Source organism: Aeromicrobium sp. EU05-FHT14F07, assembly GCF_058790455.1.
In genome coordinates this window covers 1-55,264 of record NZ_JBYTCR010000007.1, presented here as the reverse complement: position 1 = coordinate 55,264, position 55,264 = coordinate 1, and the positions used below count along the sequence as shown (strand labels likewise).

Genomic DNA, 55,264 nt, shown 5'->3' with positions numbered 1-55,264 from the left:
AGCGTCGGCTGCCCCAGAAGCTGTTCGTGCTCCACCAGTTCTCGACGTCGATGATCCGCGACCGCAGCACGCTCGACGTCGGCCACCCGGAGCTCTCGACAGTGGTCCACGTCGACGGCCAGGGCACGCCGGGGGCGAAGACCGGCACCTGGAACACGATCCGTCAGGGCTCCCCGCAGGGCGTCCACTGGGGCTGGAAGAACTTTCTCGACGAGGACGAGCCCATGCTCACCGTGCCGCAGACCTGGCGCGACGTGCATCCACGGCCGGACCTCGTGACGTACCAGTGACGGCGAGGCCGCCGTTCAGCACTCCGGGACGCCGCCCGAACAGATCGACGGGTCGGCACCGCCCCCGGCCACCCGGGTCAGCAGCGCCCTGAAGGTCTCGGCCTCGGCGTCGGACAGACCGCCCAGGACGGTCCGCTCGACCTCCTCGATCCGTCGGGAGGTCTCCCGCAGGACCTGCTCGCCCTCGGGCAGGAGCACCACGCGGCGCGCGCGCCGGTCAGCGGGATCGGGTCGGCGCTCCACGAGGGCAGCACGTTCGAGGTCGTCGACGAGGTAGGTCATGACCGTGCGGTCGATGCCGAGGTCGGAGGCGATCATCGCCTGGTTGCTGCACACCTCGGACCCCGCCACTGACAGCACCTGGAACCCGCGGGCGCCGCCCGGGAGGTCGGCGACCACGTCGTGCGCCGCCTCGAGGTAGCGCCGCAGGACCGCCGCGAGCGCCTGGCCGAGGTCGGCACGGCTCGGGGCGGGGCGGGTCGGGCTCACGAGGCCAGGGTACCGGGCGTCGGGTGGTCGTGACGACGATCACCCGTCACGATCATCTTTTATGTATATGATCTGTGTGGCAGACTATCACTTGACCCAGGAGTACCCATGAGCACGATCTTCCGGCTGGACTCCAGCATCCGCACCGACGGCTCGACCAGCCGCGCCGTGGCCGACACGCTCGAGAAGGCGATCGTCGAGTCCGAGGGCGACGACACGACGGTCGTGCGCCGCGACGTCGGCACCCGTCCCCTCCCCGGCGACGCATGGGCCGCGTCGGCCTTCGCCGGCTTCGTGCCCGAGGAGACGTGGACGGAGGAGCAGCGTGCCGCGCGCGCCCTGGCCGCGGAGCTCGCCGACGAGGTGGCCGCCGCCGACGCCCTGATCATCTCCGCGCCGCTGTACAACTTCGGCGTCGCCGCCCACCTCAAGCTGTGGATCGACACGGTCATCACGGACCCGCGCTTCGCGCCCGGCACGGAGACCGTGAAGGGACGTCCGGCCTTCCTGGTGGTGGCGAAGGGCGGCGGGTACGGCCCCGGCACGCCGCGCGAGGGCTGGGACCACGCGACCGCCTACCTGCGTCGCATCCTGGAGGACGTGTGGGGCTTGGACCTCGACGTGATCGAGACCGAGCTGACCCTGGCGGACGTCACGCCGCAGATGGCAGAGCTGCGCGACCTCGCCCGCGCGCAGCTGGCAGAGTCCCACGAGGCCGCGCGGTCGGCCGGGCGGTCGGTGACCCTCAAGCTGCGTCCCGTGGCCTGAGCTCGGAGGCGACGCGCGACCCTCCCGCCGTCCTACCCTGACGGCATGGACCGGACGCGCGTCGCCGTCAGCACCGGCTTCCTGCTCCAGGGCTTCACGTTCGCCGCGCTCGTCACCCAGACGCCGCGCCTGCAGGACCGGTTCGACCTCGGCGAGGGCGACGTGACCGCGCTGCTGGTGCTGGTCGCCGTCGTGGCGGGGTTCGGCAGCGTGCTCGCGGGCGTCCTGGCCACCCGCCGCTCGAGCGGGTCGGCCCTGACGACGTCGCTGGTGGGCATCGGCGCGGGGGCTGCCCTGGTCGGCTGGGCGCCCTCGTACCCGCTGCTCGTCGCCGCCTTCGCCGTCTACGGCGTCGCGCTCGGCGGGGTGGACGCGACGATGAACATGCAGGGCGTGCGGGTCGAGGCACTGCGGGGTCGCAGCGTGATGACCGGGTTCCACGCGTGCTGGAGCATCGGCGGCATCGTCGGCGCCGGGTACGCCGCCCTCGGGCTGCCCTTGGACGCTGGACTGTCGGTCGCCGCCGTCGTGGTCGTCGCGCTCGCCGTGGCATCGGCCCGGCACCTGGCTCCGGATGCGCCGGGGTCGCAGGTCGACGACCTCGCGGCAGCCGCGACGATCCCCGTCCCCTGGCGGCCGGTGCTGGTCTTCGGGCTGGTGATCTGCCTGTTCTACGCGGCCGACACCGGTACCGGCTCGTGGAGCGCGGTGTACCTCCGGCAGGCGCTCGGCGCGGCGAGCTGGCTGGTCCCGCTCGGGTACGCGGCGTACCAGGTCGGTGCCCTGGTCTCGCGACTCCTCGGCGACCAGCTCGTGCGCAGGGTGGGTGCATCCCGGGTGGTCGCGGGCGGTGCGTTCCTCGGTGTCGTCGGCTTCGCCGTCGTGCTGGCCGCGCCGGTCGCGGTGCTCGCCGTGCCCGGCTTCCTCGTCGCCGGCCTCGGGATCGCAGTCATCGCCCCGCTCGCGTTCGCTGCCGTCGGCGCCGCCGTCCCCCCGGAGGCCGCCGACGCGGCCATCGCCCGCATGAACATCGCCAACTACGTGGGCGCGATCCTCGGTGGAGCGGTGATCGGTGCCGTCGCACAGGGCGGCTGGCTGCGGGTGGCGTTCCTCGTGCCGCTCGTGCTGGTCGCGCCGATCCTGCTGCTGTCGCGCGCGTTCGACGGTCCGAGGGCGACCCGCGTCGGCTGACCGGACCGCGCACGGGCCGGCCGGGGGTCAGGGACCCGCCCGGCCGGCTCGGACTCGCCTCAGCTGCACATCGTCGTGCGGACGTACATCTGCTCGCCCCAGTACTTCGCCTTCGTGGTCTTGAAGTAGATCCCGGCGGCGGTGTCGTTGTAGCGCTGCTCGTAGTGCAGGTGAGCAGGGAAGCTGCCCCCGGTCTTGCCGACCCGGCCGATGCCATGGGTCGCCAGGATCTTCTGACCCTTCACGACGGAGATGACGCTGAGGTGCGCGTAGCGGGTGGACCACCCGTTCGCGTGATAGACGTCGACCATCTTGCCGTAGCCGCCGGGCCCCGTGCCCGCGAAGGTGACGACACCGCCGTTGCTGGCCTGGACCGGCTTGCCGAGGTCGCTGTCTCCACCGGACGGCAGGTTGAAGTCGATGGCGTTCAGCGGGTCGTGGTTCTTCCGGGTCTCGCCGCGCCACTCCTGACCGCAGGGGAACGGGACCTCGAGCGCGGGTCGTTCGGCGGCGGCGGTCGACGCTCCCGCCGCAGTCGCCGAGGACTCGGCTGCTCCCGCCGTTCCGGCCGTGCTGGACACGGCGGTGCCGGCACAGAGGGCGATCGCTGCCAGGGTCGAGGTGAGTGCTGATCGTCGGTTCATGAGGTGCTCCTGCCGTCCAGGGGCTCGCGGGTCGAGCCGTCGCTCCACGAGCCTGTTCCTCGGCACTGCGAACCTGCTGCGACGTCGGTGCGAACGTCTCGCAGCGGTGACGGCGGTGGGCCGCACCTGGCCCGTGCGACAGTGTCGGCGTGCAGCCCACCGTCGCGTCGCTCTGGCGCTACCCGGTCAAGTCCTGCCGCGGGGAGTCGCTCGAGCGGGTCGAGGTGGAGCCGTGGGGCGTCGCGCAGGATCGACGGTGGATGGTCGTCGACCCGGCCGGGACGATGGTCACCGCGCGGGAGCTGAACCGCCTGCTGGTGGTGCACCCGACGCTCACCGCGAGCGGGCTGCGGCTCACGGCCCCCGGTGCGCCGGGGGTCGACGTGCCGGTCCCGGACCCGGCGGGGCAGGTGCCGATCTCGATCTGGTCGTCCCGGCTCACGGCGGCTGACGCCGGCGACGACGCCGCGGCGTGGTTGAGCGAGGTGCTGGGCCGTGACGTGCGGCTGGTCCACCTGGACGACCCCCGACGCCGGCCGACGAGCCCGACGTACTCCGCGCCGGACGACCGCGTGAGCCTGGCCGACGGGTACCCGCTGCTCCTCACCACCGTGGCGTCGGCCGAGGCCGTCTCGGCGGAGGCCGAGTCGCCGGTGCCGATGCACCGCTACCGGCCGAACCTGGTCGTCGACGGGACGGAACCGTGGGCCGAGGACACGTGGCGGCGGTTCCGGGTCGGCGACGTCACGTTCCGCGTGGTCAAGGGCTGCGCCCGGTGCGTCATGACCACGATGGAGCCCGACCACGACGCCGGCAGCGTCGCGCGCGGTCCCGAACCGACCCGCACCCTCGCCCGCCTGCGTCGCTTCGGCAAGGGCGTCTGGTTCGGCGTCAACGTCATCCCCGACCACCCGCTCCCGACCGGCGCGACGATCGCCGTCGGCGAGCCGGTCGAGGTGCTCGAGGCCGCCGAGCCCGGCACTGCGCCGATCGGCTCGTAGCTCACGCCGGGACGAGCTGGTGCAGTGCGGCGCGGGTCGCGGCGACGTCGCCCAGCCGGTCAGGAGCGAGACCGTCAGCCAGGCGCTGCAGACGGACGAGGGACTCGACGGGGATGGGTGCTCGGTGACGGGACGCGGCGCGCGCGAGGATCGCGACGGCCTCGAGCTTCTCGCCGCCGATCACCAGGTCGTCGATCGTGAGTGAGTCGTCGCGGCCGAGGAAGGGCCGGACGACCGGTTCCAGGATCACGAGCAGCTCGTCGACGTCGGTCATCTGAACAGGCTAGCCATCGATGCGCCCGTCATCCAGGGGAAGATCCACACGCCCATGCGGCGTGTTCTTGACGACACCCCGGCCACCGACCGGATAGGCCGTGGAGAACCGCCACCGTCCGTCCACGTCGCGGCGCAGACGAACGACCACGCGCACGTCGTCGAGGTCGGCACTGAACCTCAGACGATCGCCCTCGTCCGACACCACGGCGCTCTCGGGTGCTCGCATGACCTGCTCTATTCGTGAGCGCAGGTCCGTCCCCCAGCGTTCCGGGAACTCGGTCTTGTCCCGCCGGCCGACGCCCCACGCGTGACCGCCTGCGTCCTCATTGTTCGGGTCACCCGAGATGACGTGAACCTCGTCCGAGGGAGTGAGGGCCGGTAGCTCCGACGGTCGCAGGGGCAAGGGGCTGCCGTCGGCCAGCCGGATCGCGAAGGTGTCGTCGTCCACCCGTGAACCGTACGAACAGACTCCGACACGCCGAAGCCCGTCGTGCACAGGCCGCGGACGCTCCGGGCGGGGTCAGCCGCCGTAGAACTCGCCGGCCGCCGCACCCGGGGGAGCCTCGGCCTCGCGGGCCATGGGGGTGAAGCGGGAGTAGTGGCCCTGGAAGCTGACGGCGACCTTGTTGACGGGACCCGAACGGTTCTTGGCGACGATGATGTCGGCCTCGCCGGGGCGCTCGGACTCGCCGCCGCCGGTCGCGTCGGGGCGGTTGATGAGGAAGACCATGTCGGCGTCCTGCTCGATCGAGCCCGACTCGCGCAGGTCCGACAGCTGCGGCGTCTTGTCGGTGCGCTGCTCCGAGCCTCGGTTCAGCTGGCTGATCGCCACCACCGGGACGTTGATCTCCTTGGCCAGCAGCTTGATCTGACGGCTGAACTCCGAGACCTCCACCTGGCGGTTCTCGACCTTCTTGCCCGACGTCATCAGCTGCAGGTAGTCGATGACGATGAGGCCCAGCTTGCCCTCGGCCGCCTTCTGGATGCGGCGGGCCTTCGAGCGGATCTCGGGCATGGTCATGTTCGGCGAGTCGTCGATCGTGATGGGCGCCGACTGCACGCGCGGCATGACCCGGCTGACCGAGTCCCAGTCGCGGTCGGTCATGCCGCCGCCGCGCATGTGGTGGATCGCGACCTTCGCCTCGGCCGACAGCAGACGCATGGCGATCTCCGCGCCCGACATCTCCAGGCTGAAGATGGCCGACGGGATGCCGTTCTTGATCGACGCCGCGCGGCAGAAGTCGAGACCGAGGGTGCTCTTGCCGACGCCCGGCCGGGCCGCGACGACGATCATCTGGCCGCCGCGGAAGCCGGTGGTGAGCTTGTCGAGGTCGGGGAAGCCGGACTCCAGACCGGCCATGTCGCCGTCGCGGGACTGGATGTCGTCGATCTCCTGGATGGTCTGCGCCATCAGCTCGGAGATGACCTTGTAGTCGTCGGTGCCGCTGCTGCCGTCGACGTCGAGCACCTCGGCCTGGGCGCGGTCGACGACCTCGCTGATCTCGCCGGTCTCGGCCCAGCCGTAGCCGGCGATCTTCTGACCCACCTCGATGAGCCGGCGCAGGATGGCCTTCTCGCGCACGATCTCGGCGTAGTAGTCGACGTTCGACGCGATCGGGACGCCCGCCACGAGGGTGTGCAGGTAGGGGGCGCCGCCCACCTTCGCGAGCTCGCCGCGCCGCTGCAGCTCGGCGGCGACCGTGATCGCGTCAGCCGGCTCGCCGCGCTGTGCGAGGTCGACGATGGTCTCGAAGATGGCCTCGTGCGCAGGTCGGTAGAAGTCGCGCCCCTCCAGGAGGTCGTTCGCCGGGTCGATCGCCTGCTTGCTGAGGAGCATGGCCCCCAGCACGCTCTGCTCGGCCGGGAGGTCCTGCGGCGGGACGCGTCCGGCGGGGACGTCGTCCTCGGGCTCGGGCCCTCTGGCGTGCAGATCTGCGACAGTCACGCAGCAGCCTTCCTCTCTCGACCCACCCCACGGTAGGTCGACCTTCCGACACGATCGCGCAGCCTCCCCGGTGGGGAGGTCCCTCGTCCTGCGCGACAGCCGACGCGTCACACTAGGGGGCCGGTGGGGGCTGACGAAAGCCCGCCACGCACAGCCCGTGTGGACAAGGCTGGGGAGAATGTGGAAATCGCCGGAAAGCCTGTGCACAGTCCGTGGACGGCCTTGTGGAGAACCGGGGGATCTGGACGTGAAAACCGCCTCTGACCTGCGGCGATGCCGTACACACAGTGTGGACCCACATTACGTGGACGTCATCCTCCGGCCATCTGCTGGTCGCATCGACATGTCGACAGCGGCGGTGAATTTCCGGTGAAATCCACAGCCAGACGCAGAAACCTGTTCACCTGGGGCGCCGCCGACCGCCAGATCGTCGCCGTCGCGGTGCCGGCCTTCTTCGCCCTCGTCAGCGAGCCCCTGATGCTGCTCGCCGACACCGCGATCGTCGGGCGCCTCGGGGTGGCCGAGCTGGGCGGTCTGGCCGTCGCGTCGAGCGTGCTCCTCACCGTCGTCGGCCTCTGCGTGTTCCTCGCCTACGGCAGCACCGCGACGGTCGCTCGGCTGCACGGGGCCGGTCGCGAACGCGCGGCGTTCGACGGTGCGACCGGCGGGCTGTGGCTCGCGGCCGGGCTGGGCGCGGTGCTCGGAGGGCTGCTCGCCGCCGCGAGCGGACCCCTGGCCGGTGTGCTGGGCAGCTCGCCGGAGGTCGAGGGGCACGCGACGACCTACCTCCTCGTCTCGGCACCGGCGGTGCCCGCCATGCTGCTCGTGCTCGCGGCCACCGGCGCGCTGCGCGGCGTGCTGGACCTGCGCACCCCGCTCGTCGTCACCGTCGTCGCGAACGTGCTCAACGTGGTGCTCAACCTGCTGCTCGTGCACGGCGCGGGGCTGGGCGTGGCCGGGTCCGCCGCCGGCACGGCGATCGCCCAGTGGGTCGCGGCGCTCTGGCTCGTCACCGTGGTGCTCCGGCGGGCCCGCGCGGCCGGGTCGTCCGGACGTCCCGACGTGGCGGGGGTCGTGAGCGCTGCGCGTGACGGCGTCCCGCTCCTCGCCCGGACCGCGACCCTGCGCGCCGCGCTGCTCCTCGGCACGGCGGTGGCCGCCACCTTCGGCGACGCACCGCTCGCGGCGCACCAGATCGCGACGTCGCTCGTGACCTTCCTGGCCTTCGCGATGGACGCGATCGCCATCGCGGGGCAGACCCTCACCGGACGCACGCTGGGGTCGGGCGACGCCGAGGGCACACGGGTGCTCACCCGCCGGATGATCACGTGGGGCGTCGGCACGGGTCTGGTCGCGGGACTGCTGCTCGTCGCCGTGACGCCGATCGCCGGATCGTGGTTCACCTCCGACGAGCAGGTCCACGCCGCACTCGTCCCGGCGCTCCTGGTGGTGGCCGCCATCCAGCCCGTCTCCGGTGTCGTGTTCGTGCTCGACGGCGTCCTGATCGGGGCGGGCGACGGCGTCTACCTCGCGTGGGCCGGCCTCGTCGTGCTGGCCGCCTACGCCCCGCTGGCCCTCCTGGCCGGCTCGCTCGGCGCCGGACTCGCCTGGCTCTGGCTCGCCTACGGCGGGTTCCAGCTCGCCCGCCTGGTCACGCTCTGGCTGCGGCAGCGCGGCACCCGGTGGATGGTGCTCGGCGCCTGACCGTCAGCGCCGCCAGTACCCGGACACGTCGAGGCAGTCGCGCGGGACGGCCCGGTCGGCACGCCAGTGCGTCCGGACGTCACGGGCCGCGGTCGACTCCCCGGCCATCCACGCGTAGACCTCCCCGGACGGCCAGGTGAGGTCACGGACCGCGTCGAGCAGGAGCGTCGTCGTCCCGGGCTCCGCACCGGCGGGGCGGTGCAGCCAGGTCACCTCGACGCCGTCGCGCACCGCGAGGTCCTGCTCGTCCTGCGGTCCGGAGACCTCGACGACGACCTGCGCGGGCACGCCCGCCGGCAGCTCCTCGAGGAAGCGACCGATCGCCGGCAGTGCCGTCTCGTCGCCGGCCAGCACGAACGCGTCGACGTCGTGCGGGAACGCCTGGCCGACGGTCGGTCCGGCGATCCACGCGAGGTCGCCCGGCCGGACCCGCTCCGCCCAGCCCGCCGCCTGCCCGTGGCCGTGCCGCACGAAGTCGAGGGCGACCTCGTCGGGGGTCGCCCGACGTGGCGTGTAGTCCTTGCCGAGCGGGCGCACACCCTCCGTCGTGTAGTCGAGACCGTCGGGACGCTGCCGCGGCAGCACCGGACGGTCGACGTCGGGAGCGGGCACGAAGACCTTGACGTGGTCGTCGAAGCCCGGCGAGGCGAAGGCGGGCAGCGTCGCCCCGTCGAGGCTGCGCTCGCCGAGGGCCGGCCCCGCGAGCGTCAGCCGACGCATGCCCGGCGTCACGTCCTCGACGCGCACGACCTCCAGCTCGCGCAGCACCGCCACGTGGGTCGTCGTCGTTCGTCGCAGCTTCGGCACGCGGACACCCTAGACCGGCTCAGTCGCCGGTCCGGAAGCCGACTGTCGCCCACCGCGGCTGCTCGAACGACGCGGCTCCGACGTTGACCACCCCCGGCCGGACGGCCAGGACCGTGGGCGTGACGGCGAGCGGGACGACGACGGCCTCGCGGCGCAACGCCGTCTCGAGCCGGACCGTGGCCGCCGTCCGGGCCCGGGCGCTGCGAGCGTCGCGCACGGCGTCCCAGGGCGCGGCGGGTGAGGCGACTCCCGTCACGTTCGCCGGTGACGTGACGGGGAGGAACCGGTCGCGTGCACCGTCCGGAGCGAGGAGCGACGGACCCCAGCTGAAGGTCAGGAGGTCGAAGTCGAGCGGCACCAGCACCTGGGCGGCGAAGTCGTCGGGCGGGACGGTGCGCAGCCGCACCTCCACCCCGGCCTCGGCCAGCTGCGACCGGATCGCGCGGGCGCGGGTCGCCAGCGCCTCGCTGCCACCGGCCACCGGCAGGGACAGACGGAGCGGACGTGCCTCGGTGTAGCCGGCCTGGGCGAGCAGCCGTCGAGCGCGGTCGACGTCGCGCCTCGTGGGACGGGCCACGGCGTCGTAGCCGCGCTGCCCGGGCAGCAGGAGGAGGCTGTCGGCCGTGCGCGGCTCGGCACCCAGCGGTTCGGCCACGGCGCGCGCGAGGGCGTCGCGGTCGAGGGCCAGGGCGACGGCCCGGCGCACCGCGACGTCGCGCAGCGGTCCACGGCCCGCGTTCATCGACAGGTGCGACCACTGCGAGCCCGACGTCCGCTGCAGCTGGGACGCGGCGACGTCACGGTCGGTGTCGAGGGTCGCGACGTCGAGCTCGCCGGCGGCGTAGGCGTCGGCCTGCACCGACGGCTCCGCCACGCGCCACACGATGCGCCGCAGCCGCGGCGGGTCGCCCCACCAGCGGGGGTTGGGCTCCTGGGTGATGGTGCCGGTGTCCTCGTCGAGCTCGCGGGTCACGAAGGGGCCGTTCGACGGCAACGGCCGCTCGCGGAAGCCGCGGTCGAAGGCGCGGGGGCTCGACGCGATCCGCGCGGGCAGCCGTGGCGAGACGAACAGGGGCCAGTCGCCCCGCCGTTCGGCGAAGCGCACCGTGTACCCGAACCGGTCGCGACCGGGGCGGACGTCGGCGATCGCGTCCCACCCGTCGCTGCTGGCGACGGCGTACCGCTCGTCGGTGCCGCGCAGGGCCCGCCAGGTGGCGACCATGTCGGCGGCCGTGACCGGGGTGCCGTCGTCCCACACGGCCTCGGGGTTCAGCCGGACGGCGACGGTGAGCGGGTCGTCGCCGACGACCTCCACGCTGCGGGCGTGGTCAGGGTCGACCTCCCAGCCGCCGTCCTCGGTGATCCGCACGACCTGCCCGATCGTCGGGCCCACGAGCCGCTCGACGTCGGTGCCGACGGCGTCGGCGTGCAGCGGGTTGAAGGTGACGGGCAGCGACCCGAGACCGATCCGCAGCGTGCCGCCGCGCCGGACGTCGGACGTGTCGGCGCGCACCCAGGCGGTGGTCCCGTCGCGCGCCTCGGCCGACGCGGACGGCCGGGGTCGGGCGTCGCGGTCGGACCCGCCGGTGCACCCGGCCAGCACGAGGGCGAGCAGGAGCGGCAGGAGCAGGGCGGTGCGCGGGGGACGGGGCACGGGAACCTCGGGGGAACGGGGTCTCGGGACGGGTGAACGACGACGGGGCCCGGCCCGGCAGTGCCGGACCGAGCCCCGTCGCAGGACCTACTTGGAGGCGACCACGTTGAGGCGGACCTGGGCGGTCACCTCGGGGTGGACGCGGACGGTGACCGTGTGGGCACCGAGCGCCTTGATCGGGTTGCCGACCTCGATGCGACGCTTGTCGACCGAGCCGCCGGCCGCCTCGAGGGCGGTGGCGATGTCGGAGACGGTGACGGCGCCGAACAGGCGGCCGCCCTCGCCGGCGCGGACCGCGACGTTGACCGGCTCGGCCTCGAGACGACCCTTGATCTGACGGGCCTCCTCGAGGTCGTGCACGGCGCGCGCGTCGCGGGCGGCCTTGATGGACTCGACCTGCTTGGCCGCACCCTTGCTCCAGCGGATCGCGTAGTTGCGCGGGAGCAGGAAGTTGCGTCCGTAGCCGTCCTTGACCTCGACGATGTCGCCGGGCTCTCCGAGGTTGCTGACCTCGTGCGTCAGGATGAGCTTCATCGGTGGATCAGTCCCTCTCTCAGCGTCCGCTGGACGTGTAGGGCAGGAGCGCCATCTCGCGGGCGTTCTTGATCGCCTTGGCGATCTGACGCTGCTCCTGGACGGAGACACCCGTCACCCGACGCGCGCGGATCTTGCCGCGGTCGGAGATGAACTTGCGCAGGAGCGCGGTGTCCTTGTAGTCGATGGTGGTGACGCCGGCGGCCGCGAGCGGGTTGCTCTTCTTCTTCGGCTTCCGGACAACTGGCTTGGCCATGGTTCTCCTTGAACGGTGTATCTAAAGAACGGGGTGCGCTGGATCAGAAGGGGGGCTCGTCGGCGGCCGCGCCGCCGCCCCAGGCGTCGTTCCCACCCTGCGGTGCGGACTGCGGCTGCGACCAGGGGTTGGCGTTCCCGCCACCGGCGTTGCCGCCGCCCTGTCCTGCGCCGTAGCTGCCGCCACCGCCGCCGAAACCACCGCCGCCGCCACCGAAGTCGCCGCCACCGCCACCGCCGCCACCGCGCGAGGCCTTGGTGACCTTCGCGGTGGCGAAGCGCAGCGACGCTCCGACCTCGTAGACGTTCATCTCCACGCTGGTGCCGCGTCCGCCGTCCTGGCGCTCGTACTGCCGGACGTTGAGGGCGCCGTGCACGATGACGTGCTGGCCCTTCTGGAGCGACTCGGCGACGTTCTCGGCCATCTGGCGCCACACGGAGCAGCGGATGAACAGCGGGTTGCCGTCCTTCCACTCGTTCGACTGACGGTCGAAGGACCGCGGCGTCGAGGCGACGGTGAAGTTCGCGACCGCCGCGCCGGACGGGGTGAACTTCAGCTCGGGGTCGTCGGTGATGTTGCCGACGACGGTGATGACGGTCTCGCCTGCCATGGGACCAGCCTTTCGATGGTGGCTGTGGTTGCCGTGGGTGGGATTCGATCCAGTGGATGCTGTACCAGTGAACCCCGGGGTGCGGACAGTGACCGGGTCACCGTCCACAGGGAGCTCGGGTGAGCCCTTACTTCGCGTCGGGTCGGGTGACCTTCGTGCGGACGACGGACTCGTTGAGCCCGAGCTGACGGTCGAGCTCCTTGACCGTGTCCGGCGTGGCGGTCAGGTCGATGACGGCGTAGATGCCCTCGTTCTTCTTGTTGATCTCGTATGCGAGGCGGCGCTTGCCCCACACGTCGACGTTCTCGACGCTGCCTCCGTCGTTCTTCACGACGTTGAGGTAGGTGTCGAGGCTCGGGGCGACGGTGCGCTCGTCGAGCTCGGGGTCGAGGATGACCATGACTTCGTAGTGACGCAACGACAAGGTGCGTCCTCCTTCGGTCTGAACGGCTACGGACGGTCCGCAGCAGGAGGTGTGCCCGGATCGGGCAACCACGGAAGTCTAGCGGTGCCCACGATGCCGGGCCAAATCGCGGGGGCGCGACCGCGCGGGGGCTAGCGTGTCAGGGTGCAGGACGCCCTCCCCGTCGACGTCGAGCCGGTCGACCTCGAGATCGTCGGCCTGGTCGTGTCGCCGCGGCACCGCTACGACGGTCGGCCCTCCGACGGTCCGCGTCCGGCGATGGGCTCCGACCGGCAGACGTCGGTGGACGTGCGGGCGCACAAGGGGCTGGTCGGCGACCGCTACTTCGGCACCCGGCACCGGTTCGCGGCAGTGACGTTCCTGGCGGTCGAGGAGATCGCGGGGGTCGGCGCGACCCTCGAGGCACCGGGGCTCGACCCGTTCCTGGCGCGCCGCAACGTGCTGACGCGCGGGCTCGACGTCGAGTCGCTCGTGCACAGCGAGTTCACGGTCGAGCAAGGGGGCCGCAGCCTCACGTTCCGTTCGCTCACCCGGGCGAACCCGTGCGCGTGGATGGACGTGGTGCTCGCTCCCGGGGCCCACCAGGCGATGCGAGGCCACGCCGGCATCCGCAGCGAGCCGCTCGACGACGGGGTGCTGTCGGTGGGTCCTGCCCGGCTGGTGGCGGTGCGTCACCTGAGCCCGGGCGACGCCGCGCAGATGCGGCGCGAGGCGCTCGCGGCGGCGCGTCGTCAGGCCTGAGGGGAGCCCGACCGGACGCGTCCCTCGTCGTCCACGACGTGCCCCTCGGCCTGCAGGAGCGGGGTGGCCGCCTCACGGTGCTGGCGGTAGAGCCGGCCGTTCGTGGGCAGGACGCGCCACCACGGCAGTCCCGGGACGCGACGCAGCACGTTCGCGACCGCCTGGCCCGCGCCCGGGTGCCCCGCCTCGAGCGCCACCTCGCCGTAGGTCATCAGGTCGCCCGGTCGCAGGGCGGCCACCACGTCGGCGACCCGCTGCTGGAACGGCGTGAGCCGGTCCGGGGGGTCGGCGTGCCCGCCACCGGGCAGCGGCATCGTGGAGGTGTCGGCACCCATGTCACCAGTGAACCCCACGCGTGTCGTGGGCGCAGCGTCGTGCGTGCCGCCGCGTCAGCGTGACCGGCGGCGGTCCGGTCGGTCCTCGAGGCCCCGTGCCAGAGCCGCCAGCGCGGTGTCGAGCTCGACGTCGCTCACGCCGCCGAAGCCGACGACGAGTCCGGTGAGGGTGGAGCCGCGTGTGTAGTCGGCGAGCAGGGGCACGTCGAAGCCCGCTGCTCGGGCCGCGTCGTGCGCCGCGAGCGCGCGGGCGGCCGGGAGGAGCCAGGTGGAGTACATGCCCGCGCTCGGACCGGCGGGCGCCGCGTGCGGGGCGAGCACGTCGGCGACGCGAGGTGCGCGTTCGGCGTACACCCGGCGGGCGGAGCGGACGACGCGGTCGACGTACCCGTCGCGCAGCATCGACAGGAAGGCCCGTTGGACCGGCCACGAGACGCCCTCGTGCCGGACCGCGCGAGCCGCACGGACGGCGTCGAGCAGGTGCGGTGGCGGCACGAGCCAGCCGAGGCGCAGGCTGGGCGACACCGACTTCGAGGCGGTGCCGAGGTACGCGACGCGGGTGCGGTCGAGCGACGCGAGCGCGGGGACGGGCGCGACGTCGTAGCGGAACTCGGAGTCGTAGTCGTCCTCGACGACCACGACGCCTCGGCCGGTCGCCTCCGCGAGCAGCGCCACCCGGTCGGCCGCGGGCAGCACGTGCCCGAGCGGGTGCTGGTGGGCGGGGGTCACGTAGGTCGCGACGACGTCCGGCGGCACGACCGGGGTCCCGCGGGCGGGCACGTCGACCACGGCTCGCCCCGAGGCCCGCACGGTGGCGACCGCCGCCCGGTAGCCGGGGTCCTCGACCGCGACGGGACCACCGGGCAGCACCTCCAGCAGGGCGCGCAGGCCGTCGGTGGTGCCCTGCGTGACGACCACCTCGTCGGGGTCGCAGTCCACACCGCGCAGCCGGCCGAGACGTTCGGCGAGCGCGGCGCGCAGCGCGGGGCTCCCGCAGGGGTCGTCGTAGCCGGCGGGCGGGACGGCGGCGGCCACGTCGCGCCAGGCCCGCCGCCACCCCGCACGGTGGCGCGGGTCGATCCAGGGCGTGCCGGTGTCGAGGCGCACCAGGGGAGGCGCCGGGTCGGGAGTCGCGACGGGCCGCGGCGGAGCCGCAGGCGCCGGGACCGTGGCGGAGCCCGACACGAAGGTGCCCGACCCGTGGCGCGCCTCGAGCCAGCCCTCGGCGACGAGCTGGTCGTACGCCTGCGTGACCACCGCGCGGGAGACCTGGAGCTCCAGAGCCAGCGCCCGGCTCGCGGGCAGCCGCGTGCCCCGGCGGAGCGCGCCGGTGCCGACGAGGCGTCGGACGCCGGCGGCGAGCTGCGTCGCCAGCGGGACGTCGCTCGTCCGGTCGAGGCGGAGCGGCAGGGTCGGCGACGAAGTGGTCTGCACGTCTTGCACGATAGTGGACCTGGACGACAGTCCACTCGCCCTCACAGGCTGGGACCATGACCAGCACCGACGTCTCGCCGCTCTCACCCACCGCCCGCACGACCCTCGGGCGCTCGCGCGAGCGGGGAATCACCGACCGGGCCGCGCTGCACGCGATCCTGCGCGAGGCCCTCGTCGCGCACCTGGGCGTCGACGTCGGCGACCACCCCGTCGTGCTGCCGGTCGCGATCGCCGTCGACCTCGACGGCCCCGACGCGGACGGCACGCTCTACGTGCACGGCTCGGTGGCCGCGCGGTGGCTGACCCGGTCGGACCGGCGGACGGTGTGCGTCACGGCGACGCTGCTCGACGGGCTGGTCGTGGCGCGCTCCGGCTTCCACCACTCGATGAACTACCGCTCCGCCGTGGTCGTCGGGGAGGCCCGGATCGTCGACGACCCACGGGAGAAGGCGCACGCCCTCGACCTGACCGTCGACCACGTCGTGCCCGGCCGCTCGGCGACCCTGCGGCCGCCCACCCGCAAGGAGGTCGCCGCGACCGCCGTGCTGGCCGTCCCGCTGCGCGAGGCGTCGGTGAAGGTGCGCGCCGGCGACCCGGTGGACGACGACGTCGACGTCGAGGCCGGCACGTGGGCGGGCGTCGTGCCTCTGTCGATGGTCGCGGGGAGCCCGGTGTCGGCGGCGGGCTCGCACGAGGTCGTGCCGGCCGACGTCGTGAGCCGGGCCGCGCACCTGGGGGCCTGAGCGCGCCGACGGCGCGCGAAGCACGGTTTTCTCAGGCCAGCACGGCTTGCTCTCCGTGCTTACCTGAGGAAACCGTGCCCGGCGGAGATTCCCAGGTCGACCTGGGAATCTCCGCTGCGGGTCAGAGGTCGCTGGAGACGTCCCAGATGTTGACGCCCTCGACCGTGCCGGCGAGCTCGTCGATGCGGGCGAGCTCCTCGTCGGTGAAGTCGGTCTTCGCGGCGGCGGCGAGGTTCTCGTCGAGCTGCTCGGTCGAGGAGGCGCCGATGAGCGCCGACGTGACGCCGCCCGGCCGCAGCACCCACGAGATGGCCAGCTGGGCGAGGGACTGGCCCCGCTCCTCGGCGACCTCGTTCAGACCGCGCAGCCGCTCGACGAGGTCGGGGGTGACGACGTCGTCGGTGAACGACCCGCGCTCGCCGGAACGCTCCGCCGGCTCGTCGCCGAGGTACTTCGACGTCAGCAGACCCTGGGCGAGCGGTGTGAACCCGATGGATCCCAGACCGTGCTCGTCAAGCACCGAGAGCAGGCTGGTGCCTCCACCCGAGCCGGTGGTCCCGCCGAAGCCGGCCGGACGGGCGTTGGCGCCCTCCTCGATCCAGCGGTTCACGATCGAGTACGACGGCTGGTGGATGACCAACGGCGTGCCGAGCTCCTTCGCCACCGCCACCGCCTCGGCCGTCCGCTCCGGCGAGTACGACGAGATGCCGACGTACAGCGCCTTGCCCTGGCGCACCGCGGTGTCGAGCGCGCCGATCGTCTCCGCCACCGGCGTGCCGGGGTCGGTGCGGTGGGAGTAGAAGATGTCGACGTAGTCGACGCTCATCCGCTCCAGCGACGCCTCGAGGCTGCTCAGCAGGTACTTGCGCGAGCCGAGCTTCCCGTACGGGCCCGGCCACATGTCCCAGCCGGCCTTGCTCGAGAGCACCAGCTCGTCGCGGTAGGGCTTGAAGTCGGTGCGCATCATCCGCCCGAAGTTCTCCTCCGCGGAGCCGTACGGCGGGCCGTAGTTGTTCGCGAGGTCGAAGTGCGTGACACCGCGGTCGAACGCGTGCCGCAGGATCTCGCGCTGCGTCGCGAAAGGCCGGTCGTCGCCGAAGTTCCACCACAGGCCCAGCGAGATCGGCGGCAGCAGCAGCCCGCTGTCGCCCACCCGCCGGTACTCCAGGTGCTGGTAGCGGTCCTCGGCCGCGACGTACGGACGGTGGGTCTCGGGCACGGCGTCGGCCCAGTAGCGCTCCTCGGTCATGGTCCCGACGCTAGCGACCACCCGTGGACCTCGCCCCTCGACGCTCCCCACTGGACCGCCGGGACCGCGCTGCGCGGGGCCCGTGGTGGAACACGCTCCATCCCGACGTGACGAAACGCCCGCGACCCGTCACCCTAGGGGCATGCGAACGGTCGTCGGCGTGGTGCTCGGGGCGTGTGCCCTCGGCATCGTCACGGCTGCGGCGCTCGGCACGGCGCCGTTCCTCGTCACGCCGACGCCCTGGGTCGTCGGGCTGATCGGCGTGGCGATGCTGGCCGTCGTCGCCCAGCCGAGCGCGGCACCGTCGGCGCGCCGGATGGCGAAGGTGCTGACCGTGGTCGGCTCCGTCGGAGCCGTCGTCGCGTGGGCCGCCTACCTGCGCGGGTTCAGCGACGAGAACGGTCTGCGGGGGTGGCCCGACGCGCTCGACTCGATGATCGACCTCGGCTCGTCCACCGCCGCCCTGGCCCTCGCCGCGCTGCTCGTCGTCGCCGGCTCGGCCAGCGCACGACGTCAGCCGCCCGAGCTCGACGAGGCACCCGTCAGCGCAGACGCGTGACCTCGACGCTCACGAACAGCTCCGACGCACCCGGCGTCGAGTAGATGCCGCGCAGCGGCGGACAGTCCGCGTAGCCGCGACCTCGGGCGACGAGCACGTGCCGCTCGCCGGGCACGACCGCGTTCGTCGGGTCGAACCCGCGCCAGTCGCCGTCCCAGTACTCCACCCAGGCGTGCGACTCGCCCTCGACCGTCTCGCCGACGACCGGCTCGGCCGACGGGTGCAGGTAGCCCGACACGTACCGGGCGGGGATCCCCACCCGGCGCAACGCGCCGAGCGTCGCGTGCGCGACGTCCTGGCACACCCCCGCGCCGGCCTCCCACGCCTCCGCCGCCGTCGTCGACACCTGCGTGACGCCCGGCAGGTAGCGCAGGTGGTCGTGGACCAGGCCGAACACGCCCACGGCGTACTCGCCCGGCGTCTCGGAGGAGGCCTGCAGCCCGTCGAGCCGCGACGCCAGGTCGTCGTGGGGACGCACCCACGAGTCCAGCACCAGGAACTCGCACCACTCGTCGGCCACCGCCGCGAGGTCGGCCCAGCCCACCGGGGCGACGTCGACCGGGTGCGGCGTGCTCTCCACCGTCGACGTGGCGACCACCGTCAGCGCGTCGTGCGGCTCGTGCACCTCGAACGCCGTGACGACCGTGCCCCAGTAGTCGCGGTACTCCTGCGACCACGCCGTCGGCGACACCTCCACCCGCGACCGCAGGACCACCTGGTCCGACGTCGTCAGCGGGGTCATCCGCGCCTCGTTGTACGACGCCACCGCGCCCTCGGCGTACGTGAAGCCGGTCGTGTGCCGCACGCGCAGCTGCATGGGTCGCGCCGACCCGCTCTGCCACTGCGACGCCGACCCCTGGCCCTGCACCTGTCCCTGCATGCTCACAGCGAGACCCCTCCCGTCCACGCGTGCGTGTCCGAGTGCGAGAAGTACCGCGCGCCGACCGCCTCGCTCGCTGCCGCGCACGTGCGCTGCAGCCGCTCCATCTCGATCGGCATCGCCTCGACGATCTCCGCGAGCGGCCGATACTCCAGCTCCGTGCGCGCCCGACCCAGCAGCCGCTGCGCCTCGTCACCGAATCCCGAGCGCTGACCGCGCGCCTCCAGACGGCTCAGCGCCCGCTCGGCCTCCATCAACGCCGAGACCACCGACCGCGGGAACCACCGGTCCAGCAGCAGGAACTCCGCCGCCTGACGGTCGCCCTCCAGACCCCGGTACGCGCGGATGAACGCCTCGTACGCCCCGCACGCCCGCAGCGTCGTCGGCCAGGCCACCTGGGTGTCCGAGGCCAACGCGGCCGTCGACAGCAGCCGCGCCGTCATGTCGACCCGCTCGATGCTGCGGCCCAGCACGAAGAAGTTCCAGCCCTCGTCGCGCGGCATCGTCCCGTCGGCGATGCCGTTGACCATCGCCGTCCGGTTCCGCACCCACGCGAACATGTCCGGCGGACGCTTCGTCCGCGCCGACGGCAGGCCCCGCCACATCGTGTTGATCGACGCCCAGATGTCCGTCGACAACGTCTCCCGCGCGCCGCGCGCACCCTCGCGCGCCGCGGTGATCGCCGACGCGATCGACCCCGGCGAGTCGACGTTGTGCGCCAGCAGGTCGAGGATGGTCCACCGGTTGACCGCACCCGCGTGGTCCTCCACGCCCATCACCGACAGGAGCTGCTGGCACGACGCCGCCTCGTCGATCGCCGGGTCCTCCACCAGCACCTGCAGCTGGACGTCGAGGATCCGCGCGGTGTCATCGGCGCGCTCGAGGTAGCGGCCGATCCAGAACAACGACTCCGCGATCCGGCTCAGCATCCGGCCGCCACCTCTCGCTGGGGGTCATCGGCGCGCTCGAGGTAGCGGCCGATCCAGAACAACGACTCCGCGATCCGGCTCAGCATCAGAGGTCGCCCCCGTCCTCGGTCAGCACCGACGGCGCGGCCGTCCGCAGGGTCTTGGCCTTCTCCGGGCCGTCGGCGTCCTCGTCGACCGCGTCCTTCGGGTCGGCCGGGGTGGACGGGTCGGCCAGCACCCACGTGTCCTTCGACCCGCCGCCCCGGGAGGAGTTCACGATCAGCTCGCCCTCGGGCAGCGCCACCCGGGTCAGGCCACCCGGCAGCACGTACACGTCGTCGCCGTCGTTCACCGCGAACGGCCGCAAGTCGACGTGCCGGGGCCGGATGCCCTGCTCCACGAGGGTCGGCACGGTGGAGAGGGAGACGACCGGCTGCGCGATCCAGGCCCGCGGGTCGGCGTCGATCTTCACCCGCAGCTCGTCGAGCTCCTCGCGCGACGCCGCCGGCCCGATGACGATGCCCTTGCCGCCTGAGCCGTCCACGGGTTTGAGGACGAGCTCGTCCAGGCGGTCGAGCACCTCCTCGCGCTGGTCGGCGTCGCCCAGGCGCCACGTGTCGACGTTGCGCAGCACCGGCTCCTCGCCGAGGTAGTAGCGGATCAGGTCCGGCACGTAGGTGTAGATGAGCTTGTCGTCGGCCACGCCGTTGCCGACGGCGTTCGCGATGGTCACGTTGCCGGCCCGCGCCGCGTTGACCAGGCCCGGCACGCCCAGCACCGACTCCGGGAAGAACTGCATCGGGTCGAGGAACTCGTCGTCGATACGCCGGTAGATCACGTGCACCGGCTCCAGCCCACGCGTCGTGCGCATCGAGACCCGACCCTGCTGGCACACCAGATCCCGACCCTCGACCAGCTCGACGCCCATCGTCCGGGCCAGCAGCGTGTGCTCGAAGTAGGCGGAGTTGTAGACGCCCGGCGTCAGCACGACGACGTTCGGGTCGCTCACGCCCGACGGCGCCGCGGCCCGCAGCGCCGCGAGGAGGTTGCGCGAGTACTGCTGCACCGGACGGATGCGGTGGTCGGCGAACACCTCCGGCAGCGCCGCGGACATCGCCGGCCGGTTCGTCATGACGTAGGAGACGCCGGACGGCACGCGGCAGTTGTCCTCCAGCACCCGGAAGTCGCCCTGCCCGTCACGGATCAGGTCGATGCCGGAGATGTGCACGCGCACCCCGTTCGGCGGCTCGATGCCGGCGACGACGCGGTGGTAGTGCGGCGACGTCAGCACCGTCTCGCGCGGCACGACCCCGTCGGTGAACACCTCGCCCGGTCCGTACACGTCGGCCAGGAACGCCTCGAGGGCCTTGACACGCTGGCGCACCCCGGTGTCGACGTCGGTCCAGTCCCGCGCCTCGATGATGCGGGGCACGATGTCGAGCGGGAAGGGGCGCTCCTCGCCCCCGACGCCGAACGTGACGCCCTGGTCGAGATAGGCCGACGCGAGCGACTCGGCCCGAGCCCGGATCTCGTCGTTGCCCATCCGGGTGAACGCCGCGTGCACCTGCGCGTACTCGGTCCTCAGGGTGGAGCCGTCGAACATCTCGTCGAACCCGGCCACAGGTCCGTAGCCGTCGAAGAGGTGCGCGTCGCTCACGGGGGCCACCCTAGGGAGGAGAGGTGTCGATCATGTTTCGTCACCTGTCTAGCGGAGACCCGCTCGGCCTGCACCCCAGAGCCACCCCGCCGGTTGGCCACGGCGCGCGCTTCCTCCTAGGGTCGAGCCATGAGCGACGACGGGGAGCGGGCCGACCAGGACGAGGCGTCCAAGCCCGGGATCAAGGACCGGATCGCGGGCTGGCACCCCGTGCTCGCCCACGTCATCCGCACCCTCGACCACTACGGCGCGCACCGGGGCAACCTCGCCGCCGGCGGCGCCACCTACTTCGGCTTCCTCAGCTTCTTCCCGCTGCTCGCCGTCTCGTTCGCGGTCGTGAGCCAGCTGTCCGAGATCTACCCCGACGCCCAGCAGGACTTCGTGAAAGCGCTCAGCGGGGTGCTTCCGGGCATCGTGTCCGTCGACCCGCAGCCGGGTCGCATCGCGCTGACGGAGATCGCCTCCAACGCTCCGGCGATCTACACCGTCGGCCTGCTCACTGCGCTCTACTCGGGCCTCAACTGGGTCAGCGGGCTGCGCGACGGGCTCAACCAGATGCTCGACCTGCCCACCTCCGAGACCGGCAACCTCGTGAAGGCCAAGGGCACCGACCTGGTCACGCTCGTGGTGCTGGGCTTCATCCTGCTCCTCTCGGTGTCCGTCGGCGGACTGCCCGTCGCCCTGGGCTCCTTCCTGCTCGACCTCGTCGGCCTGTCGGGACCGGTCGGCACCGTCCTGCTCACGCTGCTCTCGGTGGTCGTCGGCGTGGCCGTCAGCACCGTGCTGTTCTGGGCGATCTTCCGTCTGCTGCCGAAGCCCGACCTGCCCGAGAACGCGTTGTGGCGAGGCGCCCTCTTCGCAGCGATCGGGTTCGAGCTCATCAAGCAGTTCGCGAGCCTCGTGCTGCGCGGCGCCAGCTCCGTGCCGGTCGCGTCGCTCGCGATCGCGCTGACCCTGGTGGTCTGGATCTACTTCTTCTCCCGGCTCGTGATGTACGGCATCTCCTGGGCGTGCACCGACGAGTCCACGTTGGCCGAGCTCGCCGCGCTGGAGGACGCCGAGGAGGACGCGCAGGACGCGCGCGGTGACGACGACCTCGAGGAGGAGCCGGTCGACGTCGGGTACGTACGCCCGCTCGTCGTGGGTCTCGGACTCGGGACGCTGCTCGGTGCGGTGCTGGGCCGCTCCACCCGCGACGACTGAGGGCTCCTAGGCTGCCCCCATGAGCAGCCACGGGTCGCACCCCCGCCCCACGGCCCGCACCCTGTCGGCCGAGGAGACCCGCGCGCTCCAGGTGGTGCGGCGGCGCACCACCGCCATCTGCTTCTTCGTCGTCGCCATCCACGGTGTCGTCGGACTCGTCGTGGTGGCCGACGTCATCGCCCGCCAGGGTCGGCAGAGCGGGGCCGTCGTCCTCGTCGTCATGTCGACGTTCCTGGCCATCGGCATCAGCGTCGCCGTGCGGGCGATCCTGGCGGCCCAGCCGGTGTTCTCGTGGCCGTGGGTCCTGCTCTCGCTCGTGCCGTCCGCGGCCGGTCTCGTCTGGGTGCTCTGACCTTCACCGACGCGACACACGCGCTTCACCCCCCGATGTCGGGCGTGGCGGATACTCTGGCCGTGGAAAGGGTCCGCCCATGGCCGAGCACGTCCTGGTCCTGAACGCCAGCTACGAGCCGCTGCAACGCGTGTCCCTGCGGCACGCCATCAAGATGCTGGTGCGCGAGGTGGCGGTCATCGAGGAGGAGGCCGAGGGCACCTTCGGTCCGTTCCCCAAGCCCAAGGTCCTGCGGCTCGTGCGCTACGTGGTCACCCGGTGGCGGCACCGCCGCGGCCACCTGTGCACCAAGTCGGCCGTCAAGGCCCGCGACCAGATGTGCGCCTACTGCGGCGGCCGCGCCGAGACCGTCGACCACGTGCTGCCCCGCAGCCGCGGCGGCGCGCTCACCTGGGAGAACGCCGTCGCGGCGTGTCTGCGGTGCAACCACCGCAAGGCCGACCGCACGCCCGCCGAGGCCGGCATGACGCTGCTCATCACCCCGGCCGCTCCGCCGCCGGGGTTCCTCGTCGGCTGACCCGCTCGCGGTGCGGGCGCCGTGGGGTCCGTCGGCCTACGATGGACCGCACACGGAAGAGGTGACGATGACCGAGCGGCGGGCCCTGGGCGCCGGTGACGTGCTCGACGGCCGGTACGTGCTGCAGGACCTCGTCACGGAGAAGCTCGGGTCGTCCACGTGGCGCGCGCACGACCGCGTGCTCGCGCGCAACGTCGGCATCGAGATGGTCCCGAGCGACGACCCGCGCGCCGACAACTTCCTCGAGGCGGCACGGCAGTCCACGTCGGTCACCGACCCGCGGTTCCTGCGCGTGCTCGACCTCGTCGAGTCCGACCACGACCACCACGTCATCGTCCGCGAGTGGGCGCGGGCGTTCCCGCTCGACCAGCTGCTGCGCCAGTCGCCGCTGCCCAACCGGCGGGCCGCGACCGTCGTCGCCGAGGTCGCCGAGGCGCTCGCGCACGCCCACGAGAAGAACCTGTTCCACCGCCGCCTGACCCCGCACCACGTGCTCCTCAAGCAGACCGGCGCGGTGCGCATCGTCGGCCTCGGCGTCGCGACGGCCCTGGCGCCGGCCGGCCACCAGGACACCTTCGAGGACCTGCGCGCGTACGAGCAGATGGACGTCGAGGCGCTCGGCAAGCTGCTCTACGCCTGCCTCGTGGCCCGGTGGCCCGGCGTCGGCGTCGACGGGCTGCGCGCCGCACCGGCCGAGGGCGGCAAGCTGCTGCGACCCCGCCAGGTGCGCGCCGGCGTCTCGCGCGACGTCGACGCCGTGGTCGACCGGATCCTGGGCCGGCCGCCGCTGAACCACCGCACGCCGCTGCGCACGGCCGCCGACATCGGTCGTGCCCTGCGGCTCACCGGCGAGGACGAGGCCGACGTCGACGACCCGAGCCCGCTGCACATCTCCTCGCCCGACCTGCTGCGCCTCGACCCCGTGATCGTGCCCGAGGGGCCGCCGCCGGGCCTCGAGCCGCCTCGACGTCGTCCCAAGGCGTTCGAGCCCGCCCCGCCCACCACCTTCGAGCGGAGCGTGCACCGCGCGAGGCGCGCCACGGCCGGCGGCGACCGCAAGCTCGTCCTGGCCGGTGTCGCGCTCACGCTCGCCGTCGTCGGGCTCCTGGCGTTCGCGGTCGGTCGGTTCACCGGCGAGGACCGCCGACCGCCGACCGCGACGGCCGTCAGCGAGGAGGCACCGGCACGCACGCTGCGGATCGCGTCCGTGCGCGACCTCGACCCGCAGGGCCAGGACGGACAGGAGAACCCCGAGGACGTGGGGCTCGCCGTCGACGGCGACCCCGAGACGGGCTGGCGCACCAGCACCTACTACCGACGTCCCGACCTCGGCGGCCTGAAGGACGGGGTGGGTCTCGTGGTCGACCTCGGTGGGCCGCGCGAGGTCGACTCGATGCGGATCCTCCTCGGCGGCTCCGGCACCGCGCTCACGGTGTACGCGACCAGCCCCGGCGGCGAGGTCCCGGGCAGCCTGCGCGACCTGCGGCGCATCGCGACGCTCGACGACGCGGGCACCGACGTCACCGTCACCTTCCCCGCGAACACCATCACCCGGCGCGTCGTGGTGTGGCTGACGGCGCTGCCCCAGGTGGGCGCCGGCGAGTACCAGGGCGAGATCCGGGAGATCGGCCTCAAGGGCCGGCGCTGAGTCCTCGGGCCGGTCGCCCGGGGCGGCCGACGCTCTGGTCGGGCGGCGGAATGATCCCCACCTAGACTGCGTTGAGCAGAGCAAGACCGTCTACGAGAAGGCACCCATGAGCACTGAGTCGTCCGCCAATGACGTCCGCAACCTGATCATCATCGGCTCCGGTCCGTCGGGCTACACCGCAGCCGTCTACGCGGCCCGCGCGAACCTCGCCCCGCTCGTCTTCGAGGGCTCGGTCACCGCCGGCGGTGCACTGATGACCACGACCGAGGTCGAGAACTTCCCCGGGTTCCCCGAGGGCATCATGGGCCCGGCGCTGATGGACAACTTCCGCGCGCAGGCCGAGCGCTTCGGCGCCGAGCTGGTCGCCGACGACGTCACGTCCGTCGACCTCACCGGCGAGATCAAGTCGGTCTCGCTCGCCGACGGCAGCACCTACCGCGCCCACGCGGTCGTGCTGGCCATGGGCTCGGGCTACCGCAAGCTCGGCGTCGCCCGCGAGGACGAGCTGTCGGGCCACGGCGTGAGCTGGTGCGCCACGTGCGACGGCTTCTTCTTCCGTGAGCAGAACATCGTCGTCGTCGGCGGTGGCGACTCGGCCGTCGAGGAGGCCACGTTCCTCACCCGCTTCGCCTCGAAGGTGACGCTCGTGCACCGCCGCGACGAGCTGCGCGCCTCCAAGATCATGCAGGACCGCGCGATCGCCAACGAGAAGATCGAGTTCGCCTGGAACTCGGAGGTGGCGGAGCTGCACGGCGACGGTCGTCTGGAGAAGGTGACGCTGCGCGACACCGTCACGGGCGAGACCCGCGACCTCGACGCGACCGGCCTGTTCATCGCGATCGGTCACGACCCGCGCTCGGAGCTGCTCACCGGCCAGGTCGACCTCGACGACGAGGGCTACGTGCTCGTCCAGCAGGGCAGCACGGCCACCAACCTGTCCGGCGTCTTCGCCGCCGGCGACCTCGTCGATCACACCTACCGCCAGGCGATCACCGCGGCCGGCACCGGCTGTGCCGCCGCGCTCGACGCGGAGCGCTTCCTCGCCGACCGCGAGCAGGCCGGTCAGCCCGCACCCGACGTCGCCATGGCCCAGTGGGCCGAGTGACCCGCACCCCTACGACCCCCATCCGCTGAAGGAGAACCCCATGCCCGAGATCACCGCCGTCACCGACGCCGACTTCGCCGAGAAGGTCCTGCAGGCCGACGGCCCCGTGCTCGTCGACTTCTGGGCCAGCTGGTGCGGCCCGTGCCGTCAGCTCGCCCCGATCCTCGAGGAGATCGCGTCGGAGAAGGGTGAGGCGCTCACCATCGTCAAGATGGACGCGGACGCCAACCCGAAGACGCCCAGCGACTACCGCGTCACCGGTCTGCCCACCATGAACCTCTACTACAAGGGCGAGGTCGTGAAGTCGATCGTCGGCGTCCGCCCGAAGTCGGCCATCCTCAACGAGTTGTCTGAATATGCGTGAACCCGAAGGCGCCTAGCGTCTGAGCGGTTCAGGCAGGTCGAGTGGTCTCACCGGCGAAGCCGTCCCCGCATGGAGCCGCCGCACTGAGGGCGTAGCCGCGGGGGAGATCGAAACCTGGCAAGCGTCGAAGCCCCGGTGCGGTGCACCGGGGCTTCGTCGTACCCCCCGGCCGCGGGCGGCGGAGGTTAGCTGACAAAACGATCTAACGCTTTATCGACATATCGATTACTGACTCCGCGGCGGGTCCATCAGTCGCACGATCCGCTCCAGGTCGTCGATCGTCGCGAACTCCACGGTGATCTTGCCCTTGGCCTTGCCGAGGTCGACCTTGACCCGGGTGTCGTACCGCTCGGAGAGCCGCGCGGCGAGGTCGGCGAGCCGGGGGGCGGAGACCGTGCGCCCGGGCGTGCGCGAGCGTGACGTGGCCGGCTCGCCGGTGTCGCCGAACTTCACGATCTCCTCGAGCGCTCGCACGGAGATGCCCTCGGCGACCACCCGCGCGGCCAGCCTGTCCTGCACCTCGGGGTGCGACACGGAGAGCAGGGCCCGCGCGTGCCCTGCGGACAGCACGCCGGCCGCGACCCTGCGCTGGACCGCCGGCGGCAGCTTCATGAGGCGCAGCGTGTTGGTGACCTGGGGCCGCGAGCGACCGATGCGGTCCGCGAGCTCCTCCTGCGTGCAGCCGAAGTCGTCGAGCAGCTGCTGGTAGGCCGCTGCCTCCTCGAGCGGGTTGAGCTGGGAGCGGTGCAGGTTCTCCAGCAGCGCGTCGCGCAGGAGGTCCTCGTCGGTCGTGTCACGGACGATCGCGCCGATCGTCTCGAGCCCGGCCGACCGCGAGGCGCGCCACCGGCGCTCCCCCATGATGAGCTCGTAGGCACCCGGTGACGTCTCACGGACGACGACGGGCTGCAGCAGCCCGACCTCGCGGATCGAGTGCACGAGCTCGGCCATGTCCTGCTCGTCGAAGACCTGCCGCGGCTGGCGGGGGTTGGGGACGACCGCGTCGAGCGGCAGCTCGGCGAACCGAGCACCCTGGACCTCCTTCAGCCCGGACTCCTGCGCCTCGGCGGGCGTCGACGGGATGAGTGACTCGAGCCCTCGGCCGAGTCCACGACGTGGTGCCATCAGGCGCCCCTCTCGCTGGTGGTCGGGTCGGACGTCCCCGCCTGGGCGATCTCCCGGGCGGCCTCGAGGTAGGAGAGCGCACCCGACGAACCGGGGTCGTAGGTGAGGACGGACTGCTGGTAGCTCGGTGCCTCGGAGATCCGCACGGACCGCGGGATCGCGGTGGCCAGGACCTTTGGACCGAAGTGGCTGCGCACCTGCTCGGCCACGCCGGCCGAGAGGCGGGTCCGTGCGTCGAACATGGTCAGCAGGATCGTGGTGATCTCGAGGTCCTGGTTGAGGTGCGCGCGGACCAGCTCGATGTTGCGCACGAGCTGGCCCAGACCCTCGAGGGCGTAGTACTCGCACTGGATCGGGATGAGGACCTCGCGCGCGGCGACCAGGGCGTTCACGGTGAGCAGCCCGAGGGAGGGCGGGCAGTCGATGACCACGTAGTCGATCCGGTCGCCCGCACGCTCACGCTCCTCCAGGTGGGCTGCGAGCGCCTTCTTCAGACGCGTCTCGCGTGCCACCAGCGAGACGAGCTCGATCTCCGCGCCGGCCAGGTCGATGGTCGCGGGCAGGACGGTGATACCCGGCAGCTGCGGAGCGGAGCGCACCAGCTGGGAGACGGGCACGTCCTCCACCAGCGCCTCGTAGACACCGGGCGTCCCCTCGGTGTGCGCGATGTCGAGCGCCGTGGACGCGTTGCCTTGGGGGTCGAGGTCCACCACCAGGATCCGCAGGCCCTTCTGGGCCAGGGCAGCGGCGACGTTCACGGCCGTGGTCGTCTTGCCGACCCCGCCCTTCTGGTTCGCCACGACGAAGATCCGGGTCTGGTCGGGCCGCGGCAGCTGGGTCGTGCTGCGGGCACGTCGGGCGAGGTCCACGTGGTCGCGTGCCTCACGGGCGAGGGGGGTGTCGAAGGGCTGGTCCGGCTCGGTCGACGTGAAGCTCGATGCCGGAGCCGCGCCCGACGCCACCGAGCTCAGCGACGTCGACTGGTTGGCGGTCGGCTTCTCGTCAGCGCTCACAGGACCTCGTTTCACGTGAAACATGCCCCGCCGTGGTCCGGGCGAGGGTCGTCACTTCGACACTTCCACCACGGTGGTCGGGATCTCGACATCACCGTACGTCCGGATCAGCGTAGCGGTCGCACCGAGCCGACCGAGGGTGCGCTTGGCGTCCCTCACCTCGTCCGCCGCCGACTGACCCTTGAGTGCCAGCAGCACACCTCCGGGCGCGACCAACGGCATGCACCACTTCGCCAGCTTCTCCAGTGCGGCGACGGCACGCGCGGTGACGACGTCGAACTGCCGATCGACGTCCTCGGCGCGGGCCCGGAGCACCTCCACGTTCGCGAGCTCGAGCTCGTCCACGACCTCCTGCAGGAACGTCGTGCGACGCAGCAACGGCTCGATGAGCGTCACCTGCGCATCAGGTCTGGCGATGGCCCACACCAGTCCGGGCAACCCAGCACCGGAGCCGACGTCCGCGACGGTCGCGCCGGCGGGGAGACGGGGCACGACCACCCCGCTGTTCAGGAGGTGCCGGTCCCACAGCCGCGGGACCTCGCGGGGACCGATCATGCCGCGCTCGACGCCGTCGTTCGCGAGGATGCTCGCGTAGCGCGAGACCAGAGGCAGCCGATCATGGAACACCCCCGCGGCCGAGGAGGGCGGCGGGGGTGTTTCACGTGAAACACTCATCGGGACCTCAGGCGTCCGCCGCCGGCAGGACGACCACGTGCCGGCTGCGATCCGCACCCTCGGACTCGCTCACGAGTCCCGCTGCGGCCACGGCGTCGTGCACCACCTTGCGCTCGAACGGGCTCATGGGATCGAGCTCCACGCGGGGCTCACCGGCACGCACGCGCTCGATCGCGCCGGCCGCCACCGACTCCAGCGCGACGCGGCGCTGCACGCGGAAGCCCCCGACGTCGAGCATGAGGCGGCTGCGCTCACCGGTCTCGCGGTACACCGCGAGCCTGGTCAGCTCCTGGAGCGCCTCGAGGACCTCCCCACCGCGACCGACCAGGTGGTCCAGGCCGCCGCCCACGATCGAGACCGACGCGCGGTCGTTCTCCACGTCCATGTCGATGTCGCCGTCGAGGTCGGCGATGTCCAGCAGCTCCTCGAGGAAGTCCGCGGCGATGTCGCCCTCGGCCTCCAGCTTCGCAGCGTCGGTCATGACCGGATCACTTCCTCTTCTTCTTGTTCGGGCTCGGCTTGGACCCGGCGGTCCGCTGGTTGCGCGTCTGCTTCTTCGGCTGGTTCCGCTGCAGACCCGGGTGCGGCTTCTCGATCTCCTTGAGCGGATCCTCCGGGACGTTCTTGCCGTGCTTGGCGTCGCGCTCCTGCTTCGCCTTGAACGCCGGCGTACCCGGCGCGGGGTTGTTGCGGATCACGTAGAACTGCTGGCCCATGGTCCAGAAGTTCGACGTGGTCCAGTAGATGAGCACACCCACCGGGAACGCGATGCCGCCGACCGCGAACACCACCGGCAGCACGTAGAGGAGGAGCTTCTGCTGCTGGGCGTACGGGCCCGACAGCGCGTCCGGCGGCATGTTCTTGCTCATCAGCTGACGCTGCGTGAAGAACTGCGTGGCGCACATCGTCAGCACCATGATCACGGCGATGATGCGCGTCTCGACGTGCGTCGCGCTGACGAGGGTGTCGGCGATCCGACCACCGAGGAAGACCGCGTCCTGCAGCTCCTCGGCCAGCTTCGCGGTCATGAAGCCGCGAGCACCGTCGGCACCGTTCTTGGCCGCCTGGTCGATCACCCGGAACAGCGCGAAGAAGACCGGCATCTGCAGCAGCAGGGGCAGGCACGACGCGAACGGGTTGGTGTTGTGCTCCTTCCAGAGCTTCATCTGCTCCTGGGCCAGCCGCTCCCGGTCGTGGCCGTACTTCTTCTGCAGCTCCTTGATGTGCGGCTGCAGGAGCTGCATGTTGCGGCTGCTCTTGATCTGCTTCACGAACAGCGGGATGAGCAGCGCACGGATCGTCACCGTCAGGCCGACGATGGCCAGGGCCCACGACCATCCTCCCGACGGGTCGAGGCCGAGCCGCGTGAAGATCTCGTGCCAGACGAGCAGCACGCCGGACACCGCGTAGTACAGCGGCGTCATGATGGCCGAGCCGATCGAACCTAGGAAGTCGAACATGGTTCTCCAGGGGTGGGGGTGACCGTCGCCGGGGCGACGGGAGGTTCAGAGGGGTGCTGCTCGTCCTCGGGCGCGGACCGCGTGCCCCGTCGTGGCGGCACGGGATCGACGCCACCGGCAGCCCAAGGATGACACCGGCACACACGTCGTGCGGCGAGCCACGACCCGCGGGCGGCACCGTGGGTCTCGACGGCCTCGAGCGCGTACGCGGAGCAGGTCGGGTAGTAGCGGCAGACCTGGCCGTACAGCGGGCTGATGGCGAACCGGTAGGCCCGGAGCAGCCACACGAGCACCGTCCTCACGGACGCACCCCGGCTCGACGCTCCGCCTTCTCGACCGCGGTGCCCAGCACGGCGGCGAGGTCGGCCGACAACGTCGCGCCGTCGACGGACGCCGCACGGGGCAGCGCACGGACGACGAGGCGTGACCCCGGCGGCACCGAGGCGAGCGCCCCGTGCTCGAGGTGGTCGCGCACGCGGTGCCGCAGCCGACGCTTCACGCGGTTGCGCACGACGGCCGACCCCACCGCCTTGGACACGACGAAACCGACGGAGGTGTCTCCGTCGGTTCCGATCGAGAGATGCGCGACGAGGGTCGGCGACGACGCCTTCACCCCGCGGCGGACGGCGACCTTGAAGTCGCCGGCCTCACGCATCCGGTGGGGCCGCCCGAGCACGGCTCAGGCGGAGAGGTTCGCGCGGCCCTTGCGGCGACGGTTGGCCAGGATGGCGCGGCCCGCACGCGTGCGCATGCGCAGGCGGAAGCCGTGCTTCTTGGCGCGACGGCGGTTGTTCGGCTGGTACGTACGCTTGCTCACGAGTTTGGTCCTTCGACGATTCGGGCCGGGATCGACGGCCACCGCTCGCCCACGGCGAAGATCTCGGTCGTGGGCATGCGGCAACGGTCGTGTTGCACGACTGCTCCACGGTACGGGGCGGCTGGAGCGTGGTCAAACCCGCCCCATAGGCTACCTGCGACCGACCGGTCCACGCGACACGCCGAGCGCACCGCGGCAATCTTGCCAACCCGCTTGAAACCACCTCGCGACCGCTGCTAGCGTCGCCGCTCTGCGCCTTTTTCCACAGCGCAGGACCAGCGGGTAGCTGGATGCACACCGTGTGGACAACTCTGTGGACCACGCGACCCCTCGGGAGACCTGCATGACCGACGCCTCAGGGCAGACCTCGGACGACCTCGAGCTCTCCACAGCGTGGGACCACGCCGTCTCGACGTTGTCGAACGGCGCCCGCGTCTGGGTCTACAGCGCCGAGCCGATCAGCCGGCACCCGGGGATCTTCATCGTCGGCGTGCCCGACGACCTGAGTCGTGCGCAGCTGGAGTCGCGGGTCCGCCCCGCCCTCGAGCACGCCCTGTCGTCGCACCTCGGCGAGCAGGTCCGCCTCGTCGTCACCATCGAGCCCTCGCTCACCGACCGCGCCCGCGACCGTCCTGCCTCCGCCGCACCGCAGGTCGAGGACCGCCCGCACCCGACCGGTCCCCAGCACACCGCACCGCAGTCCTCAGCACCTCAAAAAGACGACAAGTCGACACATCCACTTTCCGTGGTGCCGCCCGCACCCGAGGAGGAGGGCGAGGAGATCGACGTCGACGAGTTCGTGCCGAGTTGGGCCCAGGAGCCCGACCCGGTGCAACGTCGGACCAGCGCGCACGAGGCCCGGCTCAACGCCCGGTACCTGTTCGAGAACTTCGTCATCGGCTCGTCCAACCGCTTCGCCCACGCGGCCGCCGTCGCGGCGGCCGAGGCTCCCGGAAAGGCGTACAACCCGCTCGTCATCCACGGCGACTCGGGTCTGGGCAAGACCCACCTGCTGCACGCCATCGGCCACTACGTGCTCAACCTCTACCCGTCCTCGCGCGTGCGCTACGTCAACAGCGAGGAGTTCACGAACGACGTCATCAACGCCATCCGTGAGAACCGCACCGCCGCGCTGCGCCAGAAGTACCGCGAGATCGACGTGCTCCTCGTCGACGACATCCAGTTCCTGGAGAACAAGGAGTCGACGCAGACGGAGTTCTTCCACACCTTCAACGCGCTGCACAACGCCAACAAGCAGATCGTCATGACGTCGGACCGGCCGCCGAAGAACCTGCGCACGCTCGAGGAGCGGCTGCGCAACCGGTTCGAGTGGGGCCTGCAGACCGAGATGCTGCCGCCCGACCTCGAGACCCGCATCGCCATCCTGCGCAAGAAGGCGGCCATCGAGAAGCTCACGGCGCCGGCGGACGTCCTGGAGTTCATCGCCAGCAAGGTGCAGACCAACATCCGCGAGCTGGAGGGCGCGCTCATCCGCGCCACCGCCTTCGCGAACCTGCAGGGCACGACCGTCGACCTGCAGCTCGCGCAGATCGTCCTGAAGGACCTCGTCGCCGAGGGCGAGGAGCCCGAGATCACGTCGGGCGTGATCCTCGCGCAGACCGCGGCCTACTCCGAGTTCAGCATCGAGGAGCTGTGCGGCACGAACCGCAGCCGCGACCTCGTCCTCGCCCGGCAGATCGCGATGTACCTGTGCCGTGAGCTGACCGACATGTCGCTGCCCAAGATCGGCGCCGACTTCGGAGGACGCGACCACACGACGGTCATGCACGCCGACCGCAAGATCCGCAAGCTCATGGCCGAGAAGCACGCGGTCTACAACCAGGTCACGGAGCTGACGAACCGCATCAAGCAGCAGGCGCGCCAGAACTGATCCGCGCGGCACCCGCTGCCGCCACGAGGCCGACGTCCGGGCGACGTCGGCCTCGTCGCGTCGTGCCCGCGGGCTTCATGCACACCTGGGGACGACTCTGTGGGAAAGTCTCGACCTCAGGTGGACAGACGCGACCGACGTGTGAACGAGGTGTGAACGACGCACGGACGTGCACAGCCCTCTGGGGTGTGTCCACGGCACGCCCACACCGCCGTCCACGCCCCGACACGCCACCTGACCTGCGCCGACGTCGGTTGTCCACCGAATCCACACCGCCTACGACGACGACGAGGGAGTTACATGTCCGGATCCCCCGCAAGAGTGACGGGACGGCCTGGGTGTGGACGAGCGGGACGACGTCCTCAGGACGCCTCTCCCGACCTACGCTTCGCACCGTGTCCGTGGCAGGATGCAGTCCTAGTCTTCTCATGCCCGAAAGGCCTCGATTCGTGAGATTCCGCATCGATCGCGACACGTTCGCCGACGCCGTGGCGTGGACCGCACGCAGCCTGCCCACCCGGCCGAGCGTGCCCGTCCTCGCCGGGCTCCTCATCCAGACCGCTGGCGACGGGCTCACGCTGTCGGGGTTCGACTACGAGACCTCCACCCGCGCCACGCTTCCGGCGGAGGTCGCCGACGACGGACGCGCCCTGGTCTCGGGCAGGCTGCTGTCGGAGATCGTCAAGTCGCTGCCGTCGAAGCCGATCGACGTCAGCCTCGACGGCACCAAGGTCCAGGTCTCCTGCGGCAGCGCTCGGTTCAGCCTCTCCACGATGCCGGTCGAGGAGTACCCGCAGCTGCCGCAGATGCCGACCGCGTCGGGCACCATCAAGGCGGACGAGTTCGCCACGGCGGTCGCGCAGGCCAGTGCCGCCGCCGGCCGCGACGAGATGCTGCCGCTGCTCACCGGCGTGCGGCTGGAGATCGACGGCTCGACGATCTCCCTCATGGCCACCGACCGCTTCCGTGCCAGCCTGCGCGAGCTGCAGTGGTCGCCCGAGGCGAGCGACGCCTCCGGCCACGCGCTCGTGCCCGCGCGGGTGCTCGGCGAGACGGCGCGCTCCCTGGTCTCCGGGTCCGACATCACCATCGCCATTTCCTCCGGCGAGGCCGGCGACGGACTCATCGGCTTCGAGGGCACGGTCGGCAACGGCACACGCCGCACGACGACCCGGCTGCTCGAGGGTGACTTCCCGCGGGTGCGCCAGCTCTTCCAGGCGCAGTCCGAGACGGTCGCCCACGTCCGTACGTCCGAGCTGGTCGACGCGGTCAAGCGCGTCTCGCTCGTCGCGGAGCGCAACACCCCCGTCCGGCTGACCTTCTCGGACGGCCAGGTGCTGCTCGAGGCCGGCAGCGGCGACGACGCCCAGGCGTCGGAGTCCATCGAGGCGACCATCGACGGCGCCGACATCTCGATCGGCTTCAACCCCGGATACCTGCTCGAGGGACTCGGCGTCATGTCCGACCCGGTCGTGCACCTCGCCTTCACCCAGCACACCAAGCCGGCCGCCATCTCCGGCGTCCGCGAGATCGGTGACGCGCCCGACGGCGCGTTCCGCTACCTGATCATGCCGGTGCGGCTCCAGGGCTGACCCGCCCACCGCACCGCACCAACGTCGTCACCTGAAGGGACCTCCATGCACCTCGGACTCGTCGGACTCGGCAAGATGGGCGGCAACATGCGCACCCGTCTGCGCAACGGCGGCATCACCGTCACCGGCTACGACCGCAACCCTGACGTCACCGACGTCGACTCGCTGCAGGCCCTGGTCGAGGAGCTGCCCTCGCCCAAGGTCGTGTGGGTCATGGTGCCGGCGGGCGAGATCACCCGCTCCACGGTCGAGGACCTCGTCGAGCTGCTCGACGAGGGCGACGTCATCGTCGACGGCGGCAACTCCCGCTGGACCGACGACGAGAAGCACGCGGCGCTGGCTGCGGAGAAGGGCATCGGCTACGTCGACTGCGGCGTGAGCGGCGGGGTCTGGGGCCTGGAGAACGGCTACGCGCTGATGGCCGGCGGCGACCCGCACGACATCGCCAAGGTCCAGCCGGTCTTCGACGTCCTCAAGCCCGAGGGCGAGTCGGGGTTCGTGCACGCCGGTCGGGTCGGCGCGGGCCACTTCTCGAAGATGGTCCACAACGGCATCGAGTACGCGATGATGCAGGCCTACGCCGAGGGCTTCGAGCTGCTCGAGAAGGCCGAGCTCGTCGAGAACGTCACCGACGTCTTCGACTCGTGGCGGGTCGGCACCGTCGTCCGGTCGTGGCTGCTCGACCTGCTCGTCAAGGCGCTGCAGGACGATCCGGGCCTGTCGAAGATCCGCGGCTACGCCGAGGACTCCGGCGAGGGTCGCTGGACCGTCGAGGCCGCGATCGACCACGCCGTCCCGGCCCCGACGATCGCCGCGTCGCTGTTCGCGCGCTTCGTCTCGCGCCAGGACGAGTCTCCGGCCATGCAGGCGGTGGCGGCGATGCGTCAGCAGTTCGGCGGTCACGCCGTGCAGGCGGCCGAGGAGAGCGGGCACGCGCCGGCCGACCTCGACGCCGACCCCTCCTGACGCATGCGCGTCGCCCGCCTCTCGCTGCACGACTTCCGGTCCTACCCCGAGGTCGAGATCACGCTGGAGCCCGGGCCCTCCGCGTTCGTCGGGGCGAACGGCCAGGGCAAGACGAACCTGGTCGAGGCCATCGACTACTTGTCCCGGCTCGACTCGCACCGCGTCTCCTCCGACACCCCGCTCGTACGGGCGGGTGCGGAGCGTGCGGTGGTGCGGGCCGAGGTCGTGCGCGGTGACCGCACGGCCCTGCTCGAGCTCGAGATCACCCCGGGCCGCGCCAACCGCGCACGGGTGAACCGGGCCGCCCTCCCGCGCACGCGGGACCTGGTGGGCGTGCTGCGCACCGTCACCTTCTCGCCCGAGGACCTCGCCCTCGTGAAGGGCGACCCCTCCGACCGTCGGCGCTTCCTCGACGGTCTGCTCGTGCTGCGCACGCCGCGGCTGGCGGGCGTCAAGGCCGACTACGAGCGCGTGCTCCGCCAACGCAACACCCTGCTGAAGTCGGCTCGCTCGGGAAGGTACACAAACCGACAAGTCGACTTGTCTACTCTCGACATCTGGGACGACAAGCTCGCCACGCTCGGCGGCGAGATCGTCGCCGCCCGCATCGCCCTGCTCCACGACCTCGCGCCGTTCCTCGTCGAGTCCTACCGCACGGTCGCCACCCGTGCCGCTCCCGAGCGCCGCGACGTCACGGCCACCTACCGGGGCTCCGTGGTCGGCGACGACGAGAGTCCCGCCGGCGTGCGCGAGGCCCTGCTCGCCGGGATCGAGGAGCGGCGGCGTGACGAGCTGGACCGGGCCGTCACTCTCGTCGGACCGCACCGCGACGAGGTGGAGCTGGTCATCGGCGAGCTCCCCGCGAAGGGGTACGCGAGCCACGGGGAGTCGTGGTCGCTGGCCCTGGCGCTGCGCCTGGCGTCGTTCACGCTGCTGCGCGACGACGACGGCGACGACCCGGTGCTGATCCTCGACGACGTGTTCGCCGAGCTCGACGAGGGGCGTCGCGAGCAGCTCGCCGAGCTCGTCGGCGACGCCGAGCAGGTGCTCGTGACGGCGGCCGTCGCCGACGACGTCCCTGCCGTGCTCGCCGGGCACCGCTTCGACGTGCACGCCGGCAAGGTCACGGAGGCCTGACGTGTCCGGCACCCCTCCCGCCGACGACGGCACGGAGCCGCCCGACTCCGACGACCCGCTCGGCCTGGCCCGCGAGATCGCCGACAGCTACCGCGGGACGGGCGCGCCGCTGCGCCCCCGCCGTCGCCGCACCGACGGCTCCACCCCACGCCGGCGCAAGAGTCGGGAGGACCCGACCACCGTGGCCGACGCGCTCGGCGCGCTGGTCCGGCAGCAGGGCTGGGACGACCGCCTGTCGGCGCAGCGCGTGTTCACCGACTGGGCCTCCATCGTCGGCTCGGAGGTGGCGCGGCACTCGACCGTCGACGGCTACGAGGACGCGGTGCTGCACGTGACCACCGACTCCACCGCCTGGGCCACCCAGCTCCGGCTACTCGCCCCCCGCCTCGTCGCCCGCCTCAACGAGGAGCTCGGCGACGGCGCCGTCGTCCGCATCGAGGTCCGCGGCCCTCAAGCCCCCTCCTGGAAGCGCGGCCCCCGCTCGGTCAAGGGTCGCGGTCCGCGGGACACGTACGGCTGAGTCTTTGCCTGCTGCTGCGCTGCCGCGGGGGGTCTTGTCTTGCTGGTGCGCTGCTTCGGCTCACGCTGGGTGTGGTCTCCGAAAGGGCCTCGACCGGGCGGTTGGCGACCGCGCTGGTCTGGGGTCTCGGGCTGTGGCTCGCGCTGTGGGTGGACGCAAGATGCTGCGTTCGTGTGCGGAATGGCCAAGGATGCTGCGTTTGCTACGGGATCCCGTCGTGAACGCAGAAGCGTTCGACCTATCTCGCGCGAATGCAGAATCTTGTGTGCCCTTTGCGTTGGGGAGACGAAGGATTCTTCTTTCTCGTGGAACGGTCCACGAGAAAGAAGAATCCTTCACACCCCTCGCCCCCTCAGCGGTGGATCTGCCACCTGAACAGCGCTCAGAAGGTGGCAGATCCACCGCCGGCACGCGCAAACGCAGAATCTCGCGTCCAACGCGGGCCGCAGCCCGAGAACCCCGACCAGCTCGCGCCCAGCCGCCCGGTCGAGGCCCTTTCGGAGACCACACCCAGCGTGGGCCGAGGCGGCGCACCAGCAAGGACAGGCCCCCTGCGGCAGCGCACCAGCAAGGTGATGACCCCCCGCGGCAGCGCACCAGCGACCACAGAATCCCTGAGGCAGCGCACCCGCAGGACGAGAGAAGACAACCCCTACGACGTCGGCGTCGCCCGGTTCCCGGCGGCGACGGCGAGGCCGAGGGTGATGCCGAGGGCGCCGAGGACGAGGGCGGCGTCGGTGAAGCCGTCCCATCCGTAGGAGGGGCGCACGCCGATGGCGACGAGGGTGCCGATGGCGACGACGGCGCCGAGGAGGGCGAGCAGCCAGGTGCCGCGGACGGCGACGTGCTCGCGACCGAGCACCCACGACACGACGGCGGTCCAGGCGGTCGTCACGAGCACGGCGCCGACGACGTCGGACGGACGGTGCCATCCGGCGACGACGGTGGACGCGCCGGTGAGGGTCACGGCGAACGCACCGACGGGGACGACGAGGGGGCGCATCCACCGTGGCGACACGAGGCACAGTGCCCCCACGCCGGCGGCGACGACGGTCGTGTGCCCGCTCGGGAAGCTGTTGACCGGCGCCACGACCCCGTCGACGACGTCCACCCGCGTCAGCAGGACGTGCTTCAGCACCTGGGTCGTGACGTTGGCCCCGGCGATCACCGTCAGGGCACCGAGCGCGAGGGCGGCGCGGCCGCGGACCAGGGCGACGACGACACAGGCGAGCGCCACCACGACGATCGCGCCGATGGAGATGTAGCCGAGCACGCTGAGGACCTGCAGCTGCGTGTCCCGGCCGGCGACGACCGCGTTCATGGCCCGGTGGTCGAGGCGCTGCCCGAGGGGCGTGCGCAGCACGAACCACGCCAGCACGGTGCACGCGAGCGTGGCGCCGAGGCCCACGAGGGCAGCCGTGCCGCGCACGCTCGAGCCCGTGCGCCGCGTCGGCGGGGCCGGCAAGGGAGCGACGTCGGGGTCCAGGAGGGTCATGCCTCCTACGATGACGGACGCGGTCAACCGGGTCGAGGCGCCCGAACGGGTCTCAGACGCCCGAACGCCCCCAGGGACGATCGGGGCATGGGGCCCCACCCCGCGCGGCCCTCCTGGAGCCGCTCCCAGGCCGCTCAGCACCATCCTGGACGTGGCGGAGCCGTGGTGACACGAGGCCTCGTGCGCTGGGAGCCACACAATCGCCCGTATACTGGAACAGTGACCACCTCTCCTGACGACGAGACCACGCCCGAGCCCATCGCGGAGGAGCAGGTCTCCCGCTCCCAGGTCGAGGGGTCGTACGACGCGAGCAACATCCAGGTGCTCGAGGGTCTCGAGGCCGTCCGCAAGCGTCCGGGCATGTACATCGGCTCCACGGGCGAGCGCGGTCTGCACCACCTGGTCTACGAGGTGGTCGACAACTCCGTCGACGAGGCGCTCGCGGGTCACGCGACCCACATCGAGGTCGTGCTGCAGGACGACGGCGGCGTGCGCGTCGTCGACGACGGACGCGGCATCCCCGTCGACATGCACCCGACCGAGAAGATCCCGGCCGTCACGCTCGTCATGACGTCGCTGCACGCAGGCGGCAAGTTCGGCGGTGGCGGCTACAAGGTGTCGGGCGGTCTGCACGGCGTCGGCATCTCCGTCGTCAACGCCCTGAGCACGACCATGCACACGGTCATCAAGCGCGACGGGTTCGTCTGGCGGCAGACGTTCGACAACGGCGTTCCCACGGGTGAGCTCGAGCAGGGCGAGGCGACCGACGAGACGGGCACGACGCAGACCTTCTACGCCAACGCCGACATCTTCGAGACCACCGACTACTCCTTCGACACCCTCAAGAGCCGCTTCCGCGAGATGGCGTTCCTCAACAAGGGCCTCGAGATCCACCTGCGCGACGAGCGCGACCTCGGCAGCGACGACGAGGACGGAGCCGACGACCTCGAGCGTGAGGTGCGCTTCCGCTACGACGGCGGACTCGTCGACTACGTGCACCACATCAACGTCGGCACCCGCTCGCCCATCCACGGCGAGGTCATCTCCATCGAGCGCGACGACGAGGAGAACGGTCTCTCCCTCGAGCTGGCGATGCAGTGGAACGACTCCTTCAGCGAGTCGGTGCACACGTTCGCCAACACCATCAACACCCACGAGGGCGGCACCCACGAGGAGGGCTTCCGCACCGCGCTGACCACCACCGTCAAGCGGTTCGCCGACGCGAACAACCTGCTCAAGGGCAAGGAGGAGCTGTCGGGCGAGGACATCCGCGAGGGCCTCACCGCGATCATCTCGATCAAGCTCGCGGAGCCGCAGTTCGAGGGCCAGACCAAGACCAAGCTCGGCAACTCCGAGGCGCGCAGCTTCGTGCAGAAGGTCGTCAACGACGAGCTCGCCGCCTGGCTGGAGCGCAACCCGGCGGAGGGCAAGGTCGTCATCCGCAAGGCCATCGACGCCGCCTCCGCCCGACTCGCCGCCCGCAAGGCCCGCGACCTCGCCCGCAACCGCAAGGGCTTCCTCGGCGGCGGAGGCCTCCCGGGCAAGCTCGCCGACTGCTCCAGCCGCGACCCCGAGAAGTGCGAGCTGTTCGTCGTGGAGGGCAACTCCGCCGGCGGCTCGGCCAAGAACGGCCGCGACCCGGGCACGCAGGCGATCCTCCCGCTGCGCGGCAAGATCCTCAACGTCGAGAAGGCGCGGATCGACAAGATCCTGCAGAACGCCGAGGTCCAGGCGATCATCAGCGCGCTCGGCACCGGCGTCCACGACGACTTCGACATCGCCAAGCTGCGGTACCACAAGATCGTCCTCATGGCCGACGCCGACGTCGACGGCCAGCACATCTCCACGCTGCTGCTCACGCTGCTGTTCCGGTTCATGAAGCCGCTGATCGACAACGGTCACGTCTACCTCGCGCAGCCGCCGCTGTACAAGATCAAGTGGACCAACCACGCCCACGAGCTCGCCTACTCCGACCGCGAGCGCGACGCGCTGCTCGCGGCCGGCGACGAGGCCGGCTACCGCCTCCCCAAGGAGGCGCCGGTGCAGCGGTTCAAGGGTCTGGGCGAGATGAACGCCGGCGAGCTGTGGGAGACCACCATGGACCCCGACGCGCGCGTGCTGCGCCAGGTCACCCTCGCCGACGCCGCCATGGCCGACGAGATCTTCACGATCCTCATGGGCGAGGACGTCGAGCAGCGTCGCAGCTTCATCCAGCGCAACGCCAAAGACGTCCGCTTCCTCGACATCTAGGCCGTCCGGCCGCCAGCCCGCTCCCGCGACGCCTTCCTGAAACGAGATCCGAGACATGACCGACACCCCCATCGAGCGCGACCGCATCGAGCCTGTCGAGCTGCAGGACGAGATGCAGCGGTCCTACATCGACTACGCGATGAGCGTCATCGTGTCGCGGGCGCTGCCCGACGTGCGCGACGGGCTCAAGCCGGTGCACCGCCGGGTGCTGTACGCGATGTTCGACGGCGGCTACCGCCCCGACCGCGGCTTCTCCAAGTGCAGCCGCATCGTCGGTGACGTGATGGGTCAGTACCACCCGCACGGCGACACGGCCATCTACGACACCCTCGTCCGGCTCGCGCAGCCGTGGGTCATGCGGGCGCCGATGATCGCCAGCCAGGGCAACTTCGGCTCCGTCGGCGACGACCCGGCCGCCGCCATGCGGTACACCGAGTGCAAGCTCGCGCCGATCGCCATGGAGATGGTGCGCGACATCGACGAGGACACCGTCGACTTCAAGCCCAACTACGACGGCCGGTCCTCCGAGCCGACGGTGCTGCCCGCCCGCATCCCGAACCTGCTCGTCAACGGCTCGGCCGGTATCGCGGTCGGCATGGCGACCAACATCCCGCCGCACAACCTGCGCGAGGTGGCCGACGGCGTCCAGTGGGCGCTCGCCCACCCCGACGCCGGCAAGGCCGAGCTGCTCGAGGCGCTCATCGAGCGGGTCAAGGGCCCCGACTTCCCGACGCACGGCCTCATCGTGGGCACGCGCGGCATCGAGGACATGTACCGCACGGGCCGCGGTTCGGTGCAGATGCGTGCCGTGGTCAACATCGAGGAGGACACGAAGGGCCGCATCCAGCTCGTCGTGACCGAGCTGCCCTACCAGGTCAACCCCGACGCGCTGATGCGCAAGATCGCCGACCTGGTGAACGCGGGCCGCGTGCAGGGCATCTCCGACCTGCGCAACGAGTCGTCCGACCGTGCCGGCATGCGCATCGTCATCGAGCTGCGCCGCGACGCCGTGGCCCGGGTGGTGCTCAACAACCTCTACAAGCACACCGACCTGCAGTCGAACTTCAGCGCCAACATGCTGGCGCTCGTCGACGACGTGCCGCGCACCCTCACGCTCGACGGGTTCGTGTCGCACTGGATCGCCCACCAGATCGAGGTCATCCAGCGGCGCACCGCCTACCGCCTCAAGAAGGCCGAGGCCGAGGCCCACATCCTGCGCGGACTCGTGAAGGCGCTCGACGCGCTCGACGACGTCATCGCGCTCATCCGCCGCAGCCCCACGGTGGAGGAGGCGCGCGAAGGCCTGATCGCACTGCTCGAGATCGACGAGCTGCAGGCCCGCGCGATCCTCGACATGCAGCTGCGTCGCCTCGCGGCCCTCGAGCGGCAGAGGATCATCGACAACCTCGCCGAGCTCGAGGCCAAGATCGCCGACTTCAAGGCCATCCTCGCCAGCGAGGAGCGTCAGCGCGCCATCGTCAGCGAGGAGCTGGCCGAGATCGTCGACAAGTACGGCGACGACCGCCGCACCCCGATCGTCCCGGGTGACGGCGACCTCTCGATGGAGGACCTGATCCCCGACGAGGACGTCGTGGTCACGATCACCCGCGGCGGCTACGCCAAGCGCACCCGCACCGACCAGTACCGGGTGCAGGGTCGCGGCGGCAAGGGCGTGCGCGGCGCGCAGCTGCGCGACGGCGACTTCGTCGAGCACCTGTTCCCGACCACGGCGCACCACTGGATCCTGTTCTTCACGACGGCCGGCCGGGTGTACCGCACGAAGGCCTACCAGCTGCCCGAGGCCGGACGCGACGCGAAGGGCGGTCACGTCGCCGGGCTGCTGAGCTTCCAGCCCGACGAGGAGATCGCGCAGGTGCTCGCCATCCGCGACTACGACCAGGCGCCCTACCTGGTGCTCGCCACCCGCAAGGGCCTGGTGAAGAAGACGAGGCTGGCCGACTACAACAGCCCGCGGCAGGCCGGCGTCATCGCCATCAACTTCCGCGACGAGGACGACGCGCTGATCGGCGCCGACATCGCCGGTCCCGACGACGACCTGCTGCTCATCAGCAAGAAGGCGCAGGCCATCCGCTTCCGGGCCGACGACGACCAGCTGCGCCCGATGGGTCGCGCGACGTCCGGCGTCACGGGCATGAAGTTCCGCGACGACGACGCGCTCCTCTCGATGACGGTCATCCGGCACGAGCACGCCGACGTCGCGGTCGAGGACGTTCCCGAGGAGGACCGCCTCTACGTCTTCACCGTGACCGACGGCGGCTACGCCAAGAAGACGTCGATCGACGAGTACCGCCTGCAGGGTCGCGGCGGCCTGGGCATCAAGGCCATGCAGATCACCGAGGCCCGCGGCGAGCTCGTCGGCGGACTGGTGCTGAAGGACTCCGACGACGTCATCTCCGTCACCGCCGGTGGCCAGGTCACGCGCAGCCAGGTGCGGGGCGTGCCGGCCAAGGGTCGCGGCACGATGGGCGTCACGTTCGTCAAGTTCAAGGGCGACGACCGTGTGGTCACCATCGCACGGAACACCGACCTCGGCGGCGCGGCGGAGCCTGACAGCGAGGCCGACGACGCCCCGGCCGGTACGGTGGACCCGGTGACGCCCGACGACGCGGGCACCGAGGTCACTGACACCACTGACGAGGGGCACGACGAGTGAGCGACCAGCAGAAGCCTCAGGACCGGGCACCCAGCTCGGGCGCCGGTGACGCCGCACGGACGCAGCAGATCCCGCGCCTCGACCGCGACGGCAAGCCCGTCACCGGCAGCAAGGACACCACGCAGGGCGGCGCCAACCGCCGTCCCGCCGGACCCGCCCGCCCGGCCTCGGGTCGCGGTCGTCCGGGCGGTACGCCGTCCGGGAACGCCGCGCCCGCGAAGCCCGAGTCGTCGAAGCCGTCCACCGAGGCCTCGACCACCGTGAAGAAGGCGGCGCCGAGCCAGACCGGTCGGCCCGACCCGGCCAAGAAGTCCGCCCCCGCGAAGAAGGGCGCGGCTGCCCGGGAGAAGACGCCGACGGCAGCCGACTACGCCGGCACCACGAGCCAGTCGCCCGACAGCACCGCCGTCATCCCCGCGGTCAAGGACGAGCCGACCCCGAAGGCCTCCGCCTCGCCCGCGGCCGCCTCGGCGTCGGGACGTCAGGCCCGGCTGCGGCTGACCCACGTCGAGCCCTGGTCGGTCACGCGTCTGGCCTTCGTCGTGTCGGTCGCGCTGATGATCGTCTCGGTCGTCGCCGTCACCATCTTCTGGGTGGTGCTCGACCTCACGGGCATCTGGGACCAGCTGAACGGCACGGTCTCCAACGTGCTGTCCGACAGCGCCGGCAGCTTCGACCTGACCGACTACCTGGGCCTGGGTCGCCTCGTCGGTCTCACGCTGATCTTCAGCGCGGTCAATGTCGTGCTGATGACGGCGATCGCCACGATCGCCGCGCACCTGTACAACCTCGCCGCCCAGCTGCTGGGCGGTATCGAGGTGACCTTCACGGATCACTGAACCTGACCGAGCTCTGCGAGGGCACGGTTCAGGGAGATCGAGTGGTGCACCGGCGAAGCCGGTCTCGCTGTATCGAGATCCGCTGGGTGCGGCAGTGGGCCCCCCGATTCGTCCGGCCGGACGACCGTGGGGTAGAGTTCATCGCTGTTGCGGGCCTATAGCTCAGCTCGGTTAGAGCGCTTCCCTGATAAGGAAGAGGTCGCTGGTTCAAGTCCAGCTAGGCCCACCACCGGACGCCCGAGGAGGACGGCGATGAAGAAGCTTCTCGCGGTCGTCCTTGCCGCGCTCGGGGTGCTGTGGGCCGTGGCTCGTCGCGACGACGGGACCGCCGCCACCCGCACCACCTGGGAGCAGGCCACCGACTCGGTCTGATCCCGCGAGGGGCTGTGGCGCAATTGGTAGCGCACCTGCTTTGCAAGCAGGGGGTTAGGGGTTCGAGTCCCCTCAGCTCCACCGAAGGCTCCCGTGTCGCCACCGGGTCCTACTCCCCGGCCAGGGTGCGCACCGTCCGCCAGAACGCCTCACGCTCCGCCTCGCCGACGCGCGTGAGCAGCGCAGCCCGCACGGCCTCGGCGTGCGCGCTCCGGGCCACCGCGACCCGTCGTCGCCCCTCGGCCGTCGCCTCGACGACGGTGCTCGACGGGGAGGCCGTCCGGCGGACCAGGCCGCGCTCCTCCATGCGGGCGACCTGCCGCGACAGTCGACTCCGCGACCACCCGAGGTCGTCCACGAGGTCCTGCTGACGCAACGGTCGGCTGCCCTCCACGGCGCGGGTGAGGACGGAGAAGTCGGCAGCGGACAGCCCCGAGGCCGCGGTGATCGCCGCGACGACCTGGTCCCAGACGGTGTCCGACGCTCTCTTCCACGCCACCCACGCCGCCAGCTCGTCGGCGCTCAATCGTTGGTCCACGGACCGATCATAGGCGAGGTGTTGACGTGTCAACATCTCGCGCGCACCATGTTGTCATGGAAACAACTCATCAGCTCCCCGGTCGCAACGTCCTCGTCACCGGTGGCAGCCAGGGCATCGGGCTCGAGCTGGCACGGCGCTACCTGCAGGACGGCGCGCGGGTGCTGGTGACGGGACGGTCTGCCTCGCGGCTCGCCGGCGCCGCTCGTGAGCTGCCCGGTCTTGAGACCGTCGTCAGCGACGCGGGCCGTGCGTCCGACCGTGAGCGTCTCGCCGACCACGTGCTCGACGTCCTGCCCGACATCGACGTCGTGGTGAACAACGCCGGGATCCAGCGCCGGGTCGCTCTGGCCGAGGACCACGACCCGTGGTCGGTGCGGGAGGAGGAGCTGCACGTGCTGCTCAGCGGTCCGGTCCACCTGAACCACCTGCTGGTGCCGCACCTGGTCCGTCGCGGCACACCCGCGCAGGTCGTGAACGTCACCTCGGGGGGTGCCTTCGTCCCCCAGCCCTTCGCGCCGCTGTACTCCGCGCTGAAGGCCGCCCTGCACAGCTACACGCTCACCCTGCGCCACGCGCTCGCCGGGACCGCCGTCCGGGTCACCGAGCTCGCTCCGCCGGCGGTGGCCACGGGCCTGTCCGGCCTGGACGCGCCTCACGGCGCGCCCGTCGACGTCTTCACTGACGCGGCATACGCCGGTCTCACGGCGGGGCAGGAGTTCGTCGGCCACGGCGCCACCGGCGCGCCGGACCTCCTGGCCCGGATGCGTGCCGAGCAGGAGATGTTCGACGTCCTCGCGTCGAGGTTCGCCGTGCGCACCTACGCCGACGCGTCGACGCTTGACCTCTGAAGAGCGGATCGCCCGCACCGCGCAGGCGGTACGGGCGATCCCCTCAGCGTCCCGCTACATCCGCGTCGCGGTCACGACCTTGCTCACCTGCTGGCAGTCGCTCGACGTGAACCCGGCGGTCCCGCCCGAGGCGAGGGCCGAGCAGGAGGACTCCAGCGTCTGGCCGAGCTGGGCGTAGTTCGACGAGCTCGTTAGCGCGTTGAGCGTGCGCCAGTAGAGCTGCTCGGCCTTGGCCTGGCCGAGACCCGTGATGGTCTGGCCGTTGAACGTCCCGCCGTCGGTGATGAGGAACGCCGCCTTGTTGCCCACGCCCGAGCTGGTGTGGACACCGCCGTTGTCGCTCGAGCCGCTCTGCCAGTACTGGCCGCGGTAGCTCGACGGCTGGCTGCCGCGCTCCGGGGTCTTCATGTCACGGATCGCGCCGATGGGCAGGTCCTCACCGAGCAGCCACCGGGCCGAGGACGTGTCGTTCCCGGTGCCGTTGTCGAGGTCCTCGAACTCGCCGAACACGTCGGCCATCGACTCGTTGATGGCGCCGGGCTCGTAGGAGTACACGAGGTCCGCGGTGTTCTGGATGACACCGTGCGTCAGCTCGTGGGAGACCACGTCGTCGGCGGACGCGAAGCCCTGGCCGAAGACCATGCTGCGTCCCGTCCAGAACGCGTTCTCCATCGGGCAGCCGTAGTCGCCGCCGGAGTCGCGGTAGCAGGCGCGCACGGTCGCGCGGAGTGCTCCTTCGCCGATCTGCGTCGACAGGTCGTACCCGAACCGGCTGGTGTAGAACGACGACGTCGCACCGAGCTGGTCGTAGGCCACGTTGACCTCCGAGACGCTGCTCGCCGCCGACCCCTCGGTGCGCACCGGGCTCGGGCAGTCGAGGTTGGTGACGTACCGGTTGCGGGCGTCGCACACGCGGCGGTTGGTCGCGTCGCGCTGGGTGGTCTCGGTATAGACCGGCGTGCCGTCGTTCGCGTCGACGAGCACCCGACCTCCGACGGCGTCGACCGCGGTCGGGGTCACCTCGACGTCGTGCACGAGCGTCACCGCCCCCTTCGACGCCGCGCCCTTGAAGAGGCCCGCGTCGTACCAGGCGAGGTCGGTCGCGGCCGCTGCGGTCGCGTCGACCTTCGAGGCGCCGGCCTTGCGCAGCGACGCCTTCGCCGTCTTCTCGGCGCTCGCCTCCGTGCGTGCAGGTGCCGCCGTGACGCTGCGCGGCGCCGACGTGACGGCGCCGGTGGTGCCGTGGATCTTCCCGCGGGCGTCGAGCTGGACGACGACCTCGGCACCGATCACCGGCTTGCCGGCGAGGTACTGCTGGAAGTGCGCGACGCTGCCGCCGGGCACCTGGACGGTGCGGTCCAGACGCAGGTCCGCACGCGGTGCACCGTGCTGCCGGGCGTAGGAGTCGGCGGCGGCCACCGTCGGCGCCTCGCCGCGTGCCGACGCGCTCGTGCTCCCGAGGCCGACGATCCCCGCTGCTGTCGTCGCGGTCACGAGGGCCGCGACGCAGCCCATCATCTTTCGTGTCATGAGTTCCCCCGAACTGTGGGTGCCGGGCGTGTCCCGGCACCGCTGGCGACACTCTAGGACTGCGGTGGCGTGCAGGTCGACGTCCGCGACCTGTGCCGGCCGACACGTCCACCGCACGCCGCCCCACGCTTCCAGGGCCTCGGTAGTGACGGTCGGAGAATGCGTAGTCGAGGCCGGGACCTCGGTACGGCTCGACCCGGTCGCGTCCGGCTCAGAGGCGCTTGCGCATCTGGAGGATCGTGACCTCGAAGCCCATCTGCTCGTACAGCGACCGCGCCCCGGAGTTGAACCCGAACACCGACAGGCCGACCTCGACGACGCCGCGGTCGCGACACACCTGCTCGGCAGCCTGCATGATCGCTCGACCGTAGCCCTGGCGGCGTCGGTCGGAGGTCACCAGGAAGTCGTACCCGAAGGCGAACAGACCGTCGGACCTCTCGGTGAACCCGAGCCACAGCATGCCGACCTCGTGGTCGCCGTCCCACGCGGTCCAGAGCTCGTGGTCCGCCGTGTCGACCCCGTCGGGCAGGGAGCTCGCGAAGTCCTCGGCGGCCTTCCGGCGGGCCTCGGCCTCGGGCATCATCCCCGCCGCCACGATGTTCTCCGCGTACTCCCGCTCGGCCAGCTCGCGGTAGGCAGGGAACTGCTCAGCGGTCATCGGGACCAGGCGCACGGCGGGGGACACTCCTCGATGCTACGAGCAGCCCGGGACCGCGAGAGTCACCGCTGCGTGACCGCGTCCCGCGGGGTGTCGCCGGTGGGGGTGTCGTCGATCGAGGCGTCGGGCGTCTCGTGGTCGACGTCGCGGTGGGTGAGGGCGAGGTAGGTCACCAGGCCGGCGAACAGCACCAGGCCGGCGAGCGTCACGGGTCCGGTGCCCCAGCCGACCCCGCCGTCCTTCGTGCCCTTGCCCAGCCAGTCGGCCACCGAGGCGCCGAGCGGGCGGGTCATCACGTACGCCGACCAGAACGCGATCGTCGGGTTCAGGCCCGCGCGCCACAGGCCCCAGGGCACGAGGATCGCGACGCCGAAGACGAGGATCGACCAGACGAAGCCGAGGCCGGCGTCGACCGCGGCCGCGTCGCCGAGTGCGGTGCCGAGGCCGAACGTCAGCAGCACGACGCCCCAGTAGAAGCGCTCGCGTCGGGCCGTCGTGATCGAGTGCACCGAGATCGTGCCCTCGCTGCGCCTCCACCACGCCAGCACCGCGCCGAGCAGCGCCAGGTAGACCATCGAGTCGACCCAGTAGGGCGTGCCCAGGACGACGTGCGGGCCGTCGGCGATCATCGTGCCGAACACCGCGACCGTGAGGACCGTGGTCCAGTAGCGGACCGGGTGGTAGCGGTCGGCCCGCAGCTGCACCCACAGTGCCAGCGCGAAGCCGCCGATGCCGACGGCCGCGGCGAGGGGGATGCTCACCGTGCCGAGGAAGTCCGACCCGGTCTCGCCGATGCCGGTCGTGAGCAGCTTCACCACCCAGAACGTCGCCAGGACGGAGGGGACCTTGGTGGCCGGGAAGGCGCGCGTCGTCATGGGTGGGACCGTAGGGACGCGAACCTGCCGACAACCTGAACAGGTCGTACCGCTGCAGAGGGTCTCGCTGCGGGGCCGGCGACGTCAGGCGTGCGTCCAGGGTGCCGCGCGTCGTCGTCGACCGTCCGGCCCGGGCTGGTCTACTGCCGTCATGCGTCTGCGTCGCCCCGCCCGTGCCCGCATCGTCGCCGCGAGTGCAGGACCCCTGCTGGCCGCCGGCGTCCTGGCCGGGTGCAGCCTCGGCGGACCCGACCCCGACGACGCGGCCCAGACGCTCGCCGAGGGACTGTCGAAGGGCGACGTCACGTCGGTGCCGACGACGGGCGACGGGACCCGCAACCAGGCTGACCTCGAACGGGTCGTCGGCGACGTCGGCGGGACGCAGCGGGTGCGGGTGACGTCGGTGGAAGAGGACGACGGAGCCACCACTGCCAAGCTCCAGCACCGGTGGACGATCGGCGGGGCCACCTGGACGTACGACACCGCTGCGACCCTCGTGGAGCAGGACGGGGCCTGGCGCGTGCGGTGGGAGCCGTCCGTCGTCGCGCCGGTCGAGGAGGGCGAGACGCTCGGCGTGCGGACGACGCCGGCCGAGCGGGGCGACGTGCTCGGCGCCGACGACGCCGTCCTCGTCACCGCACGACCGGTCGTGCGGGTCGGGATCGACAAGACCGACGTCGACCCCGACGCTGCCGGGACGTCGGCCGAGCGGCTCGCGCGACTGCTCGGCATCGACCCCGGGGCCTACCGCCGGCGGGTCGCAGCGGCCGGTGACCAGGCGTTCGTCGAGGGACTCGTCCTGCGCGCCGACGGTGACGTGCCCACCCGGCAGGAGCTCGCCGCGATCCCCGGGTCGCTGGCCGTCGAGGGCACCCTGCCGCTGGCCCCGACGCGGGCGTTCGGGCAGCCGCTGCTCGGCACCGTCGGCGAGGCCACCGCGGAGGTCGTGGAGAAGTCCGACGGTGCCGTCCGCCCGGGCGACCCGGTGGGGCTGTCCGGGCTGCAGGCGCGCTACGACGAGCAGCTGCGCGGCACCCCCGGCGTGGAGGTGCTGGCCGTCGACAACGACCCGGACACCGAGTCCCGGCGACTCTTCTCCAGCGACCCGAAGGCCGGGGAGCCGCTGCGCACCACGCTCGACCCCGACCTGCAGGGTGCGGCGGACCGGACCCTCGCCGACGTCGGCCCGGCCAGCGCGATCGTCGCGATCCGGCCGTCGACGGGTGCGCTGCTGGCGGTCTCCAGCGGCCCCGGCGGAGACGGCGCCGACACGGCCCTGACCGGCCGGTACGCGCCGGGCTCGACCTTCAAGGTCGCGACGGCCCTGGCCCTCCTGCGCTCCGGTCTCACCCCGGACAGCCAGGTGCCGTGCACCCCCACCGTGACCGTGGACGGCCGTCGGTTCACGAACTACTCCGACTACCCCGCGTCGGCGCTCGGCGACGTGCCCCTGCGGACCGCCTTCGCGCAGTCCTGCAACACCGCCATGATCGCCGAGCGGGACCGGGCGCCGCAGGACGAGCTCGCCGCCGCGGCCGCCGGGCTCGGGCTCGGCCGCGACGTCGACCTCGGGATGCCCGCGTTCCTCGGCCAGGTGCCCACGCAGGCCGACGGCACCGAGCGCGCCGCGTCGGTCATCGGCCAGGGCCGGGTGGAGGCGTCCCCGCTGGCCATGGCCGTGGTCGCCGCGTCCGTCGCCCACGGCGGCACGGTGACGCCGGTGCTCCTGCCCGACCGGCGGACGAAGGAGGCGCCGGAGCCCGACGAGCCGGTGACCCCCGCGCAGGTCAGGAGCCTGGCCGGACTGATGCGGGCGGTCGTCACGGACGGCAGCGGCGCGTTCCTGCGCGACCTTCCGGGCGGCCCGGTCCGGGCGAAGACCGGCACCGCCGAGTACGGCGACGACCGGCCGCCCCGCACCCACGCCTGGATGATCGCGACGCAGGGCGACCTCGCCGTCGCCGTGTTCGTGGCGGACGGCGACTCCGGCTCGGCCACGGCAGGCCCCCTCCTCGAGCGGTTCCTGCGCCGCTGACCCCGGGCGCGAGCCCTGACATCTGTCACGGCGAGGTCGTGACGCGCGATCCGGGACCGGACCGGCCGTGCGGACCATGCTCGAGGCATGAACCAGACCAGCACCCTGTCGCCGCAGTCCGCGACGACGCGACCCGACGCGGTCCGCCTGCAGCAGGTGCGTCGCACCTTCGGTGACGTCGAGGCCGTGCGCGGCATCGACCTCGTCGTCCGTCCCGGCGAGGTGGTGGCCTTCCTCGGCCCCAACGGCGCCGGCAAGACCACCACCCTCGACATGGTCCTCGGCCTCGGCCGACCCACCTCCGGCACCGTCCAGGTGCTCGGTCTCGACCCCCGCGACGCCGTCGCCCAGGGTCGGGTGGCTGCCGTCATGCAGAGCGGAGGGCTGCTCAAGGACCTGACGGTCGCCGAGACCGTCCGCTACGTCCGCAGCCTCTTCACCCACGTGCGCGACGTCGACGACGTGCTCGCGCGCGCCGGGCTCACGGCGCTCGCCGACCGTCGCGTCGGGCTCTGCTCCGGCGGCGAGCAGCAGCGCCTGCGGTTCGCCCTCGCCCTGCTCAGCGACCCCGACCTGCTGCTGCTCGACGAGCCCACCACCGGCATGGACGTCGAGGGACGCCGCACGTTCTGGAACGCGATCCGCGACGACGCGCGGCACGGCCGCACCGTCATGTTCGCGACCCACTACCTCGAGGAGGCGGACGCGTACGCCGACCGGATCGTGCTCGTCAGCGGCGGCCGCATCGTCGCCGACGGCACGGCCGCCGAGATCAAGGCGCGAGCCGTCGGGCGCACCGTGCGCGCGACCCTCCCCGACGCGGACGACGCGACCGTCGCCGAGATCGCGGCCCTCCCCGGCGTCGAGGGCGTCGACGTGCGCGGCAGCAGCGTCGTCGTGCACGGCACCGACTCCGACGCCGTCGCCCGCCACCTGCTCACCCGCACTGCCGCGCACGACCTGGAGATCGTCGGACGAGGCCTGGAGGACGCCTTCCTCAGCCTCACCGGCGGCGACGAGAGGACCCCCGCATGATCACCCCCGCCATCCCCGTCACCACCACCGGGCCCCGGACGACTCCCCGGCTCGGGGGCTTCAACCGGGTCCTGCTCTCCCTCGAGCTGCGCCGGATGCTGCGCAACCGCCGCACCGTCTTCTTCTCGCTCCTGTTCCCCGCGGCGCTCTTCTTCGCCTTCGCCGGCAGCAGCGGCGGCGACGAGCGGGTGGGGCACGGCAACGTGTCCGCGTACGTCATGGTGTCGATGGCGCTGTACGGCGCCGCCCTCACCACCGCGTCCGCAGGCTCGTCGGTGGCGCTCGAGCGATCGGTCGGCTGGTCGCGACAGCTGCGGCTCACGCCCCTGCACCCGCTCGCCTACATCGCCACCAAGGCGGCCTGTGCGCTGGTGCTCGGCGCGCTCGCGGTCGCGGTGGTCAACGTCGCGGCGGTGCTGCAGGGCCGGGCCGACCTGCCCGCCGGACGGTGGCTGGCCTGCGCGCTGCTGGCGCTGCTCTGCTCGTTCGTCTTCGCCGCCCTCGGCCTGTTCGTCGGCTACGTCGTGCCCGGGGAGAACGCCATGCAGCTGCTCGGGCCCGGGCTCGCGCTGTTCGCCTTCCTCGGCAACCTGTTCATCCCCATCACCGAGGGCAGCACCCTGTGGCACATCGCGTCGGTGACCCCGATGTTCGGCGTGGCCGAGATCAGCCGCGCGCCGCTTGCCGGTGAGCTGCCCTGGTACGCGGTCGTCAACGCCGTGGGCTGGCTGGCCGTCTTCGTCGCCGGTGCGGCGTGGCGGATGAGCAAGGACACGGCCCGCGGGTGAGCCGTACGCTGCCCGACATGAGCGTGCCACGGACCGTCGTCGTCCCCACGGGACGCTGGGGTCCGTGGTTCGCGCTCATCTGGCTGTTCTTCCTCGGCGACCCGCTGCTCGCCGCGTGGGCACGCCGCGACGAGGCGGCCGGGATCGGCGGGCTCGTCGTGACCGTCCTGTTCGCCGCGCTGTACATGCTCACCTGGTGGCAGGCACGTCGTGAGCGCTGGCTGGCGGACCGGACGCCGCCACCGGCACGGGCGGTCGCGCTCTTCCTCGGCCTCGTCGTCCTGTGCGCCGCCGACGTCGCGCTCCTGGGGGAGGTCGGCACGGCCTGCATCGTGTACGTCGCGATCGCCGGCGTCCTGCTCTTCCGGGCCGCGGTGGCGGCCACCCTCACCGTCGCTGCGGTCGTCGGCTCCCTGGGGCTCGGGGCGGTCGAGGGCTGGGGCAGCCAGGCCGGGCTGGCCTTCGCCGTCCTCGCCGGATCGGTCGCCATCTTCGGCGTCCGCGCGCTCGTCGGCCGCAACGCGCAGCTGCTGCACGCCCAGGCCGAGAATGCCGAGCTCGCCGTGGAGAACGAGCGCACGCGCTTCGCCCGCGACCTGCACGACATCCTCGGCCACTCCCTGACCGTCATCACCGTGAAGGCCGAGCTGGCCCGGCGGCTGCTCGAGTCGGGCGACGCCGCGGACCGCGCCCGGGCGCTCGCCGAGGTGGGCGACCTGGAGCGCCTGGGCCGCGACGCGCTCGCCGACGTCCGTCGCGCGGTCGAGGGCTACCGCGAGATCACCCTGCCCGGCGAGATCTCCCGTGCTCGCACGGCGCTGGCGGCCGCGGACGTCGAGGCGTCGCTGCCCGGAACGGTCGACGACGTGCCCACCGAGCTGCGCGACCTCTTCGCGTGGACGGTGCGCGAGGGGGTCACGAACGTCGTGCGGCACGCGGCCGCGCGTCGGTGCACCGTCACGGTCGACGCGCGGGCGGTCGAGGTGCGCGACGACGGGCGCGGACTGGCCCACGCCGACGTCGGTGGTCACGGGCTGGCGGGGCTGCGCGAACGCGCTGCGGCCGTCGGTGCGACGGTCGTGGTGCGCTCGCTCGACCCCGGCGTCAGCCTGCGCGTCGGGAGGGAGGGCCCATGACGATCCGTCTGCTGCTCGCCGACGACCAGGCCCTCGTGCGCGGCGCGCTGGCGGCGCTGCTGTCGCTGGAGCAGGACCTCGACGTCGTGGCGGAGGTCGGGTCCGGCGCCGACGTGCTCGACGCCGTCCGGCAGCACCGCCCCGACGTCGCCCTGCTCGACATCGAGATGCCGGGCCTCGACGGCATCGAGGCGACCCGCGCGGTCGTCGCGGCGGGCCTGGGGACCCGGGTGCTGGTCGTCACCACGTTCGGGCGACCCGGGTACCTGCGGCGGGCGCTGCAGGCCGGTGCGTCGGGGTTCGTCGTGAAGGACGTGCCCGCCACGCAGCTCGCCGACGCCGTGCGCCGGGTGCACGCGGGCCTGCGCGTCGTCGACCCGACCCTCGCCGCGGACAGCCTCGTCAGCGGGGACTCACCGCTCACCGAGCGCGAGACCGACGTGCTGCGCGCCGCTCGCGACGGCGCCAGCGTCGCCGTGGTGGCCGAGCGTCTCCACCTGTCGCAGGGGACGGTCCGCAACCACCTGTCGGCGGCGATCGGCAAGACCGGGGGCGACAACCGCGCCGCCGCCGTGCGCGTCGCCGAGGCCAACGGCTGGCTCTGACGCAGGAGGGTGCCGCACTAGGTGTACTTGGCGGGGACGTTCATGACACTCGGCTGATCGGGGGCAGTCCTGCGAGGGCTGAGTGGCGTCGTTGATTGT

General features: G+C 71.9%; 59 protein-coding genes and 2 tRNA genes (1 of these 61 cut by a window edge). 30 read left to right on the top strand and 31 right to left on the bottom strand.

Annotated elements, in window-relative coordinates:
• Positions 1-290, top strand: partial view of a hypothetical protein gene (locus tag AC3WRM_RS08400; protein ID WP_492247942.1) — the 3' portion only. Its footprint begins 1,186 nt before the window's first position; 290 of the gene's 1,476 nt are visible here — the last part of the coding sequence; the start codon falls outside the window, past its left edge; the stop codon is at positions 288-290.
• Between the two features lie 15 nt (positions 291-305).
• Here AC3WRM_RS08400 and AC3WRM_RS08395 read toward each other — a convergent pair whose 3' ends face one another.
• Positions 306-779, bottom strand: a complete 474-nt coding sequence (locus AC3WRM_RS08395; protein ID WP_492247943.1) for a MarR family winged helix-turn-helix transcriptional regulator — start codon at positions 777-779, stop codon at positions 306-308.
• 108 nt (positions 780-887) lie between these two features.
• Between AC3WRM_RS08395 and AC3WRM_RS08390 the strand changes: the two genes are divergently transcribed.
• Both AC3WRM_RS08390 and AC3WRM_RS08385 read left to right on the top strand, forming a co-directional pair.
• Positions 888-1,547 carry an FMN-dependent NADH-azoreductase gene (locus AC3WRM_RS08390; protein ID WP_492247944.1) on the top strand — a complete coding sequence of 220 codons (660 nt, stop codon included), beginning with the start codon at positions 888-890 and terminating at the stop codon, positions 1,545-1,547.
• A gap of 45 nt (positions 1,548-1,592) precedes the next feature.
• Complete coding sequence (locus tag AC3WRM_RS08385) at positions 1,593-2,738, top strand: MFS transporter (RefSeq protein WP_492247945.1); 1,146 nt, start codon at positions 1,593-1,595, stop codon at positions 2,736-2,738.
• 59 nt (positions 2,739-2,797) lie between these two features.
• On the opposite strand, the gene AC3WRM_RS08380 is transcribed toward AC3WRM_RS08385, so the two are convergent.
• Positions 2,798-3,382, bottom strand: a complete 585-nt coding sequence (locus tag AC3WRM_RS08380; protein ID WP_492247946.1) for a M23 family metallopeptidase — start codon at positions 3,380-3,382, stop codon at positions 2,798-2,800.
• 149 nt (positions 3,383-3,531) lie between these two features.
• Here AC3WRM_RS08380 and AC3WRM_RS08375 point away from each other — a divergent pair, with 149 nt between their 5' ends.
• The gene (locus tag AC3WRM_RS08375; RefSeq protein ID WP_492247947.1) at positions 3,532-4,383 is read left to right on the top strand and encodes an MOSC domain-containing protein; all 852 of its coding nucleotides are present in this window, start codon (positions 3,532-3,534) and stop codon (positions 4,381-4,383) included.
• 1 nt (position 4,384) lies between these two features.
• Here the strand turns inward: AC3WRM_RS08375 and AC3WRM_RS08370 are convergent, their stop codons facing one another.
• The 3 genes from AC3WRM_RS08370 to dnaB all read right to left on the bottom strand — a co-directional run bounded on the left by AC3WRM_RS08370 (position 4,385) and on the right by dnaB (position 6,604).
• On the bottom strand, positions 4,385-4,657 hold the full coding sequence (locus AC3WRM_RS08370; protein WP_492247948.1) for a hypothetical protein: 273 nt from the start codon (positions 4,655-4,657) through the stop codon (positions 4,385-4,387).
• Positions 4,658-4,666: 9 nt separating this feature from the next.
• Positions 4,667-5,107 carry a hypothetical protein gene (locus AC3WRM_RS08365; RefSeq protein WP_492247949.1) on the bottom strand — a complete coding sequence of 147 codons (441 nt, stop codon included), beginning with the start codon at positions 5,105-5,107 and terminating at the stop codon, positions 4,667-4,669.
• A gap of 72 nt (positions 5,108-5,179) precedes the next feature.
• Entirely contained in the window at positions 5,180-6,604 is a 1,425-nt protein-coding gene (gene dnaB, locus AC3WRM_RS08360; RefSeq protein WP_492247950.1) for a replicative DNA helicase, read from the bottom strand.
• A gap of 369 nt (positions 6,605-6,973) precedes the next feature.
• Between dnaB and AC3WRM_RS08355 the strand changes: the two genes are divergently transcribed.
• Positions 6,974-8,308, top strand: a complete 1,335-nt coding sequence (locus AC3WRM_RS08355; protein WP_492247951.1) for an MATE family efflux transporter — start codon at positions 6,974-6,976, stop codon at positions 8,306-8,308.
• 3 nt (positions 8,309-8,311) lie between these two features.
• On the opposite strand, the gene AC3WRM_RS08350 is transcribed toward AC3WRM_RS08355, so the two are convergent.
• The 6 genes from AC3WRM_RS08350 to rpsF all read right to left on the bottom strand — a co-directional run bounded on the left by AC3WRM_RS08350 (position 8,312) and on the right by rpsF (position 12,587).
• Positions 8,312-9,115, bottom strand: coding sequence for a siderophore-interacting protein (locus AC3WRM_RS08350; RefSeq protein WP_492247952.1), 804 nt, complete (start codon positions 9,113-9,115; stop codon positions 8,312-8,314).
• A gap of 19 nt (positions 9,116-9,134) precedes the next feature.
• Complete coding sequence (locus AC3WRM_RS08345) at positions 9,135-10,769, bottom strand: ABC transporter family substrate-binding protein (RefSeq protein ID WP_492247953.1); 1,635 nt, start codon at positions 10,767-10,769, stop codon at positions 9,135-9,137.
• Positions 10,770-10,856: 87 nt separating this feature from the next.
• Positions 10,857-11,303 (bottom strand): 50S ribosomal protein L9, encoded by a 447-nt coding sequence (rplI, locus tag AC3WRM_RS08340; protein ID WP_067861074.1) that lies wholly within the window; start codon positions 11,301-11,303, stop codon positions 10,857-10,859.
• A gap of 19 nt (positions 11,304-11,322) precedes the next feature.
• Complete coding sequence (gene rpsR / locus AC3WRM_RS08335; protein ID WP_067861076.1) at positions 11,323-11,559, bottom strand: 30S ribosomal protein S18; 237 nt, start codon at positions 11,557-11,559, stop codon at positions 11,323-11,325.
• A gap of 43 nt (positions 11,560-11,602) precedes the next feature.
• A complete protein-coding gene (locus tag AC3WRM_RS08330) occupies positions 11,603-12,169 on the bottom strand; it encodes a single-stranded DNA-binding protein (protein ID WP_289016735.1) in 567 nt (188 codons plus the stop codon).
• A 127-nt stretch (positions 12,170-12,296) separates the two neighbouring features.
• On the bottom strand, positions 12,297-12,587 hold the full coding sequence (rpsF, locus tag AC3WRM_RS08325; RefSeq protein WP_083516666.1) for a 30S ribosomal protein S6: 291 nt from the start codon (positions 12,585-12,587) through the stop codon (positions 12,297-12,299).
• 150 nt (positions 12,588-12,737) lie between these two features.
• On the opposite strand from rpsF, the gene AC3WRM_RS08320 reads away from it, so the two are divergent.
• Positions 12,738-13,334: a molybdenum cofactor biosysynthesis protein gene (locus tag AC3WRM_RS08320; RefSeq protein WP_492247954.1), complete on the top strand. Its 597-nt coding sequence runs from the start codon at positions 12,738-12,740 to the stop codon at positions 13,332-13,334.
• Here AC3WRM_RS08320 and AC3WRM_RS08315 read toward each other — a convergent pair.
• Positions 13,325-13,669, bottom strand: coding sequence for an MGMT family protein (locus tag AC3WRM_RS08315; protein WP_492247955.1), 345 nt, complete (start codon positions 13,667-13,669; stop codon positions 13,325-13,327). The genes AC3WRM_RS08320 and AC3WRM_RS08315 overlap by 10 nt on opposite strands.
• Positions 13,670-13,723: 54 nt before the next feature.
• Complete coding sequence (gene pdxR, locus AC3WRM_RS08310) at positions 13,724-15,103, bottom strand: MocR-like pyridoxine biosynthesis transcription factor PdxR (RefSeq protein WP_492247956.1); 1,380 nt, start codon at positions 15,101-15,103, stop codon at positions 13,724-13,726.
• Between the two features lie 56 nt (positions 15,104-15,159).
• Here pdxR and AC3WRM_RS08305 point away from each other — a divergent pair, with 56 nt between their 5' ends.
• Positions 15,160-15,846 (top strand): pyridoxamine 5'-phosphate oxidase family protein, encoded by a 687-nt coding sequence (locus tag AC3WRM_RS08305; RefSeq protein ID WP_492247957.1) that lies wholly within the window; start codon positions 15,160-15,162, stop codon positions 15,844-15,846.
• 121 nt (positions 15,847-15,967) lie between these two features.
• Here the strand turns inward: AC3WRM_RS08305 and AC3WRM_RS08300 are convergent, their stop codons facing one another.
• A complete protein-coding gene (locus AC3WRM_RS08300) occupies positions 15,968-17,095 on the bottom strand; it encodes an aldo/keto reductase (RefSeq protein ID WP_492247958.1) in 1,128 nt (375 codons plus the stop codon).
• A gap of 142 nt (positions 17,096-17,237) precedes the next feature.
• Here AC3WRM_RS08300 and AC3WRM_RS08295 point away from each other — a divergent pair, with 142 nt between their 5' ends.
• Positions 17,238-17,654, top strand: coding sequence for a hypothetical protein (locus AC3WRM_RS08295; protein WP_492247959.1), 417 nt, complete (start codon positions 17,238-17,240; stop codon positions 17,652-17,654).
• Here the strand turns inward: AC3WRM_RS08295 and AC3WRM_RS08290 are convergent.
• Genes AC3WRM_RS08290 through AC3WRM_RS08275 form a run of 4 tightly spaced genes read right to left on the bottom strand, consistent with a single transcriptional unit; the run spans position 17,638 to position 21,099 of the window.
• Positions 17,638-18,534 carry a transglutaminase family protein gene (locus AC3WRM_RS08290; protein ID WP_492247994.1) on the bottom strand — a complete coding sequence of 299 codons (897 nt, stop codon included), beginning with the start codon at positions 18,532-18,534 and terminating at the stop codon, positions 17,638-17,640. The genes AC3WRM_RS08295 and AC3WRM_RS08290 overlap by 17 nt on opposite strands.
• A gap of 2 nt (positions 18,535-18,536) precedes the next feature.
• Positions 18,537-19,463: an alpha-E domain-containing protein gene (locus AC3WRM_RS08285; RefSeq protein ID WP_492247960.1), complete on the bottom strand. Its 927-nt coding sequence runs from the start codon at positions 19,461-19,463 to the stop codon at positions 18,537-18,539.
• Complete coding sequence (locus tag AC3WRM_RS08280; RefSeq protein WP_492247961.1) at positions 19,457-19,549, bottom strand: alpha-E domain-containing protein; 93 nt, start codon at positions 19,547-19,549, stop codon at positions 19,457-19,459. Before AC3WRM_RS08280 ends, AC3WRM_RS08285 begins: the two co-directional genes overlap by 7 nt.
• Positions 19,549-21,099, bottom strand: coding sequence for a circularly permuted type 2 ATP-grasp protein (locus AC3WRM_RS08275; protein ID WP_492247962.1), 1,551 nt, complete (start codon positions 21,097-21,099; stop codon positions 19,549-19,551). The genes AC3WRM_RS08280 and AC3WRM_RS08275 overlap by 1 nt, the downstream gene beginning before the upstream one ends.
• Before the next feature lie 129 nt (positions 21,100-21,228).
• Here AC3WRM_RS08275 and AC3WRM_RS08270 point away from each other — a divergent pair, with 129 nt between their 5' ends.
• The 6 genes from AC3WRM_RS08270 (at position 21,229) to trxA (ending at position 26,288) form a co-directional block, all read left to right on the top strand.
• On the top strand, positions 21,229-22,302 hold the full coding sequence (locus AC3WRM_RS08270) for a YihY/virulence factor BrkB family protein (protein WP_492247963.1): 1,074 nt from the start codon (positions 21,229-21,231) through the stop codon (positions 22,300-22,302).
• Positions 22,303-22,321: 19 nt separating this feature from the next.
• Positions 22,322-22,654, top strand: coding sequence for a hypothetical protein (locus AC3WRM_RS08265; RefSeq protein WP_492247964.1), 333 nt, complete (start codon positions 22,322-22,324; stop codon positions 22,652-22,654).
• Between the two features lie 79 nt (positions 22,655-22,733).
• Complete coding sequence (locus AC3WRM_RS08260; protein ID WP_253022411.1) at positions 22,734-23,171, top strand: HNH endonuclease; 438 nt, start codon at positions 22,734-22,736, stop codon at positions 23,169-23,171.
• A gap of 67 nt (positions 23,172-23,238) precedes the next feature.
• The gene (locus tag AC3WRM_RS08255) at positions 23,239-24,819 is read left to right on the top strand and encodes a protein kinase family protein (RefSeq protein WP_492247965.1); all 1,581 of its coding nucleotides are present in this window, start codon (positions 23,239-23,241) and stop codon (positions 24,817-24,819) included.
• Between the two features lie 106 nt (positions 24,820-24,925).
• Positions 24,926-25,924, top strand: a complete 999-nt coding sequence (trxB, locus tag AC3WRM_RS08250; RefSeq protein WP_492247966.1) for a thioredoxin-disulfide reductase — start codon at positions 24,926-24,928, stop codon at positions 25,922-25,924.
• A gap of 40 nt (positions 25,925-25,964) precedes the next feature.
• Positions 25,965-26,288 (top strand): thioredoxin, encoded by a 324-nt coding sequence (trxA, locus tag AC3WRM_RS08245; RefSeq protein WP_492247967.1) that lies wholly within the window; start codon positions 25,965-25,967, stop codon positions 26,286-26,288.
• A gap of 225 nt (positions 26,289-26,513) precedes the next feature.
• Here trxA and AC3WRM_RS08240 read toward each other — a convergent pair whose 3' ends face one another.
• The 8 genes from AC3WRM_RS08240 to rpmH form a co-directional block, all read right to left on the bottom strand.
• Complete coding sequence (locus AC3WRM_RS08240; protein WP_492247968.1) at positions 26,514-27,413, bottom strand: ParB/RepB/Spo0J family partition protein; 900 nt, start codon at positions 27,411-27,413, stop codon at positions 26,514-26,516.
• Complete coding sequence (locus tag AC3WRM_RS08235; protein ID WP_492247995.1) at positions 27,413-28,375, bottom strand: ParA family protein; 963 nt, start codon at positions 28,373-28,375, stop codon at positions 27,413-27,415. Before AC3WRM_RS08235 ends, AC3WRM_RS08240 begins: the two co-directional genes overlap by 1 nt.
• Positions 28,376-28,477: 102 nt before the next feature.
• Positions 28,478-29,053: a 16S rRNA (guanine(527)-N(7))-methyltransferase RsmG gene (rsmG, locus tag AC3WRM_RS08230; RefSeq protein WP_492247969.1), complete on the bottom strand. Its 576-nt coding sequence runs from the start codon at positions 29,051-29,053 to the stop codon at positions 28,478-28,480.
• A gap of 55 nt (positions 29,054-29,108) precedes the next feature.
• Positions 29,109-29,582: a Jag family protein gene (locus AC3WRM_RS08225; protein WP_492247970.1), complete on the bottom strand. Its 474-nt coding sequence runs from the start codon at positions 29,580-29,582 to the stop codon at positions 29,109-29,111.
• Between the two features lie 7 nt (positions 29,583-29,589).
• Positions 29,590-30,561: a membrane protein insertase YidC gene (gene yidC, locus AC3WRM_RS08220; protein ID WP_492247971.1), complete on the bottom strand. Its 972-nt coding sequence runs from the start codon at positions 30,559-30,561 to the stop codon at positions 29,590-29,592.
• Complete coding sequence (gene yidD / locus AC3WRM_RS08215) at positions 30,546-30,848, bottom strand: membrane protein insertion efficiency factor YidD (protein ID WP_492270921.1); 303 nt, start codon at positions 30,846-30,848, stop codon at positions 30,546-30,548. Before yidD ends, yidC begins: the two co-directional genes overlap by 16 nt.
• Before the next feature lie 11 nt (positions 30,849-30,859).
• Positions 30,860-31,237: a ribonuclease P protein component gene (rnpA, locus tag AC3WRM_RS08210; RefSeq protein ID WP_492247973.1), complete on the bottom strand. Its 378-nt coding sequence runs from the start codon at positions 31,235-31,237 to the stop codon at positions 30,860-30,862.
• A 3-nt stretch (positions 31,238-31,240) separates the two neighbouring features.
• Positions 31,241-31,378: a 50S ribosomal protein L34 gene (rpmH, locus tag AC3WRM_RS08205; protein ID WP_067862010.1), complete on the bottom strand. Its 138-nt coding sequence runs from the start codon at positions 31,376-31,378 to the stop codon at positions 31,241-31,243.
• Positions 31,379-31,721: 343 nt separating this feature from the next.
• Between rpmH and dnaA the strand changes: the two genes are divergently transcribed.
• The 5 genes from dnaA to AC3WRM_RS08180 all read left to right on the top strand — a co-directional run bounded on the left by dnaA (position 31,722) and on the right by AC3WRM_RS08180 (position 37,484).
• Positions 31,722-33,269: a chromosomal replication initiator protein DnaA gene (gene dnaA / locus AC3WRM_RS08200; RefSeq protein ID WP_492247974.1), complete on the top strand. Its 1,548-nt coding sequence runs from the start codon at positions 31,722-31,724 to the stop codon at positions 33,267-33,269.
• 449 nt (positions 33,270-33,718) lie between these two features.
• Positions 33,719-34,861 (top strand): DNA polymerase III subunit beta, encoded by a 1,143-nt coding sequence (gene dnaN, locus AC3WRM_RS08195; protein WP_492247975.1) that lies wholly within the window; start codon positions 33,719-33,721, stop codon positions 34,859-34,861.
• 45 nt (positions 34,862-34,906) lie between these two features.
• Entirely contained in the window at positions 34,907-35,827 is a 921-nt protein-coding gene (gene gnd / locus AC3WRM_RS08190) for a phosphogluconate dehydrogenase (NAD(+)-dependent, decarboxylating) (RefSeq protein WP_492247976.1), read from the top strand.
• Positions 35,828-35,830: 3 nt separating this feature from the next.
• Entirely contained in the window at positions 35,831-36,964 is a 1,134-nt protein-coding gene (gene recF / locus AC3WRM_RS08185) for a DNA replication/repair protein RecF (protein WP_492247977.1), read from the top strand.
• 1 nt (position 36,965) lies between these two features.
• A complete protein-coding gene (locus AC3WRM_RS08180) occupies positions 36,966-37,484 on the top strand; it encodes a DciA family protein (RefSeq protein ID WP_492247978.1) in 519 nt (172 codons plus the stop codon).
• 652 nt (positions 37,485-38,136) lie between these two features.
• Here the strand turns inward: AC3WRM_RS08180 and AC3WRM_RS08175 are convergent.
• Entirely contained in the window at positions 38,137-38,979 is an 843-nt protein-coding gene (locus tag AC3WRM_RS08175; protein WP_492247979.1) for a phosphatase PAP2 family protein, read from the bottom strand.
• 219 nt (positions 38,980-39,198) lie between these two features.
• Between AC3WRM_RS08175 and gyrB the strand changes: the two genes are divergently transcribed.
• The 5 genes from gyrB to AC3WRM_RS08150 all read left to right on the top strand — a co-directional run bounded on the left by gyrB (position 39,199) and on the right by AC3WRM_RS08150 (position 45,195).
• The gene (gene gyrB / locus AC3WRM_RS08170) at positions 39,199-41,229 is read left to right on the top strand and encodes a DNA topoisomerase (ATP-hydrolyzing) subunit B (RefSeq protein WP_492247980.1); all 2,031 of its coding nucleotides are present in this window, start codon (positions 39,199-39,201) and stop codon (positions 41,227-41,229) included.
• A gap of 55 nt (positions 41,230-41,284) precedes the next feature.
• Entirely contained in the window at positions 41,285-43,903 is a 2,619-nt protein-coding gene (gene gyrA / locus AC3WRM_RS08165) for a DNA gyrase subunit A (RefSeq protein WP_492247981.1), read from the top strand.
• Positions 43,900-44,742 (top strand): DUF3566 domain-containing protein, encoded by an 843-nt coding sequence (locus AC3WRM_RS08160; RefSeq protein ID WP_492247982.1) that lies wholly within the window; start codon positions 43,900-43,902, stop codon positions 44,740-44,742. Before gyrA ends, AC3WRM_RS08160 begins: the two co-directional genes overlap by 4 nt.
• Before the next feature lie 151 nt (positions 44,743-44,893).
• Positions 44,894-44,971: transfer RNA gene (locus AC3WRM_RS08155), tRNA-Ile, on the top strand.
• Positions 44,972-45,122: 151 nt separating this feature from the next.
• Positions 45,123-45,195, top strand: a tRNA-Ala gene (locus AC3WRM_RS08150).
• A gap of 28 nt (positions 45,196-45,223) precedes the next feature.
• Here the strand turns inward: AC3WRM_RS08150 and AC3WRM_RS08145 are convergent.
• Positions 45,224-45,652 (bottom strand): MarR family winged helix-turn-helix transcriptional regulator, encoded by a 429-nt coding sequence (locus tag AC3WRM_RS08145; RefSeq protein WP_492247983.1) that lies wholly within the window; start codon positions 45,650-45,652, stop codon positions 45,224-45,226.
• A gap of 56 nt (positions 45,653-45,708) precedes the next feature.
• Here AC3WRM_RS08145 and AC3WRM_RS08140 point away from each other — a divergent pair, with 56 nt between their 5' ends.
• Positions 45,709-46,503, top strand: a complete 795-nt coding sequence (locus tag AC3WRM_RS08140) for an SDR family oxidoreductase (RefSeq protein WP_492247984.1) — start codon at positions 45,709-45,711, stop codon at positions 46,501-46,503.
• 54 nt (positions 46,504-46,557) lie between these two features.
• Here the strand turns inward: AC3WRM_RS08140 and AC3WRM_RS08135 are convergent, their stop codons facing one another.
• The 3 genes from AC3WRM_RS08135 to AC3WRM_RS08125 form a co-directional block, all read right to left on the bottom strand.
• Complete coding sequence (locus tag AC3WRM_RS08135) at positions 46,558-48,033, bottom strand: M4 family metallopeptidase (protein WP_492247985.1); 1,476 nt, start codon at positions 48,031-48,033, stop codon at positions 46,558-46,560.
• Between the two features lie 211 nt (positions 48,034-48,244).
• Positions 48,245-48,718, bottom strand: coding sequence for a GNAT family N-acetyltransferase (locus AC3WRM_RS08130; RefSeq protein ID WP_492247986.1), 474 nt, complete (start codon positions 48,716-48,718; stop codon positions 48,245-48,247).
• Between the two features lie 35 nt (positions 48,719-48,753).
• Positions 48,754-49,566, bottom strand: a complete 813-nt coding sequence (locus AC3WRM_RS08125) for a COG4705 family protein (RefSeq protein ID WP_492247987.1) — start codon at positions 49,564-49,566, stop codon at positions 48,754-48,756.
• Between the two features lie 151 nt (positions 49,567-49,717).
• On the opposite strand from AC3WRM_RS08125, the gene AC3WRM_RS08120 reads away from it, so the two are divergent.
• The 5 genes from AC3WRM_RS08120 to AC3WRM_RS08100 all read left to right on the top strand — a co-directional run bounded on the left by AC3WRM_RS08120 (position 49,718) and on the right by AC3WRM_RS08100 (position 55,165).
• The gene (locus tag AC3WRM_RS08120; protein WP_492247988.1) at positions 49,718-51,601 is read left to right on the top strand and encodes a penicillin-binding transpeptidase domain-containing protein; all 1,884 of its coding nucleotides are present in this window, start codon (positions 49,718-49,720) and stop codon (positions 51,599-51,601) included.
• An 87-nt stretch (positions 51,602-51,688) separates the two neighbouring features.
• Positions 51,689-52,636: an ABC transporter ATP-binding protein gene (locus AC3WRM_RS08115; RefSeq protein WP_492247989.1), complete on the top strand. Its 948-nt coding sequence runs from the start codon at positions 51,689-51,691 to the stop codon at positions 52,634-52,636.
• Positions 52,633-53,424 (top strand): ABC transporter permease, encoded by a 792-nt coding sequence (locus tag AC3WRM_RS08110; protein ID WP_492247990.1) that lies wholly within the window; start codon positions 52,633-52,635, stop codon positions 53,422-53,424. Before AC3WRM_RS08115 ends, AC3WRM_RS08110 begins: the two co-directional genes overlap by 4 nt.
• A gap of 17 nt (positions 53,425-53,441) precedes the next feature.
• The gene (locus AC3WRM_RS08105; RefSeq protein ID WP_492247991.1) at positions 53,442-54,560 is read left to right on the top strand and encodes a sensor histidine kinase; all 1,119 of its coding nucleotides are present in this window, start codon (positions 53,442-53,444) and stop codon (positions 54,558-54,560) included.
• The gene (locus AC3WRM_RS08100) at positions 54,557-55,165 is read left to right on the top strand and encodes a response regulator transcription factor (RefSeq protein WP_492247992.1); all 609 of its coding nucleotides are present in this window, start codon (positions 54,557-54,559) and stop codon (positions 55,163-55,165) included. Before AC3WRM_RS08105 ends, AC3WRM_RS08100 begins: the two co-directional genes overlap by 4 nt.
• Positions 55,166-55,264: the final 99 nt, after the last annotated feature.

Coding starts and splice junctions, on each gene's coding strand:
- AC3WRM_RS08390 (WP_492247944.1), top strand. CDS start 888: ATGAGCACGATCTTCCGGCTGGACTCCAGCATCCGCACCGACGGCTCG.
- AC3WRM_RS08385 (WP_492247945.1), top strand. CDS start 1,593: ATGGACCGGACGCGCGTCGCCGTCAGCACCGGCTTCCTGCTCCAGGGC.
- AC3WRM_RS08380 (WP_492247946.1), bottom strand. CDS start 3,382: ATGAACCGACGATCAGCACTCACCTCGACCCTGGCAGCGATCGCCCTC.
- AC3WRM_RS08370 (WP_492247948.1), bottom strand. CDS start 4,657: ATGACCGACGTCGACGAGCTGCTCGTGATCCTGGAACCGGTCGTCCGG.
- rplI (WP_067861074.1), bottom strand. CDS start 11,303: ATGAAGCTCATCCTGACGCACGAGGTCAGCAACCTCGGAGAGCCCGGC.
- rpsR (WP_067861076.1), bottom strand. CDS start 11,559: ATGGCCAAGCCAGTTGTCCGGAAGCCGAAGAAGAAGAGCAACCCGCTC.
- AC3WRM_RS08330 (WP_289016735.1), bottom strand. CDS start 12,169: ATGGCAGGCGAGACCGTCATCACCGTCGTCGGCAACATCACCGACGAC.
- AC3WRM_RS08315 (WP_492247955.1), bottom strand. CDS start 13,669: ATGGGTGCCGACACCTCCACGATGCCGCTGCCCGGTGGCGGGCACGCC.
- AC3WRM_RS08305 (WP_492247957.1), top strand. CDS start 15,160: ATGACCAGCACCGACGTCTCGCCGCTCTCACCCACCGCCCGCACGACC.
- AC3WRM_RS08300 (WP_492247958.1), bottom strand. CDS start 17,095: ATGACCGAGGAGCGCTACTGGGCCGACGCCGTGCCCGAGACCCACCGT.
- AC3WRM_RS08295 (WP_492247959.1), top strand. CDS start 17,238: ATGCGAACGGTCGTCGGCGTGGTGCTCGGGGCGTGTGCCCTCGGCATC.
- AC3WRM_RS08290 (WP_492247994.1), bottom strand. CDS start 18,534: ATGCAGGGACAGGTGCAGGGCCAGGGGTCGGCGTCGCAGTGGCAGAGC.
- AC3WRM_RS08285 (WP_492247960.1), bottom strand. CDS start 19,463: ATGCTGAGCCGGATCGCGGAGTCGTTGTTCTGGATCGGCCGCTACCTC.
- AC3WRM_RS08280 (WP_492247961.1), bottom strand. CDS start 19,549: ATGCTGAGCCGGATCGCGGAGTCGTTGTTCTGGATCGGCCGCTACCTC.
- AC3WRM_RS08270 (WP_492247963.1), top strand. CDS start 21,229: ATGAGCGACGACGGGGAGCGGGCCGACCAGGACGAGGCGTCCAAGCCC.
- AC3WRM_RS08265 (WP_492247964.1), top strand. CDS start 22,322: ATGAGCAGCCACGGGTCGCACCCCCGCCCCACGGCCCGCACCCTGTCG.
- AC3WRM_RS08260 (WP_253022411.1), top strand. CDS start 22,734: ATGGCCGAGCACGTCCTGGTCCTGAACGCCAGCTACGAGCCGCTGCAA.
- AC3WRM_RS08255 (WP_492247965.1), top strand. CDS start 23,239: ATGACCGAGCGGCGGGCCCTGGGCGCCGGTGACGTGCTCGACGGCCGG.
- trxB (WP_492247966.1), top strand. CDS start 24,926: ATGAGCACTGAGTCGTCCGCCAATGACGTCCGCAACCTGATCATCATC.
- trxA (WP_492247967.1), top strand. CDS start 25,965: ATGCCCGAGATCACCGCCGTCACCGACGCCGACTTCGCCGAGAAGGTC.
- AC3WRM_RS08240 (WP_492247968.1), bottom strand. CDS start 27,413: ATGGCACCACGTCGTGGACTCGGCCGAGGGCTCGAGTCACTCATCCCG.
- AC3WRM_RS08225 (WP_492247970.1), bottom strand. CDS start 29,582: ATGACCGACGCTGCGAAGCTGGAGGCCGAGGGCGACATCGCCGCGGAC.
- yidC (WP_492247971.1), bottom strand. CDS start 30,561: ATGTTCGACTTCCTAGGTTCGATCGGCTCGGCCATCATGACGCCGCTG.
- dnaA (WP_492247974.1), top strand. CDS start 31,722: ATGACCGACGCCTCAGGGCAGACCTCGGACGACCTCGAGCTCTCCACA.
- gnd (WP_492247976.1), top strand. CDS start 34,907: ATGCACCTCGGACTCGTCGGACTCGGCAAGATGGGCGGCAACATGCGC.
- recF (WP_492247977.1), top strand. CDS start 35,831: ATGCGCGTCGCCCGCCTCTCGCTGCACGACTTCCGGTCCTACCCCGAG.
- AC3WRM_RS08175 (WP_492247979.1), bottom strand. CDS start 38,979: ATGACCCTCCTGGACCCCGACGTCGCTCCCTTGCCGGCCCCGCCGACG.
- gyrA (WP_492247981.1), top strand. CDS start 41,285: ATGACCGACACCCCCATCGAGCGCGACCGCATCGAGCCTGTCGAGCTG.
- AC3WRM_RS08140 (WP_492247984.1), top strand. CDS start 45,709: ATGGAAACAACTCATCAGCTCCCCGGTCGCAACGTCCTCGTCACCGGT.
- AC3WRM_RS08135 (WP_492247985.1), bottom strand. CDS start 48,033: ATGACACGAAAGATGATGGGCTGCGTCGCGGCCCTCGTGACCGCGACG.
- AC3WRM_RS08125 (WP_492247987.1), bottom strand. CDS start 49,566: ATGACGACGCGCGCCTTCCCGGCCACCAAGGTCCCCTCCGTCCTGGCG.
- AC3WRM_RS08120 (WP_492247988.1), top strand. CDS start 49,718: ATGCGTCTGCGTCGCCCCGCCCGTGCCCGCATCGTCGCCGCGAGTGCA.
- AC3WRM_RS08115 (WP_492247989.1), top strand. CDS start 51,689: ATGAACCAGACCAGCACCCTGTCGCCGCAGTCCGCGACGACGCGACCC.
- AC3WRM_RS08110 (WP_492247990.1), top strand. CDS start 52,633: ATGATCACCCCCGCCATCCCCGTCACCACCACCGGGCCCCGGACGACT.
- AC3WRM_RS08105 (WP_492247991.1), top strand. CDS start 53,442: ATGAGCGTGCCACGGACCGTCGTCGTCCCCACGGGACGCTGGGGTCCG.
- AC3WRM_RS08100 (WP_492247992.1), top strand. CDS start 54,557: ATGACGATCCGTCTGCTGCTCGCCGACGACCAGGCCCTCGTGCGCGGC.